The organism is Candidatus Zixiibacteriota bacterium (assembly GCA_035380245.1).
In the GTDB taxonomy this organism is placed as follows: Bacteria; Zixibacteria; MSB-5A5; order GN15; family FEB-12; genus DAOSXA01.
Genome location: DAOSXA010000001.1, coordinates 1,331,759 through 1,389,429, shown reverse-complemented (window position 1 = coordinate 1,389,429; position 57,671 = coordinate 1,331,759). Strand labels below are relative to the sequence as shown.

General features: G+C 54.3%; 43 protein-coding genes (2 of these 43 running past the window's edge). 29 read left to right on the top strand and 14 right to left on the bottom strand.

From position 1 onward, the window contains the following. Together PLF13_05225 and umuD are read right to left on the bottom strand one after the other, a co-directional pair. On the bottom strand, window positions 1-71 hold the 5' end (the start) of the coding sequence (locus PLF13_05225) for a Y-family DNA polymerase (GenBank protein ID HOP06678.1). 1,264 nt of this gene lie to the left of the window's left edge; only the first 71 of its 1,335 coding nucleotides appear in the window; it begins with the start codon at window positions 69-71; the stop codon falls past the left edge of the window. A 19-nt stretch (window positions 72-90) separates the two neighbouring features. Further along, window positions 91-474: a translesion error-prone DNA polymerase V autoproteolytic subunit gene (umuD, locus tag PLF13_05220; protein ID HOP06677.1), complete on the bottom strand. Its 384-nt coding sequence runs from the start codon at window positions 472-474 to the stop codon at window positions 91-93. Between the two features lie 365 nt (window positions 475-839). Here umuD and PLF13_05215 point away from each other — a divergent pair, with 365 nt between their 5' ends. After that, window positions 840-1,592, top strand: coding sequence for a class I SAM-dependent methyltransferase (locus PLF13_05215; GenBank protein HOP06676.1), 753 nt, complete (start codon window positions 840-842; stop codon window positions 1,590-1,592). A 128-nt stretch (window positions 1,593-1,720) separates the two neighbouring features. Here PLF13_05215 and PLF13_05210 read toward each other — a convergent pair whose 3' ends face one another. Next, the gene (locus PLF13_05210) at window positions 1,721-2,554 is read right to left on the bottom strand and encodes a hypothetical protein (protein ID HOP06675.1); all 834 of its coding nucleotides are present in this window, start codon (window positions 2,552-2,554) and stop codon (window positions 1,721-1,723) included. A 297-nt stretch (window positions 2,555-2,851) separates the two neighbouring features. Here PLF13_05210 and PLF13_05205 point away from each other — a divergent pair, with 297 nt between their 5' ends. After that, on the top strand, window positions 2,852-4,177 hold the full coding sequence (locus PLF13_05205; protein ID HOP06674.1) for an MFS transporter: 1,326 nt from the start codon (window positions 2,852-2,854) through the stop codon (window positions 4,175-4,177). A 235-nt stretch (window positions 4,178-4,412) separates the two neighbouring features. On the opposite strand, the gene PLF13_05200 is transcribed toward PLF13_05205, so the two are convergent. Next, a complete protein-coding gene (locus PLF13_05200; GenBank protein HOP06673.1) occupies window positions 4,413-6,773 on the bottom strand; it encodes a hypothetical protein in 2,361 nt (786 codons plus the stop codon). A gap of 208 nt (window positions 6,774-6,981) precedes the next feature. Then, on the bottom strand, window positions 6,982-7,911 hold the full coding sequence (locus PLF13_05195; GenBank protein HOP06672.1) for a GNAT family N-acetyltransferase: 930 nt from the start codon (window positions 7,909-7,911) through the stop codon (window positions 6,982-6,984). 296 nt (window positions 7,912-8,207) lie between these two features. On the opposite strand from PLF13_05195, the gene PLF13_05190 reads away from it, so the two are divergent. Genes PLF13_05190 through PLF13_05180 form a run of 3 tightly spaced genes read left to right on the top strand, consistent with a single transcriptional unit; the run spans window position 8,208 to window position 9,609 of the window. After that, window positions 8,208-8,957 (top strand): SDR family oxidoreductase, encoded by a 750-nt coding sequence (locus tag PLF13_05190; GenBank protein ID HOP06671.1) that lies wholly within the window; start codon window positions 8,208-8,210, stop codon window positions 8,955-8,957. Between the two features lie 6 nt (window positions 8,958-8,963). Continuing rightward, on the top strand, window positions 8,964-9,227 hold the full coding sequence (locus PLF13_05185) for a TIGR04076 family protein (GenBank protein ID HOP06670.1): 264 nt from the start codon (window positions 8,964-8,966) through the stop codon (window positions 9,225-9,227). Further along, window positions 9,184-9,609: a PilZ domain-containing protein gene (locus tag PLF13_05180; protein HOP06669.1), complete on the top strand. Its 426-nt coding sequence runs from the start codon at window positions 9,184-9,186 to the stop codon at window positions 9,607-9,609. Before PLF13_05185 ends, PLF13_05180 begins: the two co-directional genes overlap by 44 nt. A 56-nt stretch (window positions 9,610-9,665) precedes the next feature. On the opposite strand, the gene PLF13_05175 is transcribed toward PLF13_05180, so the two are convergent. Continuing rightward, on the bottom strand, window positions 9,666-12,329 hold the full coding sequence (locus tag PLF13_05175) for a protein kinase (GenBank protein ID HOP06668.1): 2,664 nt from the start codon (window positions 12,327-12,329) through the stop codon (window positions 9,666-9,668). Between the two features lie 449 nt (window positions 12,330-12,778). On the opposite strand from PLF13_05175, the gene PLF13_05170 reads away from it, so the two are divergent. Then, on the top strand, window positions 12,779-14,152 hold the full coding sequence (locus PLF13_05170) for a DEAD/DEAH box helicase (protein ID HOP06667.1): 1,374 nt from the start codon (window positions 12,779-12,781) through the stop codon (window positions 14,150-14,152). A gap of 38 nt (window positions 14,153-14,190) precedes the next feature. Further along, window positions 14,191-16,104 carry a translational GTPase TypA gene (gene typA, locus PLF13_05165; protein HOP06666.1) on the top strand — a complete coding sequence of 638 codons (1,914 nt, stop codon included), beginning with the start codon at window positions 14,191-14,193 and terminating at the stop codon, window positions 16,102-16,104. A gap of 69 nt (window positions 16,105-16,173) precedes the next feature. On the opposite strand, the gene PLF13_05160 is transcribed toward typA, so the two are convergent. Further along, the gene (locus tag PLF13_05160) at window positions 16,174-17,139 is read right to left on the bottom strand and encodes a sigma-54 dependent transcriptional regulator (GenBank protein ID HOP06665.1); all 966 of its coding nucleotides are present in this window, start codon (window positions 17,137-17,139) and stop codon (window positions 16,174-16,176) included. 211 nt (window positions 17,140-17,350) lie between these two features. Here PLF13_05160 and PLF13_05155 point away from each other — a divergent pair, with 211 nt between their 5' ends. From PLF13_05155 to PLF13_05115, 9 genes are all read left to right on the top strand, one after another. Further along, on the top strand, window positions 17,351-19,033 hold the full coding sequence (locus tag PLF13_05155; protein ID HOP06664.1) for an ATP-binding protein: 1,683 nt from the start codon (window positions 17,351-17,353) through the stop codon (window positions 19,031-19,033). 25 nt (window positions 19,034-19,058) lie between these two features. Then, complete coding sequence (locus tag PLF13_05150; protein ID HOP06663.1) at window positions 19,059-19,916, top strand: response regulator; 858 nt, start codon at window positions 19,059-19,061, stop codon at window positions 19,914-19,916. A 61-nt stretch (window positions 19,917-19,977) separates the two neighbouring features. Then, complete coding sequence (locus PLF13_05145) at window positions 19,978-21,825, top strand: DASS family sodium-coupled anion symporter (protein HOP06662.1); 1,848 nt, start codon at window positions 19,978-19,980, stop codon at window positions 21,823-21,825. A 27-nt stretch (window positions 21,826-21,852) separates the two neighbouring features. Then, the gene (locus PLF13_05140) at window positions 21,853-22,737 is read left to right on the top strand and encodes a response regulator (protein ID HOP06661.1); all 885 of its coding nucleotides are present in this window, start codon (window positions 21,853-21,855) and stop codon (window positions 22,735-22,737) included. Between the two features lie 156 nt (window positions 22,738-22,893). Further along, complete coding sequence (locus tag PLF13_05135; protein HOP06660.1) at window positions 22,894-23,562, top strand: hypothetical protein; 669 nt, start codon at window positions 22,894-22,896, stop codon at window positions 23,560-23,562. Between the two features lie 224 nt (window positions 23,563-23,786). Continuing rightward, complete coding sequence (locus PLF13_05130; GenBank protein ID HOP06659.1) at window positions 23,787-25,190, top strand: hypothetical protein; 1,404 nt, start codon at window positions 23,787-23,789, stop codon at window positions 25,188-25,190. A 273-nt stretch (window positions 25,191-25,463) separates the two neighbouring features. Then, window positions 25,464-26,876: a hypothetical protein gene (locus tag PLF13_05125; GenBank protein ID HOP06658.1), complete on the top strand. Its 1,413-nt coding sequence runs from the start codon at window positions 25,464-25,466 to the stop codon at window positions 26,874-26,876. A gap of 227 nt (window positions 26,877-27,103) precedes the next feature. Continuing rightward, window positions 27,104-27,391: a ferritin gene (locus PLF13_05120; protein HOP06657.1), complete on the top strand. Its 288-nt coding sequence runs from the start codon at window positions 27,104-27,106 to the stop codon at window positions 27,389-27,391. A 190-nt stretch (window positions 27,392-27,581) separates the two neighbouring features. Then, window positions 27,582-28,025 carry an RDD family protein gene (locus tag PLF13_05115; GenBank protein HOP06656.1) on the top strand — a complete coding sequence of 148 codons (444 nt, stop codon included), beginning with the start codon at window positions 27,582-27,584 and terminating at the stop codon, window positions 28,023-28,025. 27 nt (window positions 28,026-28,052) lie between these two features. Here PLF13_05115 and PLF13_05110 read toward each other — a convergent pair whose 3' ends face one another. From PLF13_05110 to PLF13_05095, 4 genes are all read right to left on the bottom strand, one after another. Then, the gene (locus PLF13_05110) at window positions 28,053-28,574 is read right to left on the bottom strand and encodes an acyl-CoA thioesterase (protein ID HOP06655.1); all 522 of its coding nucleotides are present in this window, start codon (window positions 28,572-28,574) and stop codon (window positions 28,053-28,055) included. A 331-nt stretch (window positions 28,575-28,905) separates the two neighbouring features. Next, window positions 28,906-31,056, bottom strand: a complete 2,151-nt coding sequence (locus PLF13_05105) for a prolyl oligopeptidase family serine peptidase (protein HOP06654.1) — start codon at window positions 31,054-31,056, stop codon at window positions 28,906-28,908. A gap of 178 nt (window positions 31,057-31,234) precedes the next feature. Next, window positions 31,235-32,371 (bottom strand): hypothetical protein, encoded by a 1,137-nt coding sequence (locus PLF13_05100; GenBank protein HOP06653.1) that lies wholly within the window; start codon window positions 32,369-32,371, stop codon window positions 31,235-31,237. A 179-nt stretch (window positions 32,372-32,550) separates the two neighbouring features. Then, on the bottom strand, window positions 32,551-34,629 hold the full coding sequence (locus tag PLF13_05095; GenBank protein HOP06652.1) for a T9SS type A sorting domain-containing protein: 2,079 nt from the start codon (window positions 34,627-34,629) through the stop codon (window positions 32,551-32,553). Window positions 34,630-35,103: 474 nt separating this feature from the next. On the opposite strand from PLF13_05095, the gene PLF13_05090 reads away from it, so the two are divergent. Then, window positions 35,104-35,991, top strand: a complete 888-nt coding sequence (locus PLF13_05090; GenBank protein HOP06651.1) for a bifunctional methionine sulfoxide reductase B/A protein — start codon at window positions 35,104-35,106, stop codon at window positions 35,989-35,991. 492 nt (window positions 35,992-36,483) lie between these two features. Further along, entirely contained in the window at window positions 36,484-37,665 is a 1,182-nt protein-coding gene (locus PLF13_05085) for a S8 family peptidase (protein HOP06650.1), read from the top strand. Between the two features lie 128 nt (window positions 37,666-37,793). On the opposite strand, the gene PLF13_05080 is transcribed toward PLF13_05085, so the two are convergent. Beyond that, window positions 37,794-38,084 (bottom strand): RNA-binding protein, encoded by a 291-nt coding sequence (locus PLF13_05080; GenBank protein ID HOP06649.1) that lies wholly within the window; start codon window positions 38,082-38,084, stop codon window positions 37,794-37,796. A 393-nt stretch (window positions 38,085-38,477) separates the two neighbouring features. On the opposite strand from PLF13_05080, the gene PLF13_05075 reads away from it, so the two are divergent. From PLF13_05075 to yedF, 7 genes are all read left to right on the top strand, one after another. Continuing rightward, on the top strand, window positions 38,478-40,538 hold the full coding sequence (locus PLF13_05075; protein ID HOP06648.1) for a tetratricopeptide repeat protein: 2,061 nt from the start codon (window positions 38,478-38,480) through the stop codon (window positions 40,536-40,538). Window positions 40,539-40,771: 233 nt separating this feature from the next. Beyond that, on the top strand, window positions 40,772-41,164 hold the full coding sequence (locus PLF13_05070; GenBank protein ID HOP06647.1) for a prepilin-type N-terminal cleavage/methylation domain-containing protein: 393 nt from the start codon (window positions 40,772-40,774) through the stop codon (window positions 41,162-41,164). A 23-nt stretch (window positions 41,165-41,187) separates the two neighbouring features. Next, a complete protein-coding gene (locus PLF13_05065; protein HOP06646.1) occupies window positions 41,188-41,760 on the top strand; it encodes a prepilin-type N-terminal cleavage/methylation domain-containing protein in 573 nt (190 codons plus the stop codon). 17 nt (window positions 41,761-41,777) lie between these two features. Next, complete coding sequence (locus PLF13_05060; GenBank protein ID HOP06645.1) at window positions 41,778-42,935, top strand: pilus assembly PilX N-terminal domain-containing protein; 1,158 nt, start codon at window positions 41,778-41,780, stop codon at window positions 42,933-42,935. A gap of 87 nt (window positions 42,936-43,022) precedes the next feature. After that, entirely contained in the window at window positions 43,023-44,189 is a 1,167-nt protein-coding gene (locus PLF13_05055; protein ID HOP06644.1) for a pilus assembly PilX N-terminal domain-containing protein, read from the top strand. Between the two features lie 361 nt (window positions 44,190-44,550). Continuing rightward, entirely contained in the window at window positions 44,551-47,955 is a 3,405-nt protein-coding gene (locus tag PLF13_05050) for a PKD domain-containing protein (protein ID HOP06643.1), read from the top strand. Window positions 47,956-48,142: 187 nt separating this feature from the next. Next, window positions 48,143-48,490: a sulfurtransferase-like selenium metabolism protein YedF gene (gene yedF, locus PLF13_05045; GenBank protein HOP06642.1), complete on the top strand. Its 348-nt coding sequence runs from the start codon at window positions 48,143-48,145 to the stop codon at window positions 48,488-48,490. Between the two features lie 111 nt (window positions 48,491-48,601). Here the strand turns inward: yedF and PLF13_05040 are convergent, their stop codons facing one another. Both PLF13_05040 and PLF13_05035 read right to left on the bottom strand, forming a co-directional pair. Then, entirely contained in the window at window positions 48,602-48,985 is a 384-nt protein-coding gene (locus PLF13_05040; GenBank protein ID HOP06641.1) for an NUDIX domain-containing protein, read from the bottom strand. 185 nt (window positions 48,986-49,170) lie between these two features. Continuing rightward, entirely contained in the window at window positions 49,171-49,461 is a 291-nt protein-coding gene (locus PLF13_05035) for a hypothetical protein (protein HOP06640.1), read from the bottom strand. Between the two features lie 493 nt (window positions 49,462-49,954). On the opposite strand from PLF13_05035, the gene PLF13_05030 reads away from it, so the two are divergent. The 4 genes from PLF13_05030 to PLF13_05015 form a co-directional block, all read left to right on the top strand. Continuing rightward, window positions 49,955-51,160, top strand: a complete 1,206-nt coding sequence (locus PLF13_05030) for a response regulator (protein HOP06639.1) — start codon at window positions 49,955-49,957, stop codon at window positions 51,158-51,160. 260 nt (window positions 51,161-51,420) lie between these two features. After that, the gene (locus tag PLF13_05025) at window positions 51,421-56,292 is read left to right on the top strand and encodes a choice-of-anchor J domain-containing protein (GenBank protein ID HOP06638.1); all 4,872 of its coding nucleotides are present in this window, start codon (window positions 51,421-51,423) and stop codon (window positions 56,290-56,292) included. Between the two features lie 240 nt (window positions 56,293-56,532). After that, window positions 56,533-57,339 (top strand): glycyl-radical enzyme activating protein, encoded by an 807-nt coding sequence (locus PLF13_05020; GenBank protein HOP06637.1) that lies wholly within the window; start codon window positions 56,533-56,535, stop codon window positions 57,337-57,339. 5 nt (window positions 57,340-57,344) lie between these two features. Next, a protein-coding gene (locus tag PLF13_05015) for a glycyl radical protein (protein HOP06636.1) crosses the window boundary here: on the top strand, window positions 57,345-57,671 show its beginning. The gene runs 2,034 nt beyond the window's last position; 327 of the gene's 2,361 nt are visible here — the first part of the coding sequence; the start codon lies at window positions 57,345-57,347; the stop codon falls past the right edge of the window.

Genomic DNA, 57,671 nt, shown 5'->3' with positions numbered 1-57,671 from the left:
TCGACCAGCGCAAAACATCGGTCAAGCGCGCCGGGCGTGTAAGCGATGGATGTAGCTTCGGTGCCGGACATGATACTCTTTTGAGATCAATTACACGGGATGGATGACCGTAGTCACCACTCCCCATATTTCAAGCTCGGTTCCGTCCTCAACGGATATCGGCGGGTAAGCATCGTTTTCCGGAAGCAGTATGATGCGACCTTCATGTATTCGCAGCCGCTTGACCGTCAACTCTCCGTCAACTATCGCAATGACCACTTTTTTGTCCGTCGCCTCTACGGATCGGTCGACGATCAGGATATCCCCGGAATAGATTCCGGCGCCGATCATGGAATCACCGGCGACGCGAACGAAAAAAGTCGCGGCCGGGTGGCGGATAAGATAGGCGTTCAGATCGAGCGGAGCCTCGATATGACTGTCGGCCGGGGAGGGAAACCCCGCCGATACGCGTTCGGCAGACAACGGTATATTCATGGGCGATAATCCATACTCTACATAAGTTCAGAAAGTGAGCGATGTCAGCCGGTTTCCGACGGCTCAACTTCCATCATAGAAATAAACCCGACTCCGCCATTCGGCAATCACATATCTTATTCGATGACGGTCGGTCTGAAGACGATTTGTCTCCGAACCTGTTGTCAAAGTTTTCATTTCATGACCAGGATCGGTGGCCCTGAATTTCTCCTGTTCTTCGGTACGGTTTGTTAAGTATGGCTATTTAGTTGTCCTCGACCTTAACCGGTAATGTCTAAAAGTGCTTGTAACTTCAACCGCGGATTAACGATACTGTATCAACAATGATCAGCTAATACCGTCACCCGGATCGAAAGGAAATCTCAGTGCAGGCATACCGTGCTGAATTCGCTCGCGTTTACAACGCCCGATGGGGTGGCTATGTAGCGCAGGTTGCCCCGTTACTTCACGAATTTTATTCCACTATTTCCAGCGACAGTCCCAACAAGACGTTGCTGGACCTCTGTTGCGGCACCGGTCAGTTAGCGGCATATTTTTTGAAAGAGGGGTATCGGGTGGTCGGACTGGATCTGTCCGAGCACATGCTTCGGTTTGCCGAGGAAAACACCCGCTCGTACATTGAAGCCGGCTCGGCTCGATTTATCAAAGCTGATGCTGCCGATTTTGCCGTTGACGAACGATTCGGCCTGGTGGTCTCGACCTATGACTCACTCAATCATCTCGCGAACGAAGAGGCTCTGACCGGTTGTTTCCGGTGCGTCAGGGGGATTTGTGACGGTTGGTTCATCTTCGATCTCAACACACGACGCGGACTTAAACAATGGAACAATATCAACGTTCACGATGGAAAAGACGACACCCTTATCATTACACGCGGTGTTTACGACGGGCAGGGTGATCGTGCCTGGACCACGATCACGGGATTCGTGAAGGATTCCGACGGGCGATTCCGGCGGTTTGACGAAACCGTGTACAATACGGCTTTCGACATGATGCGGGTACGACAGGCATTGTATGACACCGGTTGGGAAAATATCTATTTCGCTCGCATGCAGGCCTTGTCGATCCCGCTGGCCGATCCCGAACAAGAGGGGCGAGTATTCGTGATTGCTCGGTAAGGGATTTTTATTTCAAGAGCTTTGACAACCTTTTCCGGAATGGAACATAAGGGCAGGTTCGAAGACGGACCTGCCTTACGACGGGCATTGGTCATGGGGCAGGCGAGGACATCTGCCGCTCGCGCGGCCTATCGGCAACCGTTCTTTTCGAGATCGGGCCAGTCGGGGACATCGGGATCGGGATAGCGCTCCCGGACGTAGGTTATCCAATCCCGTTCGATATCGGCAATGGATAATCCGAGGGTATCTTCCAGTCCGGCATAACCGACCTGCCAAAGTCGGTGCAGCTTATCGATGCCGTGCCGGTCAATTACGTAATCCACGAAACTCGCCGCGAGCATATAACCGATCATCTCCGGATATTCACGAAAGGACAGAGCGAGGGAGTCAAGCGACGGGGCGCTGTTCGTTTTGAACAGGATGTGCGCCGCCAGTTCGGTTTGATTATAGCCGTTGCAGGGGTCGTCCGCCCGGGTTGCCAGCCCTTCCGAGAGCCAGGCCAGGTCGTTGCGGCGATCCCAGCCGCCCCAGAGATCGAACGAAACGACGTGCATGATCTCATGGGCGTCACGGGCCCGGTCGGAGTCGTTGCGAACGGCCAGTACCGTCATACTCGCGGCATCGGCGAGAGCGCGAAACGGCTTACTGACGATCGACTCGATCTGTTCACGTGAGTCGAAATAGAACAGGTCGATGATCCGATCGAAAGCAGTCTCGTTGAGCAGCGCCAGGTGCCGGGTGATGATTTCCTCGTTATATGCGCTGAGACTGTCAAGCTGCCGCTCGGCGGTCGAGCCGGGCAGGTAGTGAATGCGATAGTGGGCGGTGGTGCGGGTTTGCCAGTTGAAATCCGGCTGTTCGAGCGTGTAAGCAGCCAGACGGATCGGTTGGTTAACGGGGCTCTCCCCTGCATGAACGTTGGCGGCCAGAAAAACAGCCGCGAAAATAAAGAACAGGCGCAATCGTATCTCCCTGTCGACAGTTTGGTCTATGAATAATACGATTGCCGGGGAACAGAGTTCCCGCCCTGTTAAGGCTTATTGTCACTTGTGATAGCTTACGCTTAGATGCGACCTGACCGATACCGAATTGATGAAAGGTTATCCGACCTTCCGCAGGCATAAAAACTCCGGGCAGATCAGATATAATCCCGACAAAATCCCCATAGCTATCCGATCCCGGACTGCTTATCTTTGTTGCCGATTGCAACCTTTGAGGCAGTTAAGTGTTTGAGTGGGAATGATCGAAAGATTATTGCTATGAAACAGCAGGACAACAACGGGACATCCTCAATCAAGTTCGTTCTCCGGGCGCTGCAATCGCGCAACTACCGACTCTATTTCATGGGGCAGGGAGTATCCTTAATCGGTACCTGGATTCAGAGAATAGCCCAGGGATGGCTGGTGTATCGGTTGACCGATTCGGTTTTCCTGCTCGGTATTGTCGGTTTCAGTTCACAATTGCCGACCTTTCTGGTGGCGCCGTTTGCCGGGGTGCTGGTCGACCGCTTCAGCCGATACCGGATTCTGCTGACAGCCCAGATTATCTCGGCCATACAAGCTACGATTCTGGCGATACTGGTACTGACCAACCTGGTCGAGGTCTGGCACATCATCGCTCTGGGTGTCCTGCTGGGCCTGGTCAATGCGTTCGAGATGCCCTCACGACAATCGCTGATGATCGAAATGATCGAACACCGTGAGGACCTGAGTAACGCTATTGCCCTTAACTCGACCATGGTCAACGGAGCACGTTTGATCGGGCCGACAGTCGCCGGAGTAGTGATTGCGGCAGTCGGCGAAGGGGCCTGTTTCGCGTTGAACGCAGCCTCATTTATCGCGGTTATCGCGGCCCTGCTGGCCATGAGACTCAAACCCCAACAACACCGCAAGTCCTCGGGCAACATGCTGGCCGATTTCAAGGACGGTTTTAAATACGTGTTCGGTTTCGCTCCGATGCGCGGGATTCTCCTGCTGATTGCCCTGGTCAGTATCATGGGGATGCCGTATGCGGTATTGATGCCGGCGATTGCGCGCGATGTTCTTCACGGCGGGCCTCACACGCTCGGATTCCTGATGGCTTCGGTCGGTTTCGGAGCTCTTGCCGGAGCTGCTTTTTTAGCCTCACGCCGAACGATAGTGGGACTCGGTAATGTTATCTCTATTTCCGCCCTGATATTCGGGGTGGGATTAATAGCTTTCTCACTTTCCCGTCAGCTATGGCTGTCAATGGTGCTGTTGTTTTTCGTCGGGATGGGAATGATGCTTACGCTGGCTTCCTCGAACACCGTTTTGCAAAGTATTGTCGACGACGACAAACGGGGACGGCTGATGAGTTTCTATGCCATGTCGTTTTTCGGGATGGCCCCACTCGGGAGTCTCATGGCCGGCAGTCTGGCAAGCCGAATCGGAACTCCGGGCACGATCCTGGCAGGCGGGGTTGCCTGCGTGGTCGGGGCTTTGATATTCATGATGCGCCTTCCGGCGCACGGTAAACTGGTGCAACCGATCTACCTGGCTAAAGGGATTCTGCCGGAGGTGGCGGAAGGCCTCCGCGCGGCCAACTCGCTCAACGAGCGATCATAGAGCCACAAACAGCACAAACTTAGAAGCCCCGGCGATAGGAGCTGTTGAAAAAGCCGTACGCACGGATGTTCAGCAAGACACTTCTGTTAATGCGGGCGACACAAGGCCGCCCGCTATGCGAGGTTAGGGGCCTTCAACGCGTAGCGGCGGGGCTTGTCTCCGCCGCGATTGAGGTTTGTCAACAATCCCGATAACCGGGGCTTCTCTATTGGCAGACTCTTATGTCGGGGACGCGTTATTCCTGGCTGGGCTGCGCAGGTTCGCTGAGTATTTTGGCCCGTCGTTCAGGCTGGTCTTCGAGACTCGCCGCGGCCGTTTGTTCGTCCAACAGGCGCGCCTGTTCGTCGGCGGCTACTTTCGCGGCAACGACATCGGGCGTGTCCCCCTTCATGTGGGCTAAGCGAACTGACTCATAACCCTGCCGCTTGGCGACGATGCGGTAGGAGAAACTGATGTTGCTGCCGGCGGGACCGACTACCTCGAAAGACGTGGTGGTGCGATTGGCAACGGCGAGAACGACCGGCTCATCGTGAGGGGTCAGGAAAACGTGGTAGGTCTCGCCGGTGTTAACCGTTTGACGGTAGAGGTCCTCGAGATCGATATGAGCACGACCGTTCACGAGGCGGCTTTCGCCGAAATCCTCAAACCAGCATTCCGGTGATTCCTGGGAGTACATGAGGCGAAAGTCGCCGGGAGCTATTTCGACCGCGGCCGATTTGGAGCCGAGCACGCTCTGGTCGCCGGTGATGCGGACGTCGCCGTTGAAATAACCGGCATAGCCGACGTTGGGAGATTTGGCGTAGATGGCGTAACGGTCTCCCGTGCCCAGGTTGTATACCTCGAAGAAACCGGCGTAGGCCGACGCAGTGGAACGGTTGGCGGCAACGCACGCGGCGCCGTAGACAGTGGCCGTCCCCTTACTGAGACCGACCGCGCGGACACCGTAGGAGGAACCGGTACCGGTAGAGTCGGACAGGAAATAACCTGCGTAGCTGGTGCCGGAACCGGCGTGTTGAATACGACTGTAGAGGGCGAAGCCTGAGCTCGAGGTTTCGGTGCCATCGACAAGACTGTAGATACCGTAGGGTGTCCCATAGAGCAAGGTGTTTTCGAAATAGGCGGTGTAGGAATTGCCTGTGAAAGTACCTGCAAGCCCGTCCATCGTCCAACCGTACACGCCATAGGCATTGGATGAGCCGGTGCGCGGCGCGCCGATGGCGCGAATACCGTATACCTCTCCGCTGTACGAGTCTCCCTGAAAACGTCCGCCGTAACCGGTCCCGTCGTAAGCGGACCCCACGAAAAAGCCGCCGGTGGCATCTCCGGTCGAGCTGTTCGAGCTGAAGGTCCAGGCACCGTAGGCATCGAAATCGCCGGATGTTTCACTCATGCCATAGATTGCCGTAGCCTGTCCGCTGCCGGAGGAATAGCTTTGCAGTCCGTACTTGGCACTATGGCTTTCTCCATCGGCCCGGAACTGGCCACCGATAGCGGTGCCACTGACGTAATTCGTTGCTCGGCCGTAGGTTCCAATGGCCGGTGCCGAGCCCCCGCTCATTGAGGTGTTGTATGATCCGAAAGCCGAGTCCGAAGCAGTGGTGGTATAGCCAGCGGCGTAAACGCCGTAGCGATTGGCGCCGCCGTTGGCTGAGAAAAATCCGCCGTGGGACTTGCCGGTACCGTAGTTGATCGAAGCTGCGTACAGACCGAAGGTGGCCGAATTACTCTGGCCCTGACCAAGGCCGAGCACGCCGATGTGATCGCCTGTTCCCTCAAGGTCGGTTTCAAAACACCCGCCGTGGGTTGTGCCCGAGCCCGTATGCGAGGCGCGTCCGTAAGCTCCGTATACCGTCCAGGTAGTCCCCGTCGACCGAGCGGTGGCCTGCATACCGTATACGGCGCCGTCACCGGAGGATTCGGATTTGAACAGTCCGGCTCTGGTGATGCCGCTGCTGCTGTTGGTCGCCCCGGCCACGATAGTGGAAACAGTATCGGCTGTCTGCCCATCCAGCCGAGCGACAATGCCGGCCAAAGCATCCGGCCCGGAGTTGGTTACCTTCAGGGCTGTGTCGGCGGCGGCGGTGAATTCTTCCGGACCAACCGCGTTAATGAACACGGTGTCGCAGTCATGACAGACTACTTCGTCCGAGCCGCTGACGTTGCCGGCATTCATCGCATAAGGGACGCTGACCATGGGGATGCGGGGATCGCTTTGCGCACCGCCTTCGACGATGAGCGACAGGTATCGGACATCGCCGTTAAATATCGAAGGATCCATGGGATTAACCGCACCCAACAGCACCGTGAAAAGACCGTTGGTGGTGTTCACCGATTGCGTCTCGGACCAGAGCGGTGAGGTAAATCCAATGGTAGCGGTCGAGAAGATCGCGAAGTCGACTGAGTAGGTGGCATCGGCCACCGGCTGGCCGTCGGTTCCGGTCAAACGACCCTGGTAGGTTATAAGCTGCGGCACGGCCGCTTGGGCCGATCCGATTATCAGGAAAAGACTGACGATCAGCAGAGCAGTGCGAGTCAAATACTGTTTCATTGCGGCACCCTTGATATAGATAGTTGCCTTATTTTTCAACAACGGCATGGCGAAGATCCCTCAAGCTCGGTTTAGTTCATAAGATTCGGACTTAGGACAGGTTCCCAACTAATATAGTCTCATTTGCCCGTTTTTCCGAGAAGATTAATCTTATCGACAGAAATGGTGATGTAATCTGGGAGGTCGGAACAACGTGAACGGGCTGGACACCGCTGCCGGGACAATCGCTTGCCCCGGCAGGTTATGAAGCAGTCAATCAGACGAGCCTGGTCCAGGGTTCGAGCCGTCGATACGCCTCAAATCCAACTGATGCATAGAGGGCATGGGCCGGTTCGGTGTATGAACCGACGTAGGCCATGTCTGCACCGAGCTCCTTCAAGCGACGGAGACCCTCGGACAACACGGCCGCACCGAGGCCCTTGCGCTGATGCGCCTGGTCAGTCCCAACCGGTTCGAAAAGACCGGTGCGGGTAACATCGTCGAACCAGATCGTGGCAAACGCTGCCAGGTGGCCGTCGGGTGCAACCGCAACAAGGTCCAGATCGCGACGGTACAACGGTCCGCGCTGAATGTTGTGGTACCAGTCGAGGTCGCCGGGCGGTTCGGGGTTGTTGGGATGAAATACTCGCCAGGAAAGAAGACAGCGTTCGCGATGTTCCTCGACGTCGCCGAGCGGCCGCACCCGGTATCCGGGAGCAAGTTCGCGGCGAATCAACTCTCCGTCCAAACGACAGATCCGTTGTGACTCGGGGAAACGCCGTTCATCGCGCCTGAAGCCTGCCTCCTGTAAGAGTTGTTGAAGACCATGGTCTTCCTCCCCCGCCCAAATGTGCAACTCACGGCGACCGGCATCGTTGGGCGCGGTCAGGTGTGCCTCGGCGATACGGATCATCTCGACGCGTAGATCATCGGAACAGTGGTCGGGATGAAGCTGCAGAAACACCGAGCCGGGAGCTTCGCGGTTAAGCACAGCCGCGATTTCACCCCGATCGGTTTCCCAGATGAAGACATCGTCCTCGAGGGTGCCGTCACCCATGTTAAGAATACCGTGCCAGCGCCAGTAATCGAAACGCGCGACATCCCAGTTGATCTGGCGGCGGTCGTTAAGGATCAGGGTTTCTCTCAAAAAGCGGCGGATTCGCCAATAGTCATCATCGTAAAGATATCTGCGCATAGTCGGTTTCATGATACGTCCTTTGCCCGCTAGTTCCCCGGGAACGAGACAGGCGGATAAGTTACGGGATTACTCCCGCCGAAGTTCGACGGGATGGTTTGATCGGAGGACTTGTATTAGAGAACCATTTTATGCGTCACCTGTCTTGTGGGCGTCTGTTTTCGATACGTGAAATATAAGTCCCGGTTTCAACCGACGCCATGCGGTTCTCCGGCAGAGATATCATAAATCCGTTTTTTCTTTACAGTCGTGCGGGGAGCGGCTATGGGTGTAGAAGAAGAAGTCCCTATCAAGAAGGAGATCGTGTCATGATATTACAGGGCAAAACAGCGATCGTGACCGGGTCAAGCCGAGGGATCGGTGCGGCCACGGCCAAGTTGCTGGCGCAGGAGGGCGCCAAAGTAGCGGTGAACTACAAGCAGAACGAAGCGGCCGGTAAACAGGTGCTGACGGAAATCGAAAAAGCCGGCGGCACGGGTATTTTAATCCAGGCGGATACATCGGTGCGCGAGCAGGTCGAGGCGCTGGTAAAGCAGACCGAGAAGGAACTCGGCCCGGTAGATATTCTCGTCAACAACGCCAACATGAGTTTCCCGGTACAGCCGTTTCTCGAGTTCCCCTGGGACGGATTCGAACACAAACTGGTGCACGAAATGAGTGCTGCGTTCCATTGTTGTCAAGTCGCGGCAGCAAGTATGGCCCAACGTAAGCAGGGCTGTATCGTTATCATCAGCAGTGGCCTTTCTCGGCATCCGGGACCGGGCTTCATTGCGCATTCCAGCGCCAAGTCGGCTTTGGATGCATTCTCCAAATCACTGGCTCTGGAGCTGGGTCCGTTGGGGATCCGGGTCAACGTAGTCGCCCCGGGCCTGACCCGGACCGATGCCACCGCCGCCCGTATGCCGCAGATGGAACAGGCTGTCGCCCAGCATACTCCCCTGCGGCGCGTCGGCGAAACGGAGGATATCGCCGGGGTGGTTTTGTTCTATTGCAGCGAATGGGCGAATTTCGTCACCGGTACTTACCTGCCGGTAAACGGCGGCACTCAAATGAATTGAGGCAGTATGAGCAAACGCCATGATGTAAAAGTCACGCTGGTCTCGCAGTTGGGGAAATGCCCCGCCGGACATAAAGTCGGTGATGAGTTTATCGTCGGCCGACATACCCCGGCCGGAATCTGTCTGGGAGCATTCGGTTCGTTGTTGCCGTTTATCACGACGCTGCGCTACGGCGGGTCGTTCCCCTGGGAAAAGACCGAGGGCGAGGGAACGTTTTGTTGTCCCGATCCGAAGGTGGTCAACACGTTCAAGCTGGAGCGGCTGCCCTAGCCGATGGCAATCGAGGTGCCGCCAGGCGACCAGGTTCGAGTTCCAGGAGAAGCTCCCCGTCTACGAAAAGGACAGCTATCGCCAGATCGGCGAGTTGGTCGACCTGAGCACCCTCGGGGTGCGCCTGATCAGCAAACAGGCGGTTGAATCGGGGACTCTTATATCCTGCCGGGTGAGTTTACCCAAGCCTGTTTTCGGTCGCGAGTATCTCAACTTCGAGGCTAAGTGTATGTGGAGTCACCGGTGTGAATTCGCGGTCGAGTACGAGTCCGGCTATCAATTCTGCCGTCTGAGCGAGGAGGATGCCGCGATCGTTCTGCACCTGCTGATTCACTCGGCCACGAAAAGAATGACCGAGCCGAGACGGCAGGTCGTCAGATAACCGGATTGAGCAAACTTCGAAGTCTCCGGGGTGGTACAACGCTCCGGAGACGACGGTCAGTCGTGCGATTTAAGCTCTTCCAACCAATTCTGAACGATGATGATTTCGTCATCATTCTTGGATTCCAGCGGTTTGTTCAGCAGGAATCTCTGAGCATCGTTAGAAACAGCATACCTGGACATATTGAACCCGCCGATGCTCAGCGGCTGCCTGAAAAGCTGCACCGGCTGGCCAATCTCGAACTTCCCTCCGTCCATCGAGACATCGACCACATTCAGGCCGTCGGCGATGCCCACATAGAAGATCTCCCGGTTGTTATGGCTCCACCAGGGCATGTAGCCGACGTCGTTGGAAATCTGCCAGCGTCCCTGAGTCCCTCCCAATTCTTTGACATACATTTCACTCTTACCGGACTCGTCGGAAGAATAAAGCAGGTACTTCCCGTTGTTGGACTCTGTCGGGAAAATCTCACGGTACTTTGAAGTCAGAACGGGGGTAGCCGTTGAGTCGTTCAGGTTGTAACGCAGGACGTCAAAGCCGTTGCCGGCACAGATGAGATAAATAGAGCTGTCATTCGGCCAGGAGAATGGTACAGTGATCAGTGTGTCAAGGTTTGGCAGATAGTGTACCGCGCCCTGGCCGTCGGCCCGCTTATAGGCCGACTTGAAATAGTGGTCGTCGGTCTCACCGTAGGCTATGTACTTCCCGTCCGGTGACCAGACGGGTCCAATGTTGGAAGGCTTGTCGAAGGTAAGGCGGGAGACAAGGTTCCGTTTGAAATCCCTGATCCAGATATCCTCGTTGTCTCCATGCTCATCGAACAAGCTGAAGGCCAGTTTGGAGTTGTCCGGCGAAAGCCGAATGTCACGATAGCTGTCCGGCTCACCAACCTTCTCGAGAACCTTTCCCGTGCGGTCCACCCAAACCAACTCGGACAGGTTCGACGTGGAGGTGTGCTGGTACAGGAGAACGCCGTTGTCCGATGTCCCAAAGGTGGAGGCATTGCCCGAAAAATCGATTCCCTGGGCGACCGGCACCGGCTCACCGATCAGCTTGAACTTGTTCTCGTCGAATTTCTGAGCCAGCAACAGTTTGTCTCTTATGAACAGCAGATACCCCTGCCTGCAGAACTCTACCCGCGATGACAGGTTGGCCATCTGGTCCTCGTTGAAGATCACTGATGACTCGTCTGACTCCAGCGACCCCACCTTAAGACGCCGGCCTTCTTTGGTGTAGCACACGTAGAGAAAGTGTATGCCGTCGGACAAGAACCAGGGCCAGGCGGAAGATTGTTCGCCTGCGGCACTGTCGAGCTTTGTGGCAATTTGCGGCGTGCCGCCCGAGGCCGGGACATACCTCAGGGTGTCCGATGCCGCGTTATCGAAAATAACGAAGCCTTTGCTTCCCCAGTTGCCATCAGCCCCACTCGCCTCACAAATGAGCTGGGTGGGTCCGCCGGCGACCGGAATCTTGTAGAGCTGGTTGGCCTTGAAGAAGGCCAGATACCTGGAGTCGGGCGACCAGAACTGACGCGCTATGTTCTCGGTCCCTCGCAGCGGGTATGACTCGAGCGAGTTCATCGGCCTGATCCAGAGCAGGTTGTTCCCGAGGGTGTCAGTGGCGCGGAAGGCAATCAGTCGGCCGTCGGGCGAGATGCGTGACCAGTTGACGGAAACGATTTCGCGGCTTTCTCGGGACGGGCTGAAAATGAACCGGTTGGTGTAGTGGACTTCCGCTGGTCGGCTGAAGAGCAGCCAGGCCAGCACCAGAGACACTACGACGGCCACCGCTCCGACTACACGGGCTACGGTGAATTTGAACTTGCGTCGCCGGGCCACATGAGCCGGAAGACCTACCTGCGACCCCGCCTGAGAAATCCAGCGAAGTTCATCGCAGAGATCGGCTGCCGATTGCCAGCGGCGGGCGGGATCTTTGGCAAGACACTTCTGAACGAGGCGCTCAAACAGGGGCGGCATGTTCGGGATGGTCTGGGAGATGGGCGAAGGCTCGCGCTCGATAATGGCGGCGATAAGAGTCGCTTGTGAGGAGCCCTCGAAGGCGCGCCTGCCGGTGGCCAATTCATAGAGCAGAGCGCCGAAGGCGAAAATGTCGGAGCGGGCGTCGGCCTCTTTACCCTCGAGTTGTTCCGGGGACATGTATTGCATGGTGCCAAGGATGGTCCCAACGCCGGTCAAGGGAGTGGTCTGAGTGATTGCGGTAACGGCTTGAGCGGCCGCCCCGCCGGTCGCCATCTTGGCGAGACCGAAGTCCATCAGCTTGGCGCCTTCTTTGGTGAGCATCACGTTGCCGGGCTTTAGGTCGCGATGGACCAATCCCTGCCGATGGGCAGCGTCGAGAGCGCCGGCGACCTGCACGGCGATCTGAAGCATCTCGGCGTAGGGTACGGGCCCACGCTGCAAACGCTCGGAGAGGGTCTCCCCTTCGAGAAATTCCATGACCAGGAAGTCGCAGTCATCCTGTTGGCCGACGTCGTAAAGAGTACAGATGTGAGCGTGGTTGAGGCTGGAAATGGCCCTTGCCTCGCGCTCAAAACGCTGCTTGAAATCGGGCATGCCGGCAATGGCGTTGGGCAGAATTTTGATCGCAACGATCCGATCGAGCCGCGAGTCCCGCGCCTTGTATACTTCGCCCATGCCACCGGCACCGGCTTTCTCAATGATCTCATAAGGACCCAGCTTGCTTCCGGGTTCTAACGACATAGCTACTCCAGATTATTGGTCCTGCAATTCCACGTGGATTGGGTCAAGGCACGAAGATAGGACTTATTTTCGCTTAGAGAAACAAGAAAGAGTCCCAAAGGTTATAGAAGCCGGCGCACTACTACACTATTGTGGCGGCATCAGGAGAGCGCCCCGGTTGAGTCAGATGATGAAATTGACTCAAGAAGGTCCATAGCGTCATGTTGGAGGGAAATGACTGCCCCCTGTACGAGCGGCAACGAGCCAGTGTAATGGCAAGGGGGACAATGAGTCCGTCGAGCCCGTGGAGCTGGTGGGCCTGGCTAACAGAGACCTAACCTCTTTATCCTTGACAAATTTCGAAACGTGGGTTTATTCCCCCGTCGACTAATTCCCCCCTGGATTACCATACGAGAGAATTAATTGAGACTGAACCTGTAGCTATTGACTGTGCCTTAGAAAGAAGACTTGTGAGAGAAGACAGAACAGACCGAAGCGCCGACAGCGACTTCACCGATTTAGGAATTGCCTCGAAATTACTGGCGGGAATCGACCGTCTTGAATACACCACGCCGACGCCGATCCAACGGGCCTCGATCCCGGCCGGACTGGCCGGCAAAGATGTCATTGCCATTGCCCGGACCGGTTCGGGCAAGACGGTGGCTTTCGGCGTACCGATGTTGCAGCGACTGGCGAAGTTGAAGAGGAGTATCGGTTTGATTCTGGCGCCGACGCGTGAGTTGGCGTTGCAGGTGGATGAAGTGCTGCGGGGGCTCGGGCGAGGGACGGGCATTCGCACAGCGGTCCTGATCGGCGGCGCGTCGATGTCGCTGCAGCGGACGGCCCTGCAGAAAAACCCGCGCATTATCGTGGCCACGCCGGGAAGACTCATGGATCATATTGCCCGGAAGACAGTCGATCTGTCGCGGGTGGAAATGCTGGTGCTGGACGAAGCGGACCGGATGCTGGACATGGGATTCATCAAGGATATCGAGAAAATAGTGGCCGCGACCCCGGAGAGCCGTCAGACGATGCTCTTTTCGGCGACCATGCCGGCCGAGATCGAGGCGATAGCCGCCAGGATGATGGATGATCCCGTGCGTATCGAGATCGACCGCTCCGGTACGACCCCGACTGAGGTCAGCCACGAGATGTTTTTCGTCAACAACCACGACAAGAGTCAGTTGCTGGCGGTCCAGTTGAAGCGTTATTCCGGACCGGTTCTGGTATTCACTCGCACCAAACGGATGGCGAGTCGTCTCACCGCCAAGGTGAACAAAATGGGTTTTGCGGCGGCGGAGATTCATTCCAATCGGACGCTGGGTCAGCGGCGGCGCGCTCTGGACGGTTTCAAACAAGGAGATTATCAGATCCTGGTAGCGACCGACATCGCTGCCCGCGGGATCGATGTCTCCGGGATCGAGCTGGTCGTGAACTATGATATGCCCGCCAACTCCGAGGACTACGTCCATCGCATCGGCCGGACCGGACGCGCCGGTCAGACCGGCCATGCTATCTCGTTCGCCAACGCCGACCAGAAAAGCTCCGTCCGCGATATCGAGAAATTCATGAAGATGAAGCTTAACGTTTCCACCCTGCCCAAACTGCCCAAGCTGCCGGCGGCGCATCTGACGCCGAGTTCGGCCGGCAGGCAGACGGCGGGACCGGCAAATCCCAAAACCGCGCAGAAAACGGCCGCGGCTCCCTCTCGACGGCTTGAAGATCGGCAGAACAAAGTTGACTCGGCGCCGTTCAAGGGAAGGACAGTGAAACGAGGCCGACCGCGGCGCAAGGGTTCTTCGGGAAGAAACCGGGCAAGACAAACGCTACCCGGAGCCCGTTAACCGGATCGAACATCTCTTAAGTTGAGTAGAATAGACCAATGACAGACATCGCCCACATCAGAAACGTCGCCATCGTAGCGCACATCGATCACGGAAAGACAACTCTTATCGACTCCGTTTTTAAAGCCACCCAAACCTTCCGGGAGAACCAGGATGTGGCCGAGCGGCTCATGGACAACAATGTTCTGGAACGGGAACGAGGCATTACGATTCGCTCCAAACATTGCTCGGTGACCTGGAACGATTACCTGATCAACATCATCGACACCCCCGGTCACGCGGATTTTTCGGGCGAAGTGGAACGGGTGTTGTCGATGGTCGACTCCGTTTTGCTGTTGGTGGATGCAAGCGAGGGACCGATGCCCCAGACTCGCTATGTGCTGATGCGGGCCCTGAAATTGGGACTTCGCCCGATTGTCATCGTCAATAAGGTGGATCGTCAGAATATCCGTCCGAATTATGCTCTCAATAAAACTTTCGATCTCTTCATTGAACTGGGCGCCACCGATGAACAGGCGCATTTCCCGGTGCTGTACGGCTCAGGACTCGACGGGTGGTTCGTACGTGACCTGGAGCAAGACGAGCGCAAGGGTATGGATGCCCTGTTCCAGACAATCGTGGACGAGGTTCCGGCTCCTCCGGTCAATCAGGAAGGTGAATTTCTGATGCAGGTAAGTTCACTCGACTGGAGCGATTATGTGGGCCAGATCGGATGCGGACGAGTGCTTCGCGGCAGCCTTAAAATAGGCGAAGAATTCACGCGAATGGTGACGCGCTTGAATGATCCCGGTTCGCCGGACAAGGGTTGGAAGGTAACCAATACCTCCAAAGCCAGAGGCGTATACATGTGGGTTACGCGCGGTCTCAAACGAATCGAGACCGATGAGATTTCGGCCGGCGATATTGTCTGGCTGGCCGGTCCGCCGGAAATCAGTATCGGCGACACGTTCTCCGGGAGCGAAGATGAAAATGAAGCGCTCAAACCTCTGGAGATCGAGGAGCCGACTTTGTCGATGTTCTTCCTGGTCAACAACGGACCGTTTTCGGGACAGGAAGGAACGGCTATCATGCTCCGGCAACTCAAGGAACGTCTGGAGCGAGAGCTCAGGGTGAACGTGGCGCTAAGGATGGCCGACATCGGTCGCCCGGACGGCGTCAAGGTGTCGGGTCGCGGAGAGCTGCACCTGGCGATTCTTATCGAGGAAATGCGTCGTGAAGGCCTGGAGTTTTGTATCTCCCGTCCCGAGGTGATAACACGCACCGACGACCGGGGCCGGTTAATGGAGCCGATCGAGCATCTCAGTATCGACGTTCCCGAAGAATACCAGGGAACGGTGATTGAGAAGTTAGCGCGGCGCAAGGGTGAATTGACTTCGGTCGAGAACGGCGGGACTAACACCGTTCGCCTGACCTTTGAGATTCCAACCAGAGGCCTGATCGGCTACCGGTCGGAGTTCATGACCGACACCAGAGGTTTGGGGATTATGGCCTCGCGATTTGTCGGTTACGGTTATTGGCGCGGCGATTATGTCGCCGGGACCAAGGGTTCGGTAATCAGTATCGATACCGGCCCGGCTACGGCCTACGCCATTGAAAGCCTGCAGGAACGGTCGGTGGTGTTTATCGAGCCGACTGAGAGAGTTTATGCGGGCCAGATTGTCGGCGAAAATTCGCGAAATGATGACTTCACCTGTAATCCGACCAAACGCAAAAACCTCACCAATCACCGATCTTCGACGAAAGATATCGGTGTCAAACTGGATGTGCCTCGCAAGATGACTCTGGAACAGGCGATGGAATGGATTCGTGACGATGAACTGGTCGAGGTCACACCTCGGTCCATCCGGGTCAGAAAAGCGATCCTCGATAACGACGAGCGCCGCCGGGCAACGCGCCAGTCACTGAGTCCGGACAAGCATCGCGGTGATATCTCATCGAGGCCGACCGCCTAGTATACGATATAACGGACCATTCAACCGTCGGGCTTACAGCAAACCGCCAATCGAACCGGGATATTTCTCTTAGCGGGAGCTTCCCCCCTCCATCTCCTTCAGCTTGCGCCAGAGCGTCGAGGGACTCACACCGAGGATTTCAGCCGCTTGCGGACGATTGCCGCCGGTGTGAGACAGCGTTCGTAAGATATGTTCCCCCTCGACTTCCCTGAGGGTACGCGGAACGAAGAGGCCAACCGCCCTGGGCAACTGTTGCCGTTCGCGCAGTTCGGCAGGCAGGTGTTCGACACCAATAGTGCAACCCCGACTGAAAATCGCCGCGCGCTCCATAACATTATAAAGTTCGCGCACGTTGCCGGGCCAGGTGTACTCGGTCAGACAAGTACGGCATTCTTCGGCGAGTCGGAGGTCCGGCAGGTGCATGCGAGTCGACAGCTCGGTCAGGAAATGATCGCAAAGAAGCGGAATATCCTCCCGCCGCTCGGCCAGGGGCGGGACACGAATCTCAACCACCCGCAGACGAAACAACAAATCCTTGCGAAAGCGGCCTTCCTCCACAGCCGCGGATAAGTCGGTATTCGTGGCGGCAATCACTCTGATGTCGACTCGACGCGGGGTGTTTTCGCCGATGCGTAAAATTTCCCTCTCTTGCAACACTCGCAGCAATTTGACCTGAATCGAACCCTCGACATCCCCTATTTCATCCAGAAACGCGGTACCGCGAGCAGCTTGCTCGAACAATCCGACCCGGTCGGCAATCGCTCCGGTGAACGACCCCGCTTTGTGTCCGAATAACTCACTCTCCAAAAGCGCCGACGGCAGAGCGGCACAGTTGATGGTTGACATCGGCCGCTCCCGGCGACGAGAATGGTCGTGTATGAATCGGGCGACCACCTCCTTACCGACCCCGGTATCACCGCTGAGCAGCACGGAAGAATCAAATTCTGCCACCATGCGCGCCAGCTCCAGCACCTCACGGAAAGCAGGGCTCTTGATCGGGGCTAAATAAGAAGGTAAAGAGAGGTCTTCGGACATAACAACTCCTACAGCATGGAATCGAGGCTTCCCAAAAGACGGAAAGGTTCTATTATAGAATCATTCATTCTATTTTAGAATGATATTATGATCATGTCAACCTTAATCGCATTGTTAAGTATCTGATCATTATGCAGTTAAACCTATCAACAAGCAATTGGCCCATCGTTTGCTTTATTGAGAAAAAAATCATAATTGGAAAGGATGTCCAATGACAGATAACGATAAACAACCCTTCATAGCCCGCGTCACGCAGGGATATCGATCTCTGAAGTGGCGTATCGTTGCGGTGTTGCTGGCGGCAGCGATGTTGCCGCTGTTGCTGGCCGGGTTCGGCTCCTGGGAGGTGTTTGGGGACCTGTTGGAGCAGAAATCTTCAGAGTTGTTACGCCGGTCGGTACAGCATAATGCCGATGCCATCGAGTCTCATCTGGCCGGTCGCCGGCAGTTGTTGCAGTCGATTGCGACCAATCACTCGCTGGCGGAGTTGAAAAAGACGGATCGTCTGCAGGAGCTTTTTGCGAATCTCAACGAAATCACCGACAACGGTTTCGTCGATTTAGGGGTGATCGATCAAACCGGGGATCATCTGGCTTATGTCGGTCCGTACGATCTTAAGACTCGCAATTACCGGGACGCCGACTGGTTTCGGGAGGTGCTGGCACGCGGTCATTATGTGAGTGACATGTTTTTAGGCTATCGGCAGGTGCCGCATTGTGTAATCGCGGTTCGAGCCTCTAAGGACGGTCGAACCTGGGTTATCAGGGCAACGGTGAACAGCGCTCAATTCGATGAGATGGTCAAGGCTCAGTTTCAGGCCGACAGCAGCGAAGTGTTTATCGTGAATCGAAGCGGACGCTATCAGACCACTCCTCCCGGAGGACAGTTGCTCGACTCCTCTTCGTTGGAGGACCTGACGGTTTTCCCCGGTTTACAGGATACGCGAGTTAAAACCGACGGTCATGAGTTCATTCGGGTAATGACCTGGATCAACGACAACCGCTGGCTGCTGGTGGTGCAGCAGGACGTGGCAACGGTACGGGCGCCGGTGGATCAGGCCATCGCACGGGGGGCTTATGTGGTGCTGGCGGCGTTCGTGATTCTGATATTAACGACGGTTCTGGCGACCTGGCATCTGACTCGTCAGATCGACCGGGTGACGGCGGAGCGGGAGGAGATTTCGCGAGCTTTCGTGAGGTCGGCCAAGTTAGCCTCGATCGGCGAACTGACCACCGGCCTGGCTCATGAAATCAACAATCCGCTGGCAATCATCAGCGCCGAGCAAACCAACATCAACGACATTCTCAGCGATCCCAACTCCGGCAAGGAGGATCTGGAACAGGCGATGGAGTCGGTTCGGCGTTGCCTCAATCAGGTGCGACGATGCGGAGCGATCACCCAGAAACTGCTCCAGTTCGGGCGCAGCAAGGAGTCGCACGTAGAACCGACCGAACTGGCTCCACGATTGAAGGAAATCAAGGGTCTCATGGAGCGCCAGGCCGGTCTACGCAACATCGGCATCGAGCTTTATCTGGAAGAGGGGCTGCCGCCGGTCATGGCCGATCAGATCGAAATCGAACAGGTGATCGTGAACCTGATCAATAACGCTTTCGATGCCATGCCCAACGGCGGGACGATCACGATTCGTGCGGCGCTCGATATCGACCGGGTTTTAATCGAAGTCGCCGACACCGGAACGGGCATTCCACCAGAGGATCTCGACCGGGTACTGGAGCCTTTTTACACGACCAAACCGGTCGGCAAAGGAACCGGGCTGGGGCTCTCGGTCTGTTACGGCATCGTGCGTTCCTGGGGCGGTGAAATAGAAATCAGCAGCGAGATGGGTGTCGGTACGGCAGTGCGACTCATCCTCGCTTATCAAAAGCAAGACTGAACCAACAAGTTGGAGAATAGATAGCATGAATTCAAACAAACAGCCGGTGCAACTGCTGCTGGTCGACGACGAGGAGGAGTTTCTCCTGGCGACGTCGCAGGCACTGACCCGGCGCGGATTCAACGTCACCGTCGCGCCCAACGGCGTAACGGCGCTGGATAAACTAGCGCAACAGACGTTCGACGTGGTCGTGCTGGACGTTAAAATGCCTGACATCGACGGCCTCGAGGTGTTCAGCCAGATCAACAATCGTTTCCCGAGCCTTCCGGTAATAATTTTAACCGGGCATCCCTCGGTCAACGATGCGTTCGATACCTCGAAGCAGGGTATCGCCGACTATCTCGCCAAACCGGTCGAGATGGAAGAACTGGCGCAGAAGATTCTCAAGGCAGTCGAAAAGGCCGCACAGAATAACGTGGTCGAAGACAAAGACGACAACGCCGGCGGCGACGCCGAAGGGATCAGTGTGTTGCTGGTCGACGACGAAACAGAGCTACTGGATTCGCTTCAACGCCTGTTCCGCAGACGTAAGATGCATTGCCTCACGGCGGACAATGGACCTCGAGCGCTCGAATTGTTGCAGGAAGAACTGGTCGATGTCATGGTACTGGATGTCAAGATGCCGGGGATGGACGGCATTGAGGTATTGAAGCAGGTAAAGGAGAAACATCCGAGTATCCAGGTGATTCTCCTCTCGGGGCATCCTTCGGTGTCGGCCGCAATGGAAGGGGTGAAGCTGGGGGCCAGCGAGTATCTCAAGAAACCGCCGGATATAGGACAGTTGGTGGAAACAATCCGCCGGCTCTATAAGCAACGGCAGCAGTTCATTGAGGCCCAGCAACGCGAATTGATCGATGAAATCCGTCGGCGGTACACCGACTGACCGGGAATCGAATCAGGCAATGATGTTGGGATTTGAGGAGTTCAACCAGGAGTAATAAGGCATGGGCGAGAAACTGAAGGCTAAGATCAGCGCTTACGATCGATATATCGATTACAAGCGCTTCTCCATTGCAATTGGCCTTTTCGTGGTGATTCTGTTGCTGCCGATTCCGGCCAGCATGCTGGATGTGGCCGTGGAATACTCGGTAGGTCGGGAATGTGTGGAGGATTTCCTGGCTAAGGAGATTTTTACCACACCATTCCAGGACGTGGAACAATGGCAGATGTTCACCGTCGAGGCTATGAATGGTGTAATGATGCAGGGGGCGTCAAAGAAAGAGACACTGCTCAAGAAAAAACCGAAGGATTTCAAGAACATGGGCCTGAGTTTCGATGAAAGCCATTTCTCGAAATTTCAGGAATTTATCGGGGCAATGGAGAAGGCCGAAGTTGACGGGCTGCTGGCTCAGGCGCGAGCCCTTCGCTACGACAAACTGAGCTATGACATGCTCACCGATAAGCAGAAAAAACGAGTCGATGAATGGGCAAAGCATATCCTCGTCTGTATCGCCATGGTCGCGTTCGTCGTTGTCTGTTTCATGACCGAAGCGATGCCGCTTCCGGGGGTAGCGTTTTGTATAGGTCTGATCCTGGTCTTTTCGGGAATCGTGGGGCGTAGCGAGATCGCCCAGCTTTACTGGTCCGACGCCGTCTGGTTTATCATGGGCAGTTTGATGTTCGCGGCCGCGTTCGTGAAGACGGGAGTTGATAAACGCATCTGCCTGATGATCTTCAGACGTCTGGCCAAACCGAGCGTGGCCTGGGTGACGGCGATCATGATCCTGGTTATTTCGCCGGCAGCATCGTTCATTTCCGATCATGCTTTGGCGGCGATCTTCCTGCCGATCGGGATCGTGCTCTACAGCAACAGTCTCTCGAAAACTAATCCGGAAGACAACGAACTGGCCAAACTGCTGATGATCACGATCGCCATGGCCTGCAATATCGGCGGCTTCGGTTCACCGTCGGGAGGCGCTCGCAACGTGATCATGATGACCTACATGGAGGACATGTTCGGGCTTTCCATCGGTTATGGTCAATGGATGATCTACGGCATGCCGTTCGTGCTGGTGATGATGCCGATTACCTGGTTCACACTCAATCGCGTCTTCAAGCCGAAAATCAGCGACCTGCGACCGGCGATGACGGCGCTCAAGAAAGACATCGAACACATGGGCGGATGGAATCGGCAGCAGATCATAGCGGTGGTAATTTTCGTCCTGATGTTCCTGGGCTGGGTCACCGAGAAAAACCTGATTCTCGACCTGACGGGTATCCGTCTGGGAATCGGTGTGATCGCTGTGGCCGGAGCGGTGGCTTATCTGCTGACCGGGATCGTCAACTGGCGCGACTATCATGAAAAAGTCGACTGGGGCGTGGTCTGGCTGTACGCCGGGGCGATCGTGTTCGGTCGGGCGCTCGATCAGACCGGCGCGGCTTATTGGATCGCACGTTCGATCGTGGAAGGGCTGGCCTCGATTGGGATCGCCTCCGGGACTGCTTTGCTCGCAGCCGGAAGCGGTGTGACGGTGTTCATGACCAACCTGATGGCGGACGGACCGGCGGCGGCTTCGGTGGGACCGATCACCCTCTCCATGGCGGCGGTCTCCAATCCCGGAACAACTTTGGTTCCGTTCATGGGCATGGCCACGGCTTGTGCTTCATCCATGGCTTATTTGCTGGTGATAGGCACGCCGCCGAATGCAATCGTTTATTCGAGCGGTTATCTGACGGCGAAGGATTTCCTGAGAGCGGGCATCATCTGTACGGTTATTGCGTTCGCCGTCCTGTTGTTGGTTAGTATATTCTACTGGAGTATACTCGGATTTAGCGGTCTCACAGCCTATTAAACGGCTGATGCTAAGGAGAGAATTATTATGACTAAAGAAGATACCAAAATCCGGCTCCTTATCATCGACGATGAGGCGGATTTCAGAAGGGCCATATCGCAGGGATTATCGCGGCGCGGTTTCGAGGTAAGTGAAGCACCGGACGGCGAAGCAGGTCTCCGTACGATCAAGGCCAATCAGTTCGATATCGTTATTCTGGATCAGATGATGCCCGGGCTGTCCGGAATCGAGACACTCAAAGAAATACGCAAAAGCGAAGCGGACCTGCCGGTTATCATGCTGACCGGGCACGGTGATTTCAACACCGCTCTGGCCGGTATCAGGCTGGAGATCGTGGATTTCCTGCAAAAACCGGTCGAAGTCGATCAATTGAGCGAACGTATCCGGGGGCTTCTGTCGCGCGAGATGACCGACCTGATGAAGGAGCCGACTATCTCCGAGTTAATGGCGCCGCCGGAGTTGTACCCCAAGGTGTATGTCGATGAACCGTTGACCTCGGTGTTAAAAGCAATCGCCGAGGCCTATCGCAAACCGATTCCTCCCGATTCGATATACGGCCAGGTGCGTTCGGCTTTAGTATACGACCGGAAGGAAAAATTCCTGGGGATGATCCGCTTTTCCGATTTACTGACCCTGCTGATTCCGGACGCCCTGCGGCATTCCCCCTATGCGACCTATTTCACCGGAATGTTGCTGGCTCAGAGCAAGTTGTTCGGGAATAAAACGATCGAGGGACTTATCCTGGAACAGGTCTTCGTCGATGTCAACACACCGTTGATGGAGGCGGTCCACCTGCTGGTGGAGCACCGCCTGATTAACATTCCGGTAGTGTGCGAAGGTAACCTGGCAGGTATCCTGCGCGGTCGTGATTTGATCATCGCCACTGCACGGCTCGCGGGGGCTGAGTTATAGCGATTCTGAGGATGTAATCGGCAGCCCCCGTCGTCAGATCCGAAGACGAAGGCGGACCTGACTTATGAGTTGCGATCGTTAATCCGACACCACATTGGTATAGACCGGGATCACGAGGATCCCGGTCTATCAAAATTATTTGATAAGAGGAGAAAAATGCTGAAAAGGTTGCCCAGGCGATTGTTGCTGCTGCTGGTAACAGGAATCAGCTTTTCTCTCTGCACTTGCGGCTCTATCCACAAACAGGTTTATCTGCCTCGCGCCTACGCTCTCGATTCGATCAAGACGATAGCGCTTTGGCCCTGTTTGGTGATTATCCCCGAAGAAGGGTATGACACCGATGACCCGGAGACGGTAGCTTATATGCGTCTCACTATGCCCGATTACGAACTCGACGGCGACCGGGCCTGTGCCTTGGCTGATTCGTTGCTGTTTTCAAAACTCAACGAGACGGGATTATTCACGGTTCATTCTACCGGCTCGGTCGAAGCGAGGCTCCGCCAGCAGGAACCGGACTGGTCACAATATACCGATCACTCATGGAAACGATTTGCGGGATTGTTCGATGAAGACGCCCTGGTTGTCCTGGATCTGTCCATCAGACATTCGATGGATGGAGTCGACACCTACGCAGAAATGTCGCTGTACGATCTTGACGGTGACCGTCTGACGGTTCTGGCAAAATACAACACCCGTTGGGACGATATGTACACGGGCCGCCATATCCGGTCGGAAACTCTGCCGGGAGCTGTTACAGGTGTGGTAGAAGTATTCGAGAAGGAACTTCGCAAACTGCCGACCTACGGCGGCGAAGAACATCTATAACGTCTCCCCAACCGCTCCACGGTTATAGTTCGCTAACTTTTTTAGCTGTCGATACCATAACCGAGCGACTGCCAAAAAACTCTTCCTTTTATGTCTTTTTTCTGCCGGGAAAACCGCGATTTGTCTTTGATACCGCGCGATTGCAGCTAAATTAGATTCAATACAATACTACCAATACCGATAAATATAGCTACACGTAATTAATTTTTCAGGAGAAAGACATAATGAAGCTGAGCCAGGCATTTCGGATTACCATGATCTGTGTTATCGTGGTTTTCTCAGCCGGTACGGCGCTAGCCGACATTCCGTTGTTGGTGAACTACCAGGGTCGACTGGCTGACGATAACGATCAGCCGGTCACGGATGATATATATGAAATGGCGTTCAGCCTCTGGAACGATTCGACTTCGACCTCTCATGGGGATGTAATCTGGAACAGCGGTACGGTCAAAGTTAAAGTTACCAACGGTCTTTTCAGTTATAACCTCGGCGAAAATTCAGAATTACTTCCCGAAATGCTTATCGATCGAACAGATTTGTTTCTCAATGTTTACATAGGAGGTTACGGCAACATCATCCCGCGCCAGCGGATTACCAGCGTCGGATTCTCGTTCCAGTCGTTGTTTGCCGACACAGCCTATGAAATAGCCGGAGATCCGTATCTCCGAGCCGACGGGGATACTCTCAGAGGTGAACTGTATTTCCAGACAGAAGGCGGCCAGGATGTGGGCAAACTCGAACTGACCTCCAGTGCCGCCAACATGTATCTATACAATTCCGGACACATGTCCTCCATCCTGTTCGGCACCAGTTATGGCTCTCTCTATCTCCATCAGCACAACGGGACAAAAACAGCCAGCCTCGATTCCAGATACAGCCTGGGAGGACTTCTGCGCCTTACCGACCCGGACGGAACAACGACGGTTGAGTTGGATGGAGGTTCGACCGGCGACAACGCAGCGATCCTTCCCGAAAGCTCTGTTAACTCGGACGAGTTGTTCAATGAGCCGGGCATCGTACACACCGTCAGAAACGGATCCACAACAGAAGAGTTGGGTGACAGCTATGCCCCATACGACAGCGTGGTCATCAACCTGCCCGAGGCGGGTTATGTCTACCTGTCCAGCAGTGGGTACATTTCGTTTTTCGGCGATGTCTTCTCCGGGGTATACATACAAATTAGCAATCTGGCCACATCGACTGTAACGAATCAGGCGATCTATGTATTCTGCGATCCCTCTAGTTCAATCCTATATTCCACAGCCATTCCGTTTTCGGTTGATCGAGTTTTCTACGAATCGTCTGCTGGCACCTACACCTACTACCTTCAGGCAAAGCGAACGAACACCGTTGCCGAAGATATCAACATGGGGCGTTATCGCATGACGGCGATGTACTTCCCTACTTCGTATGGCTCAGTGTATACAGTATCCTCCTACCCCGGCGACGATCCCGAGGCGACAGCAGTATCCTACACCGACGAAACGGGCCAACCACAAACCGACTATGTGACCGACCTGCGCTATTACGAGCTGAAGGCCAAAGAGGCTCGACTCAAAGCGCTCGAAGCGGAGTTGGAGTTGGAGAAGGCACGCGAGGCCGCAGCCGAGCGGGAGCGCCTGGAGTAGAATCAATCGACATGACGTGACTGACCGAATCGACGTCGGCAGTCGTAATCAAAATAGCGGAACGCTCGGCGAGTGATATACGCTTCGCCGAGCGTTTTTCGTTGTGAAATGGGAGGCATCGGCTCCATCGATCCGGGCTAATCAGGGACTCGAGCGATATCCGCATAGTGTTACATTAAAGCGATTTTCCTTTGATTCACGGCATTTTGCGTTAAATTGGATTTGATACACCACTTACCAACCGGAAAGCCCATATACCGTGAGGAGATAAGTATGGAGCAACGTAGCCAGATATATCGTGGCATCTTGATAGTCATTGCCGCTTTCCTGATAACGAGCATAGCGTTGGCCGACATTCCGTTGTTGGTGAACTATCAGGGTCGACTGGCTGACGATAATGATCAGCCGGTCGCGGATGATATATATGAAATGGAGTTCAGCCTCTGGAACGATTCGACTTCGACCAGTCCGTCGGATTTGATCTGGACAAGCAATCTGTGCAAAGTTGAGGTAGTGAACGGTCTGTTTAACTATGCGCTCGGGACACACTCCTCGCTGACTTCCGACATCTTCGTCAAGAACACCGATCTTTTTCTGAACGTCTATGTTGGGGGGTACGGCAATCTCGAACCGCGCCAGCGGATCACCAGCGTCGGTTTTTCGTTCCAATCGTTGTTCGCCGACACAGCCTATGAAGTAGCCGGAGATCCGTATCTCCGGGCCGACGGGGATACCCTCAAAGATGAACTGTCCTTCCAGATGGAAGGCGGCCAGACAGCGGGCAGACTCGAACTGACCGACGATGCCGCCAACCTGTATTTATTCAATTCCGGACACATGTCTTCCATTCTGTTCGGCACCAGCTACGGCTCTCTCTATCTGCACCAGCACGATGGGACAAAAACAGCCAGCCTCGATTCCCGATACAGTCTGGGAGGGCTCTTGCGCCTCGCCGACTCGGATGGTGCAACGACGGTTGAACTGGATGGAGGTTCGACCGGCGACAACGCGGCGATCCTCCCCGAAAGCTCCGTGAACTCGGATGAAATGTTCAACGAGCCGGGAATTGCACGCGAAGGGAACGCTACCGTCGTAGGAACAAACCTCGAGAATACCTACTCCACCCTCGAATCGGTAGAGATTACTTTGCCCGGACCGGGATATGTCTATCTCCTCGGATGCACGTACGTTTCATTCCGAGTAAGTACACCCACCGGTGCTTACGTGCAGGTAGTCGACAACACCGAGGAGACCACTTATATCCAGAACTCATTGTACGTGTACGCGGATGCTACCACTGCCGCGGGCTACTACACCACGATTCCCGTAATGGTAGACGGAGTCGTCTACGAGGAAGCCGCCGGCGCACACACGTACTACCTTCGGGCCAAGCGAACGGCGCCTGAAGTCGAAGGCAATGTTACCTGCGGCCGCTACCGAATAACGGCGATCTACATCCCAACATCCTACGGATCGGTGCTCACCGTGGCCTCCAATCCGGGCGAAGACCCGGAGGCGACAGCGGTATCTTTCACCGACGAAACGGGCGAGGTTCAGACCGGCTATGTGACCGATTTGCGCTATTACGAGTTGAAGGCCAAAGAGGCTCGACTCAAAGCGCTCGAGGCGGAGTTGGAGCTGGAGAAGGCACGCGAGGCAGCGGCCGAGCGGGAGAGAATAGACTAACGTCGATTGAAACGACGCAAATAATCGAAATAACATCAGTAAGATTGTGAAACGCTCGGCGAGCGATATCCGCTCTGCCGAGCGTTTTTCGTTGTCCGGAGTCTCCGTTTGGGATAGTATTGGGGTATATTATCGGTCTCCGAATAGGTTCTGTTGATTCGGAGAGTTGAATGTGAAAATAATAACTCATATAGCAATGAGCTATAACAGATGGAGGCACAATCACCATGGCCCTGGAAGCAATGCCCGAACTTCGCGAGAAACTCAGCCCGGAAACGATCAATAAGCATCGGGCGCTGGCATCCCTGATCGAGGAACTGGAGGCGGTCGACTGGTATATGCAACGCGCCGATGCCTGCGACAATCCGACGTTGAAGGAAATCATGGCCCATAACCGCGACGAAGAGTTAGAGCATGCCGCGATGTTGATCGAATGGCTGCGTCGAAACGACAAGGCCTTCGAGAAAGAACTCAAGGATTATCTCTTCACGGATAAAGAAATCGGCCATCATTGAGATAATTGACTCACTAAGTATTTAAGGGCAGGTCAATCATCCTGCCCTTTTTCTGTCTGGGGTAACGGCAGACACGTTCATCTTCCGTCCAACGATTGACCCGAACGACAGACAGAGTTATATATGGTGCGGAGAGCATCGAGACGGGCAGACATCGGACACATTGAGATTCATGGATCGGGGGTGATGGATGAGTGAATACCGTTATGTCGGTCTTTGGCCGCGCTTCGCGGCGTTGGTGATTGATTTCATCGCACTGAGTCTGGTTTTCTTCCCGGTGACCCGGCTGGTCAAGGGAACCTGGATGATGACCGCCGCCGATCATCGCTGGAGCTACGGCCTTTTCATTACCGATCCCCTGTGCCTGATTTTCCTGGTCGTGATCATGCTCTATTTCGTGTTGACGGAGGGACTGGTTGGCGGGACGATCGGCAAACGATTGTTGCGGATCAAGGTGATCGACCCGCAAGGCAACGTGCCCGGCCCCGGACGATCCCTGATCCGAAACCTGTTGCGAATCGTGGATGCTCTGCCGGTACTTAATCTCCTCGGTGTCTGGCTGATCGTGAGGTCGACCGAACGCGCCCGATTCGGCGACCGGATCGCCGGGACGCGAGTGGTAAACCGGGATTAATCCGTCGTCCCCGCAAGTACGGTCAAATCAGACTTCGCCGGTCCGGAGCCGGTGGATCGGGAAACGTTGCGCCAGTTCCTTCGAGTGAGCTTTACGCTCCAGACGGCGCTGGAACCGCTCCGGAGCGGTACGATGAAGTTCTTTTTCGAAATCAGTCTCGGGGATCGCCTCCGGGACTGCCTGCGTTTTCCCGTGCTCGTCGATTGCAACAAAGGTCAGAAACGATGAGGCACATACCCGTCGTTCGCCGGTTTTCAAATCCTCGCTGACAATACTGACGTAGATTTCCATCGAAGTATGATGGGTCCAGGTGACGAACGACTCGAGGCAGATCATCTGGCCGACATTGATCGGATAGAGAAAATCGACCGAGTCGGTCGAGGCGGTTACCACCTGTTGCCGGGCATGGCGATACGCCGAGATCGAGGCAATGTCGTCAATGTATTTCATCACCATGCCGCCGAACATGGTCCCAAGGGTGTTGGAGTCAGGCGGCAGAACCAGCATCGCCTTGACCGCGCGAGACTGAGATATCTTCTTCGATTCCATGAGTCTCCTATTGCTTACAGACTTTCTTATATTGCTATAACCATAACAAGTGGCTCCTGGTTCGGGAAACCTGTTGTTAAGAGGTGAGCGCTACCGGTCGTGTCGATCGGGGGACTTGGGACCTGTTGAATTAGCCATACGCACGAACATACGGCAAAACATGTTTGTAATACGGGCGACACAAGGCCGCCCGCAGGATTCATCAACGCGCAGCAGCGGGGCTTGTCTCCGCCGCGATAGAGATTTGTCAACAGTCTTCCTTACTCCCGGGCGATACCTGGCCTGTCGGGGCCTGCTCCGTAAACCCGAATGAAGATGGCTGAATCCGCATTCATTTACACAGCAGGCCCAATCGGTCGAACAGGAAGGTGTAAACATCGGCATCCTGAGCGATCCGATCCGACGAGGACATCCCCATACCGTGCCCCATACCGGCGCCGATTCTCAGCAGAGTGAGTCCCCGGTTGGCTTTGACCGCCTGAAGGCGAGCCGTCATCTTGCGCGAATTGGAGGCATCGACACGGCCATCGTTGACATCGGCCGTGAACAAAACATCGGGATAGTTCACGCCGTCCTTGACGTTGGCATAAGGCGAATATGCATACAGCGCTTTGAACTGCTCGGGATCCCTGACCGATCCGAACTCGGTGGTGTTGAACACGCCGTTGGGTTCGAATTCGGAGCGGAGAGCATCGAGCACTCCCTTTTCACACACCACCGCTTTGAACAATTCCGGATGCTGAACCATAACCGCGCCGACAAGAAGCCCGCCGTTGCTGCCGCCCCGGATGGCGAGTCGTTCCGGTAAAGTGTAGCCGGAGTCGATCAGGTGTTGGGCGCAGGCGGCGAAGTCATCGAACACGTTTTGCTTGTCGGTCAAATATCCCTGCTTATGCCATTGCTCACCGAACTCGGCCCCGCCGCGAATGTTGGCATAAACGTAAATACCGCCACGATTCAACCACAGGCTGATCGACTCCTGAAGACCCGGCGTTTCACTCAGGCCGTAACCGCCATAACCGTAGAGGATGGTCGGATTGGAGCCGTCGAGTTTCGTACCCCGGCGCTTGAGGATAGTCATCGGCACCGCCGTACCGTCCCTGGAAACGGCGGTCTCGCGACTTACCTCAACGTTGGAGAAATCGGCCGGTGAATGTTCAACGTAAGTAGTCGGGAGCGATCTGTTCTCGGCGGCTTCGTACACGAAACGTGCGCCGGGTTCGACATAGGATGAATTGTAGTACATGACGCGATCGCCTTCCAAACGTGTCAACGAACTGACCGCTGAAACCGGGCGAATCGGGACTTCCTTCTGAAATGCGCCGTTGTCGTCGTACACCCGCAGTTGCATCGGTCCCCCGATCATTTCGACAACATAAATCCGGTTGTCGGTCGGCAGGAATTCCTCGATCACGGCATCGCTCTCGGTGACAACCGTCCTGGCTTTGGCGAGATTCGTCGCACCGGCGGGGAGGCGAAGAATCTGCCTCATGTCGGCATTTTTGCTGGAGAGCAGACAGAGCCGGTTCTTATCGTCGAACCTGGCGGTAGTGATTTCATCTTCGAATCGCGTGACACGTTCCCATTGACCGTTCGGTTGGCGCAGCCAATGATCGTATTCACCGCCGTCGCCGTTGGCCACAACCGCAACGATATATCTACCGTCGGGTGAGGTTTCGAATTCTATCTCGGCGATGCTCGGAAACTCCTTCCCGATCACATAGTGGTCTTCCTCTTCAGGCGTACCTAGACGATGAAAATAGACTTGCTGATAGAAGCGCAGGTCCTCATCCGGTCGTTCACCCGGATGGGGATAACGAGTGTAGAAAAAACCGGAGTTGTCGGACAGCCAGGCCACATCTCCCCCGGCGGTGGGACCGTTGACACCGGTAACGTAGTCCGTCAGGCGGCGGCCGTCCTCGACTCGATAAACCGAGACGTTACCGTCCTCAGTGCCTCCCTCGGACATCGACACCGCCACCAGACTCCCGTCATGCGAGACCGAGAAGAAATCGATCGCGGTCCGACCGGAGCTGTCGATTTCGTTGGGATCGACGATGATTCGTTCGCCGGTCGAATCCAGCGGCGACTCGAGCCGCACCAACATATCTTGATCTTTGGGCGGTTGCAGCTTGAGCGCAAAAAGTTTGTCGCCGACAGAAACGAATTGGGAGTATTCCGAGGCGGAGTTATCGTACAACTGTCGAAGTTCTTCTTCCAGGGTCGAGCGGTACGGAACGGCATCCAAAATTGAACGTGTATACCGGTCCTGTTCGATATCCCAAGCTTTGACTTCGGGATCATCACCGTTCTCGAGCCAGCGATAATTGTCAACGACCTCGACACCATGATAAACATCGGTTACCGGTTCGATTCTGGTATCAGGCGGCGTTGGTTTGTTTCCGCTACAACCGGCTCCCAACAATCCAGACATCAACAACATGACCACTCCCAGACTTAGAGTCCCGACTCGACAATTCATTATTACACCTCGACAGGTTTAAACTCAGGAAATATAACTGACGGAATTAAGGGGTACGCCGGTCAAGGTGTCAAGCAAGGAACCGGGCCGGTAAAAAACCGGCCCGGAATATGTAATCGATAGTTTATTGAACTCAGGATTTGAAATCATCGGACGGATGTCCGACGGCCATCGCGAGTTATAAATCAGCCGCCTTCAGTCCGTGGGGACCTTCTCCGGCCGGAGTGTACCCGTGACACACGGAACATTTGCGCAATACACCGGCTTTTCCCTGGAGTGTCGTGTTCTGTACATTGTCGTTTTCGACACGACTCGGGGCAATGGCATGAGGCTCACCGTGACAGGCACTGCAGAAAAGTTTACCGTGACCGCGTGAGAGACGGTAGAGCGTAGCTTGTTCCTCGGCGTATGTCGTACCGTGGCATTCTTCGGCGCCACAAGAGGGTTCCATGAGCCAGGGCTGACGGCCTTCCTTTATTGACTTACCGACTTCAATCACCGAACCATGACAATCCTGGCAAACCAGTCCGTGTTCGTTAGCCATGACACCGCGCAAACATTTGGTTTTCGGACCGGGATGGCATTTATAGCAGTCATCGGTTATTTCACCGTGACGCGAATGGATAGTCTCGGACAATGAGGCGAGACCGGGTTGTCCCTCGGTTCCGAGAGCGTTGGATGAATGACAACCGGCGCACAGTATCGGGGTGGCCTGAGTAAGATCACCCAATGAGTCGGTGTGATTTTGAAGTATTTCCAGTTCACTGGCATGGCAACCGGCACTGACGCAGTTTATTTCGTTGGAAACCGGCACCACGGCTCGAGTGGAAGCAAGAGAATTGCCTTTCTCATCATATACAGTTAACGAGGCAAGTTGGAAGGGATCTTCATTGATCAGGTCCTGATCGGTATAGGGCGTGAGCGGCACGCCCTCGACGATAAAGAAACCCTTCATCGGGTGCATATCTCCGCTCAGCCCGGCTCCCGTAAGACCAATGTTGTCGGTCAGTTTGGCGCCGAACAACTTTTCGGAGTAATCCCAGAAATTAGTTTTACCTACCGAATAAGTATTGCCGGGAAAAGAGTAACTAATACGAAACGGATCGGAAACAAGGGCGGGAGGATTGAGCGAATCCCCCACCTTAATTATCTGGGCGTAAACGACATTGAACGGCGGTAAAACAACCGTCGTGGAGAAATCCTTGTTGCTGCAATGCATACCAAGGTCGTTCCAACCCAGCACGATGTAATCGTTGGCTGCTGCCCCTGAAATTGCGATGAACAGGACGACGAACAGGAACGTGAGCTTCTTCATCAGTAACCCCCAAATCGAAAGTGTATCTTCATACCTTTGATGGGAAAAAGATATGAAGTTGAAGACAGTCTGTCAACTGAGGGATGCGGCCGGGTGCAAGTCCCGGAGATATAGATAAGGATCGTGATTGGATGCGGGAGCAGGCTATAACTGCTCCCGCTCTGTCGATAACACGGTTGTCATTTCAAAAGAATCATCTTCCTGGTCTCGACATATTGTCCGGTCTCAAGGCGATAGAAATACATCCCCGAGGAGAGCCGGTGTCCTCCCGGTGTTGAGCCGTCCCAATCGATCTGGTGATATCCGACCGGCAGCGGCTGATCGATTAACATTGCCACTCTCTGACCGAGACTGTTGTAGACACTGAGGCGGACATGGGTAGCCTCCGGCAAAGCGAATCCAATCGAAGTGATCGGATTGAAGGGATTCGGATAATTCTGGGAAAGATTGTATTGCCCGGGAAGGCCGGATTGAATCTCATCGTCCACCCCGACGCTTAGCAGCACACCGACAAAGTCCTGATCGGTCTGATCGGTTATCACCGAGTCAAATTCTATTTCAGTCGGTTCGAACGAGTAGTCGGTCAGACCGGGCGTCACTGTGCCCGACCAGTTGTATGCCACTTCGGTAGTGTAGAGACCATCGGCTGCCGTTACGACCGTTGTATCGGGGAACCCGCTCAGAGCGACGCCCTCGATGCCGAGATCGGTCGCAGTGTGGATCCACCCGGAGATGGTCAACATGATTACTTCGGCAACGAAGTCCTGATCGACATGGTCCTCCGCCACCCAGTTGTAGTTGTAACCGGTCGGTGCGAAATGGTAGCCGGTCAGGGACGGTCGAACAGTCCCGGACCAATCCGGTGAAACCTGTATGGTGTAATCGCCCAGACTGTCGGCCGTGGCGGTCTTGTCCAGAACATCGGTCCATGAAAGAACGGCGTCAGCCACCCCGGCATTGCCGCTGATCGTATAATAAGCCCTGGCGGCCGTGTAGTCCTGCTCGGTTTGATTGGTGCTGATCTCGTTGTAAGTTCGACTTGCCGGAGTGAACTCATAGGCGGTTTTGGACGGAGTGACGGTACCGGACCAGTTACTCAGAACGGTGAATGAATAGTCTCCTTCGCCGTCGGCCGTATCTGCCTTGGCCGTGCTATCGGTGTAACTCAGGATTGCACCGGCGATCCCGGCATTACCGGAGATAGTGCAGAATAAAGGTGTCGCGATGAAATCGGCGTTGGACATATTTTCCGACACGCCATAAAGACCGAGAACGGGCGGATCGAACTCGTAGCCCGTTTTGCTTGGGACCATAAACAGGTAAACTCCATGGTTCACCTCAATTGCGTAGTTGCCGTCCCCATCGGCGGTATCTACGTAGTGATCGGTCTCATCAATGGTGTAGTTGAAAATTACTCCGCCGACTCCGGCGTTGCCGGAGATGGTGTAGGTGTTCAAGGCGGCGGTGAAATCCTGGCCGGTCTGATTCGACGTTATACTGGTATAAGAATGAGATGTGGGGCTAAAAGTATAGCCGGTCTTGCTCGGCGTTACCGTGCCGGTCCATTCGTAAGACACGGTGAAGGAATAATCCCCCAAACCGTCGGCGGTATCGACCTGAGCCGTCCCGTCGGTATAGCTGAGCGTAGCCCCCGCCACTCCGGCGTTGCCTGAAATGGTGACGTTGGTGAAGTCAGCAATATAGTCCTGCCCGGTCTGGTCGGTGACCAGGGAGTCGTACGACTTACTGGTTGGGCTGAAAGTACAGCCGGTCTTGCTTGGCGTTACCGTACCGCTCCATTCGTAGGACACGGTGAAGGAATAGTTGCCCGAAGCATCGGCCGAAGCGGTTTTGGCCGTCACGTCGGTATAACTGAGCGTAACTCCCGCTGCGCCGGCATTGCCGGAGATGGTCGGGTAGTACTCAGTGAAACTGTAATTTTGCGAAGGAGTGTTATTAGTGACGTTGGTATACCCGCGAGAAGTCGGATTGAAAACCAAATTCGGCCAGACCGGATTGCTGGGAGTAACTGTACCGGACCAGCCTGACGGCACGGTGATCTGGTAATAGCCGGTAGCATCGCAATTAACAGACTGGTTACCGCCATCATAATAACTCATTACAGTGTAGGCCGCGAGGGTGTTGCCCGAGATGACCACATCGGCCACAACGGGCGCTGCGCCCACGATCAGCGCCAAACAGACGCAGACAAACGTCGACATAGCGCATTTCAACAATGCATTCCCCATGATAGTCATTGTTCCATAACTCCTTAAAGCGCCGAGAGCCTCAAAACGACCCGCAGCAATTAGCCCGCTTTTTGTTTCCTGATTAACACAGCCCCGGCCATCGGATCGAAATCGCTAAAGGCTCCGCAAGGACTGTCTCATAAAAATATCGTCCGTAGCTCTGTCTACTTGACCGGGAGGTCTATATTCCCGGTATTAATAACTCCCCTTTACCCCGGCTAACGACTTCATAGCTATGAATTTGTGCAGAATCAGAACAGTGAGTTAGATATTCAGAGTCCCCGGACGATCCGGGAGATTTAACAATATCCGGTGGTTCATGGAACATGTGACTTCATTCATGCATTAAAGAGATATGTAACAGGTCCCAAAGACCACTCTGCTTCGTTGCCGGAGGATCTCTAGATAGGTTCGTACCGATTCAAGTTGCTGCTTGGCATGTGGTTGGCCGCGATGGTTCCGTCGCCGACCTGGCTTTGTCCGATGCGATTCGATGAGGTCCAGGCAAAGGATGTAAATATGTCGTACCGAGAACTTACTCAGGAAGAAAAGCGAATCATTATCGACAAAGGGACGGAGACTCCTTTCAGTGGTAAGTACTACGATTTCCACGGAGTCGGCACGTACGCTTGTCGACAATGCGGCGCACTGCTGTATCGGTCGGATGATAAATTCGAGGCCGGCTGCGGCTGGCCGAGCTTCGACGACGCGATTGAGGGAGCCGTCAAGCGCACCGTCGACGCCGACGGCTTCCGTACGGAAATAACCTGCGCCGCGTGCGGAGCACATCTTGGGCATGTGTTCGAAGGAGAAGGATTCACCGTCAGGAATACGCGGCATTGCGTCAATTCCATCTCTCTCGATTTTATCCCGGCGACTCCCGAGGTCGATACAAGTGTGGCCTATTTTGCGGGGGGATGTTTCTGGGGAGTGGAATATCTGTTTGAAGACATGAAAGGCGTTCTCTCGGTGCGCTCGGGTTATATGGGCGGGAGTCTGGAAAACCCTTCCTATGAACAGGTCTGCACCGGACGTACCGGACATGCCGAAGCGGTCGAGGTCAAATACGATCCGGCCGTTACCGACTACGAAACCCTGGCCCGATTCTTTTTCGAGATTCACGATCCCACCCAGCGTGATCGTCAGGGACCCGATATCGGTAACCAGTATCGTTCGGCAGCGTTTTACACATCGGCTGAACAAAAAGATACGCTGCAGAAACTGGTCGGCCTTCTTCGGGACAAGGGATGCGAAATCGCCACGGAGATAGTTGAGGCTTCAGCATTCTATCCGGCTGAGGCGTATCATCAGGACTACTATCGGCGCACGGGCAGAATGCCGTACTGCCATTTCTATAAAAAACGCTTCTGACTCTGAAGCGACGACAGCTCACGCAACGACGCCGGCATTTTGCCTGAGTTCCGATATTTATGTCAAGGTTGCTTCTATCTCATTGTCGATAAAGCAATGCGATGGATACTTCGCATTCGCGCAATAATATCCAGCCATGATTTCAAGCCTTGTTGTATTTTCCCTACGGCGTGGATTCTCTTAGTCCATAAGAGCGCTTACAACGCAGATGAGACAAACAGACGTCTGCCGCTGTACAGGTTTAGGAGATGACCTGAATGTACGGCGCACCGCCGCAGACGCATGGTAAATACAGGGCTTTTAATCCCCCTTGTATGCCCGGCGGCGTGCGACCCGAGCAACCTGATAAACAGTGTTGCTGATTGGAAAATGTGGTGTCGCAGCCAATTTACCGTCGGGACTGACGGCGTGACTCACTTTACTCACAAGTAAGCGGGTCTGACCGGCTCCTCTCTACCATTTTCCGACCGGCATCAATGCAACGGAGTTTACATGAAGAAGCATCTGCTGGCTTTTGCGGCTATGGCGCTTACCCTGATTATGGTATGGGGCTGCTCCGAATCTCCGACCGGTTCCGATGTCGTGAACAATGACGCTTCACAAGCAGCCTTTAACGGGGCTGAGAGAGTTAACCTGCTGGTAGTTTTCGAAAAGGGTCATCGTCCCGATGCCGCTCTCAAGGCAATGGGCGGCGAGATTAAACAGGAATTCAAACATGTCCCGATCGTTTATGTGTCTATCCCGTCTTCGTCTCGAACGGCCTTAAGCAACAATCCCAATGTCCTGTATGTCGAGGAAGAAATGATGCGCGACTATGTGACGCAGACTCTCGACTGGGGTGTTGATCGCACCGATGCGGAATATGTCTGGACGAACACGGTTTATAACGGCTCCGGTATCAATGTCGGCGTATTGGATTCCGGTGGTGATATGGATCACCCCGACCTTACCTGGGCCGGCGGTTATTCAGCCATCAACGACAACGTCAATGACTGGGAAGATAAAGTCGGTCACGGCACTCATTGTGCCGGCATCATCTCGGCCGACAACAATGACATAGGCGTCGTCGGCATAGCTCCGAACGTCAATATCTACGCCGTTCAGGTGGGTGGCCGTCGTCTCTCCACGCTGGACATCATCGAGGGAATCGACTGGGTCATTGCAACGCATTACGACGCCGATCCCAACAACGATATCAATGTCATTAATATGAGTTTCTCGGGCGGCGGTTCTACCTCCGAAGAAACCGCTCTGATCGAAGCCTACAACGAAGGTATTCTGTGCATTGCCGCGGCCGGCAACGACGGCGGTGCCGTAGCGGCTCCGGCCAATTACGATTGTGTCATGGCCATAGCCGCTTCAACCTCCACTGACGGCATAGCTTATTTCTCGAATTATGGCCCGGAGATCGAGTTGATCGCTCCCGGCTATAACATCTATTCGACCTATAAGCGGGGTGGGTATACAACCATGAGTGGGACCTCCATGGCTTGTCCGATGGTGGTCGGAGCGGCGGCTCTGGCCTGGTCGGCACACCCCGGTTATACTAATGTCCAGATTCGCAACCTCCTGACCTCAACGGCGGAGGATATTGGTCTTACCGCCTACCAGCAGGGAAGCGGACTGGTCGATGCCGAGAATGCGACTCTGGGCAGCACCCTGGGAGACAACTGATTCGCATCAGGCGAATAAACAGAGCTCCCGTTCGGGTTAAAAGAAGAGACCGGTCTGAAAACCGGTCTCTTTTCTATTATCGATGGTCGACAGGGTAAAACCCCGTCTGGCTGTATAGTAGTCAGTTGTTAATTACGACCGCGGTATCCGCCACCTCCACGACCGCCACCGCGACTTTCGCGCTGACGAGCTTCGTTAACGTTCAGAGCACGACCATCGAGTTCCTGGCCATTCAGGCCGGAGATAGCCGCCATGCCTTCGTCCTGGTTGTCCATCTCGACAAACCCGAAGCCACGCGGCCGACCGGTCTCGCGGTCAGTGATAATCTTTACGCTTGAGACCTGGCCGTAACTCTCAAAAGCCTCACGCAGTCTCTCTTCCGTCGTGTTGTACGACAGATTGCCGATGTAGATGTTCATTCTACACTCCAAAATTGTTCATCTCTTCAGCTAAGCCTTCCTAGGTGGATGGCTGCACTGAGGGATAAACGCAATTCAAGCGCCCAATTGCGCAACGGTCCCAGAACCTGGCTTTACAAAGATTAGAGTGGGAATACAACAAACCTCGAAAAGCACATAACGGAAACCAAATGTGTCACACTTGAATTTATCGGATGCTCGTGTTTATGTCAATAGCAAAACGCAGGGGATTTATTCAGAAAGTGTTTTGCCGCAATCTAGTACAACGTATCATCCAAGACCAGGATTCCCTCTGCCACCCCGGTTGCAACATCAATGTAGCAGTTGATCCCTGCCCGCGCCTTGCATATCTTTCGATATACATGACACCCTATATGAACGACCGATATTGCCATGAAACCCGTAAATAGACACGCTATGCTGGATCGCCTCCCCGGCTGGGTCGGGCCAACCATAGTATTCATTACAGCTATGGTGTTCCGGATCTGGTTCCTGCTCCAGTTTTCAAATACCCCCCTGTTTGATACGGATATTATGGACATGGCATATTTTCACCGATTGGCAACCGTGGGTATACCCGGGTCGGGATTTCCATCGGGATCGTTTTTCAAAGCTCCTCTCTATCCTTTATTCCTGAAATTGGTGTTCGGCCTGTTTGGTGACGGCTCCTGGCCGATCAGGATTATACAAATCCTGATGGGAAGCTTGACGGCCGTCGGGACCTGGCTCATAACTGCCCGCCTGGCCGGTCGAAGGGCCGCCCTTATCGCGGGTTTCATTATAGCTGCCTACGGACCGTTGATCCTTTACGACGGCCAGTTGCTGGCGCCCACATTGGCAATTTTCCTTAACACAGCCGCGATCTACATTATCATTTTAGCGCTCCGGTATCAACGAGCCTGGCTTTATAGCGCGGCAGGATTGGTTCTGGGATTATCGGCTGTCGTCCGGCCAACGGTGCTGGTTTTCGCTCTCGGGGCAGCGGTGATTGTGTACCTTTATAGTCAGGAAAAGCGAAACCTCCGTAAGGGTCTGCTTTTGTTGGTCGGATTGATAGTGGCAATCGTACCGGTAACGATCAGAAACTGGAGCCAGTCCGGGGAGTTCGTGTTGATCGGTTCGTATTCCGGGATCAATCTGTACATTGGCAATAACCTCAAGGCTGACGGCGTCTCGACCACGATCCCCGGCACCGGATTGGATTGGTGGGACAACGCAAGCATGTCCGATACCCGAGCCATGGCTGAAACTGACGCCGGTCGACCGCTCAGCGCTGCTGAGGAATCTAATTATTGGCGGAATCGGGCAATACACGAGATGATAAATCACCCAGGTGTTTTCACGCGACTAGTGATACGCAAACTGGTTCTGACACTAGGTGGATATGAACTGGCCAACAATTTCGATATCTATTATCTGGCGCGAAGGATACCGCCGCTAAACGTGCTAATCTGGCGCCGGCCGGTGTTTTTTCCGTTCGGTCTGCTGCTGCCGTTCGGCCTGGCCGGGATTTGTTTGATCCGCCGTTGGGAAACCGGATTTCTATTACTGGCCTGGTTTCTTGTCGCAGCCTTGCCGACGCTGTTGCTTTTTTTCGTGACAGCCCGGTATCGTTTGCCGCTGGTCCCGGTTCTGGCGGTTTTCACCGCAACCGGAATAGATCAACTGCTGTCCGGATTCACAAAGCTGCCCCGGAAACGTATCTGGACTGCGGGGCTGGTGTTGCTGGTCTTTCTTATACTGGGGCGATGGGACCCTTATGGATATGCCTCCGGATCAGAAGCTCAGGGACATCAGATGTTTGCCGCTATCTATCGCCATCAGGGGAATAACGACCAGGCCGAAAGATACTACCGACTGGCATTGCAATCGGACCCGTCCCTTCCCCACGCCAATAACGATCTAGGCCTGCTGCTGCAGGAACGCGGTGACTATGAACAAGCCCTGGTGCTGCATGAACGCGCGGTTCGGGCACAGCCGGACGACTGGATTCTTCGTTATAATTACGGACTTGCTCTCAAGGGATTGGGGCGTTTCGATGAGGCCCTCCCCTGCCTGTCCGAGGCCGTGGCCGCTTCACCCGGCTTTTTTGAGGCGGTTAACGAACTGGCATTTACGCTTCTTCAGGCCGGATACGTCGATTCAGCCGGAACGGTATACCGACAAGCAACGACTCTGGACCAGAACAACGCCGGTGTATGGTTTGCCCTTGGATTATGTTACCATTTAATGGATCAGCGAGATTCCGCTGAGGCAGTTTATCGGCAAGCGCTTGTTGTCGATCCCGATTACGGAAAAGCCTGCTACAATCTGGGCCGGCTGTTCGTTGAAAACGGCCAACTCGACTCCGCCGGAGTTTACCTTGACCGGTATATCAAAATGACTCCAGACGGAGATAATCTTCGCCGGGCAGCTCTTCAGTTGCTCGATTCACTTGGCCGATCAGGTCGATAATTTCCAGTTATTCCCGTATCAGCCATAGCTTTCTGATACCATCCGCCACCGTTGTGTCTATCCGTGAGAGTATGGTCCTTTCCCAATAATTATACCAAAACGACCATGTTAAGTATGGATTTCGATTTTGGCAATTGTCACTCTTACAGAGCCTTACAGCGACAGATAGACATCGTTGAAGAATGGCAAAAGGCTTGCTCAATAGCGGTCAGAAGCTAAGGGAGATAGAAGCAATGAAAAGATTTCGGATACTGAACGACAAAGGAATAAGTCTTCTCGAGGTTCTGATGGCCTTGATAGTATTCAGCCTGGGAATGCTTGGGTTGGCGCCGCTGATGATAACGGCCGTTGACGGCAACGTTATATCGCGGGACAACAACATCGCCTCCAACCTGATCAAGCAGCAGATCGAGCTATATGAAGGAATGGATTCGATCTCCGGGATACCGTTGGATCTTTACGAAGAAGACGTTCGCGACGGATTCTCACGCCATACGATCGTTGCCGACAATTCGGTGGACTCCCTCATACCGGCCGGTCTCTATCGGATCGCTGTTGAGGTTTCCTGGACCGACTATCACGATCTTGCCCGTACACGCGAATACAGCACATTCCTGCTGGACTAGATTAGTAATGAAGGGTCAATAATATGAGAAAGCGATTTAACAGTAAAGGCTACACGATCCTGGAACTGCTGATCTCTCTGGCCATGACCAGTGTGATTGCGCTTGCGGGGTATAAATTCTACGCCAGTATGCACAATTCAGCTTTGACGCAGGAGGAGATATCCGATCTGCAGCAAAACTCGCGTAACGTACTTCAGGAAATAGCAAGAACGGCTCGTATGGCCGGTTATAAAGTCGGCGGTCATACGCCGTATGAGATTTCCGGCGACAGCCTTGCGATATACTTCAACCAGACACAACCGGTAGACACGGTTTTGTTCTTCCTGGAGGACTATGCCGACGCCGATATGATGACCGTGAACGGATTGACTGAATCCAACAGACCGAAACGCCTGATGCGCAAAGTAAACAGCGACGCCGCCATTCCCTACTCGGATCTGGTTCGCTCTATCAGTTATAATGCCCCAACCTCCAACTCCCTTGAAATAACACTCGTGGTACAGACTTCGAAGGCCGATGAAAGTTTCGTCCGTAACAGCGGGGTGCGAACCTATACATTTACCGAGAGGGTCATTATGAGGAACCTTAACCTCTGACAGGATGGGGAGAGTATATGAATAAGGTACTGAGAAATAATCGCGGCAGCGCTCTGTTGATATCGCTGGTCCTGGTTGGAATGCTGGCTCTGGTAGGTCTTATGGCTGCCCAGAATTCCAACACCGACCTTGACCTCTCTTTCAATCAGGCCGATAGCGACGAAGCCTTTTATCTTGCCGAGGCCGGAGCTAAGCGGGCTATCGCTGAACTTATGACTGATAAGACCTGGCGCGACGGCTATGCCGATGTCGCCTTCGGCAGTGGAATATATAGTGTGGTTGTGTCGGATTCGACGACCGACTCCACCCTGGCCGATACGGTAGTGGTCACCGCTACCGGTGAGGCGGATGAAGCATCGGCGACCGTTCAATATGAAATGGTGCCGGATGTCATATATCCTTTCCGTTATGCCATGTTCGGCGACGATGTCGTGGATATTCGCAACAGCATGAATTCGGACTCCTATAACTCCGATTCCGGTTCTTATTGGCTCACGCGTCTCAACACCGACGGTGACATCGGATCCAACGGCAACATTATCGTGAAAAACGGAGCCTTTGTCGGCGGCGACGTGCAGACTTCGAACATAGGCGGTCTGAGTGTAAATCCCGGAGCAACGGTAACCGGTGACATTTCGGACAACGCTCCTGAGCAGTTGTTGCCGACCATTCCCCAGGCGGAGTTCGATGCCGCCCTGGCCGTCTCGGCAGCCAACGACTCAATTAGCGGCACCTATACTTACGATTCGGCTACCTATGCTTTCCAGAGCACCGGCAACGTCGTCTTGGGCAGCGGCATTTACTACTTCTCGAGTATTATTCTCAAGAACTCCGCCACGCTGACAATAGCTTCCGGCGCCAACGTGACAATATATGTGACCGGTGACATCGAATTGAAAAACTCGGCTTCGGTGAATTCGGGCGGTGATCCTTCTGATTTGATGATTTATTCCCAGGGTGATTTCGTCCTGAAGAACAGCGGCGACATAAACGCCGTGTTTTACAATCCCGACGGTGACGCCGATCTGAGAAACTCCGGTGAGTTTTTCGGATCGATCATAGCTAATAACATCGTCTGCCATAACAGTTCGAAATTCCATTATGACCGCGACCTGAGCAGCATAGCGATGGGCGGCAGCGGCAATCTGGCAGCCTGCTCGTTCGTGGAACTTTGAGCCTTGATGAGAGACTGATAACCGACTGAAAAACTACAGGTGATTCGTCCGAAACTCGCAAACGCACATAACGAACGGAATACGGATATGATAATACTGAAGAAACCATGGTTTAACAATCGCGGTGGTGCGCTCCTGGTTACACTCGTGTTGATGAGTATGATTGCCCTGATCGGTGTCATGGCAGTTACCAATTCCACCACCGATATGGATTTGTCGTACAACAACCTGCATAACGACGAAGCGTTCTATGTTGCCGAGGCCGGTGGACATCGAGCCGTGAGTCAGTTGATAGAAGACAAAACTTGGCGCGACGGATACAGCGACATTTCGTTCGGTAATGGCGTATATAGTGTCGTCGTAGCTGACTCCACCACCGACTCGACTCTGGCGGATACGGTGGTCGTTACCTCAACCGGCATTGTTGAAGGAGCCATGACCAACTTGCAGTTCGAGGTCGCGCCGAAAATTTACAATCCGTTCAAATACGCCATGTTCGGCGATGAACTGGTTGATATCCGCAACAGCATGCATATCGACTCGTACAATTCGGATTCAGGAACATACTGGTCGACACGACTGGATGCCGACGGTGACGTTGGCTCGAACGTAGATGTGGTCGTCGCCAACGGCGGTTTTGTCGGTGGTGATGTGCAATCGGCCACTTTGGGGGGAATTGACATTCACCCCGGCGCTACCGTTACCGGCGATACCTCGGATACGGCTGAGGAACAGGAGCTCCCTCCTATTCCACAAGCCGCTTTCGACTCAGCTCTGGCCAACATGAACCTCGACAGCATCAGCGGTTCCTTCACCTACGATTCCGTGACTCATGATTTTTCGAGTGAGGGCACCGTGACATTAGGAAGCGGCGTTTATTATTTTTCGACCATTACCCTGTTTAACTCGGCCAACCTGGTTCTATCCCCAGGTGCGGAGGTAACTGTTTACGTCACCGGTGACATCGAGATGAAGAATTCTGCAACGGTCAACGACGGCGGCGATCCCGGCGATCTGATCTTCTATTCGCAGGGAGATTTCGTTCTTAAAAACAGCGGTGATATTCGGGCGGTGTTCTACAGTCCGGATGGTTCGGCCGACCTCCGTAACTCAGGAGAATTCTACGGTTCGATAGTAGCCAACGACATTGTGAACCATAACAGCGCCAACTTCCATTACGATCGCACCCTTGCGGATATCAATATCGGCGGTATAGGCGATTACGAGGTAGTCGCATTCATAGAATTGCTGTAAAGTTGTAAATTACACCTCCTCAACCTGGCCAAGGGGCGTTGATACACTGAGTGCGACGCCCCTTTGCTTTTCTCAACATCACACACCGTTCCCATGCGATATATGTTGCATGTAAACACCAAAGGGGTCGGGTGAGGCCTCTCATTTCGTTGTTAAACAACAAGTTCCGACTAACAACACAGCGGCGCCATTATTGGGTATCAAACCGGTCCGGCTCTTCCTCTATTAATAAGTACAGAAGGTCACCTATTTCCGGACTTGCAGAATGGTCCGTACGCAGGGAGGTGATAGCCGTCGACAGATATCTCAGTATTTGCTCTATTTCTTGGAAGCCACAACTAGTCCTTTCATAGGAGGAATTATGCGCAGGTTTTTCACCGCCACATTTCTTATTTTAGTACTTGTGGCCGGGTCGGTAGCATCGGAGGAATACCTCCCGACTGATCCTTCTCGCTATATTTACCAGGAGAGTTTCCTGGGATACATTCCGAATCGGTTTATTGTCGTTCTCAACGATAATGTGACCATTGACCACCAGAAAGATGCGAAATCTTCGCTGGCTCTTTCCGACATGAACGGTTTCAGCCAACTGGCTGAGCAATTTCAGGTAAAGAGTCTCCGGCCCCAGTTCCCGGGAGCGGATCGCGGAGCCATGGCGCAGGCCGAGGGTGCGAGTTCACTCGCCCGGCATTACAAAGTCACGTTCGAGGTCGGAAGCCTCGATGAAGTCATGGCCGCTTATGAAGCACTCCCCGAGGTCAATCATTGCGAACCGATCGGCGTGAGCACGGTCTATGCCACCCCTAACGACACTTATTACGATGATCCTCCGGAAAGCTACCCCTATGACCAATGGCATTACTGGGATACGTACGGTATCGAAGCCGACAACGCCTGGGATAGTGAAACCGGTTCTCAGGTCGTCCTGGTAGGTGATCTGGACATTGGTACGATGTACGACCACGGTGATCTCGGCGGTTCCGATCCGCCGGGCCCGAACGATGCCACGACCAACGGCAACATCTGGATCAACACCAACGAAGTGGTCGGCAATGGTATTGACGATGACGGCAACGGCTATATTGACGATATCATCGGTTGGGATTTCGTCGAGAGCACCGATTGGTACATCTACTCATGTACCGACCTGGATTGTGGCGGAGCCGACAATGATCCTTCGGACGGCAACGGCCATGGGACTCATACGGCCGGTACGATTGCCGCTATCACCAACAACGGTTATGCCGTGGCGGGTATTGCCGGTGGTTTCGGTGACGGAACTTATGCCGGCGGTGGAAATGGTGTAAAATTAGTGCCGTGTCGTATCGGTTACCAGTTGCGCTATTCCGGCTATGATATGGGCGTGGTGATCATGGATTATGTCGCCGAGGCGATGTACTACATGGCCGAGTTGAAAATCGCCGGCTGGAATGTAGCGGCGATCAACTGCTCTTTCGGCACCAGCAACTCCGGCGGACTGAGCGCGGCCTGTGACTACCTGATTGCTCAGGATGTTATGGTGATCGTCGCCGCCGGTAACTCCAGTTCGTCCAGCGCCGATTATCTTGGCGCTCGCACCGACTGTATGGATGTCGGCGCAACTGATCAGGACGGTAATCCGGCCAGCTTCTCGAACTACGGCTCCTGGGTAGACGTGGCGGCTCCCGGGGTCAGCGTTCTCAGCACAATCACCGACCCCTCCGATCCGGGCACGGATTATATCTCGTCGATGGACGGTACCTCAATGGCCTGTCCGCACGTAGTCGGCGTGGCGGCTTTGCTGGAATCCTACAATCCGAGTCTCAGCGCTCAGGATAAATGGGACTTGATCGTTAACAACACCAAGTCATACAACCAGACCAAGTACGTTGGTGTCGGAATTGTCGACGTCGCTGCGGCCCTGGCAGCGGCCGGCGGCGGTCAGAATCCGCCGGTAGCCAACTTCAGCGGCAGTCCGACCACCGGCGAAGTCTCCCTTACGGTGAGCTTCACCGATTTGTCAACCAACTCACCGACTGCCTGGAGTTGGGATTTCGGCGACGGCGGGACTTCAGCCGCTCAGAACCCGAGCTACACTTACACCGCGATCGGCACTTATACCGTTACCCTGACAGCGACCAACGCTTACGGTTACGATGTCGAGACTAAGGTTGATTACATCACGGTCACCGCTCCGGCGCCGCCGACTGCTAATTTCTCCGGTTCTCCGACCAGCGGCGAAGCTCCCCTGACGGTCAGTTTCACTGATCTGTCGACCGGCGATCCTACCGCCTGGAGTTGGGATTTCGGCGACGGTGTCGGAACTTCGGCAGCTCAGAATCCGAGTTATATCTACAACGAGGTCGGGACGTACACCGTTACTCTGACAGCGTCCAACGCTTATGGCTCCGACGATGAAGTCAAAACCGGTTATATCACGGTTACCGAACCCGGTGTGGCGGAAAAAGCCTATGCTGATTCCGAAACAAGCAGCCTGGGCACGGTAAGCGGGTCCATGACCGACACTTATGCGAGTGACAATGTCTACGAGGGAATAATCGAATCGGAGTCGACCAGTCATCCGGTAAAAGTCACCAGTAACGCTGAACATGAATGGACCTTCACCGTTGGCGGTGGAGCAACCGTCACGTTCTATCTGGAGGCTTATCGCCCGAACAACAGCGACGGTGATGATTTCATATTCTCGTATTCGACCGACGGCGTCACCTACACGACGATGGTTACGGTTTCTTCCGCAACCGAGCAGGTTTATACTTATTCCCTGCCGGCTTATACCAGTGGCACCATCTATGTACAGGTGAAGGACGACAACCGCTCCTGGGGTAATGTGAGTCTCGATGCGGTGTATATCGACGAGATGTACATCGAATACGAAACGACCCCCGGTCCGCCGGTAGCGGAATTTGTCGGTTCACCGACAACCGGTTCGTATCCGTTACTGGTCAGCTTCACCGACCTGTCGACCGGAAGTCCGACCTCCTGGAGTTGGGATTTCGGTGACGGCTCAGGAACTTCGTCGGCTCAGAATCCGACCTACACCTATGCCAACATCGGCACCTATACGGTAACTCTGACAGCCACCAACGCCTACGGCTCGGATGTCGAGACCAAGTCGAACTACATCACCGTGACCGATCAATCGACCGGCACGATGCATGTAGCCGATATCGCGGTTGGCCGCGGCAAATCCGGTCCGAACTATGTCGGTACGGCAACCGTCACGATTAAGGACGACGTCGGCAGCGCCGTAGCTAACGCGACCGTATACGTTACCTATGACGGCCCGACCAGCGGCAGCCTCAGCGGCACCACCGGATCCAGCGGTACGGTTTCATTCCAGACCAGCGGTGTGAAAAAGCCCTCCGGTGAATGGTGTTTCGAAGTAACGAACGTCACCCACAGCACCAACACTTATGTGTCGGGGGACAACGAAGTTACCCGCTCGTGTGAATCCGGCTGGGTTTATGGAGAAGATCGCGGCGCCAGTCTGGCTCTGGTTCCGGTCCAATTCGGCCTGATGCAGAACTACCCCAATCCGTTCAACCCGGTTACGGAAATCGGTTTCAGCATTTCTCAGCCGAGTCATGTAACACTGGAGGTGTTCAACATTGCCGGACAGCGCATCGCGACTCTGGTCAACGAATCGCGCTCGGCAGGATATCATAGTGTTACCTGGGACGGCTCCGGGATGGCCAGCGGGATATATCTCTATCGCATCGTCACCAACGAAGGTGTCGATACCAGGAAAATGCTGTTGATGAAATAGCGTTCACTCCTCGTTATCAAGGGACAGGTCTTCGGGCCTGTCCTTTTTTTTGTGAACCGCTCAGCGGCACATTACTTGCGTGCCCAATCCGGTCTGGCTATCTTCGAACGAACATGGATATATGAATACTGAACTGTATGAAATTCCTGTTCATCGCATCTAGCGGTGAACAGCGGGAGAAAAGACCATGACAGTCGACAAGGACCTGCTGCTGCTGATTAAATCCGACGGTCTGGGCGACGGTGAGCCCGATCTCGGTGCGAAGTTGATGAACGCTTTCCTCAATATGCTCTATGAGTCAGGCCGTCTTCCGGCACTGGTGATTTGCATGAACAGCGGCATTTTTCTGACAACCGAGGGCAGTCCCGTGATTGAGACATTGCGGAAATTCGCCGATGCCGGAACCGAGTTCTCCTCGTGCGGAACCTGTCTCGATTATTATGGGCGGAAGGACAAACTCTTAATCGGCAAAGCAGGCAACATGCGAGAAACAGTCGCTGCGATGCTTTCGTTCAAACAGATCCTGGTGCCGTAGGAAGAGATAAAATATCTCCCCTCGTAGCGGAGATAAACCCGGCCGTCGCGGCCATACGGTTGGAAGTTCTAATGACGCGAGTAGTATAGAGCCGTTCTCAGGCTGCTTACTCTAGCTTTTATCGGCGCCGGTCAAACGGCGATGTAAAGTCGTCAGGGCGTTTCGATTATCCTCCCAGTACAACAGCGGGCGGGCCAAATCGAACGGCAACCATTGATAAGCAGTATGCTCGGACGACAGCGTTACGGTATCCGTTGTCGATTCGAGGCTGAAGAAAAACTGCGGAATGACTGTCACTCGAGGTCCCCAGAGTAATCGTCCAAAGCAATCATATACCGAGATGAAAGTGATCGGAGGGATTGGGACAAATTGGTGTCCGGCAGCTTTCACCCCAACCTCTTCAGCGGTTTCGCGAACGGCCGCTTCGACCGAATTCTCCCCTCCCTCGCCGCCACCAGCAACCGGCTGCCAATAAGCAGCGTCGGATCGTTTCAAGATTAGGTAAAGCGGTTCAGGGGATATCAGTAAATAAGGAATTACAAGTACCTGAAACGGAGCTCGGGCCACTTCCAACCACCTGATAGGTTATGAAACAGATTAACAGACGAACCTTGACACGGCCGTTTTCTTGTTGTCTCGTCAATTATGACGTTGGCACCCTGACGTTGCGAGGGCGGACTTCAAGAAGCGAACTTCGCAAATTTCTTTTCGTATGACGGCGCCAGACGGTAAGGAACAAACTCTCCCTGGGCATCGCCGGGTACGATCACTCCCAGATGTTCGGCAATGTCGAGCATCTCACGAATGTCCGCACGACTCGAAAGTTTTACCCCGTCCGGGGCATCGGGACCGAAGCTCCACTGACCGTTGTTTTTCCCAAGAGCACCGTAATGAACAGCACAAGCAGCATGCAGGAACTGTTGTAGGGAATACTGGTCGTTGGGAAGATAATCGATCTTAGGCTTTGGCATGGGAATTTCCTTACCCAGTGCCAGCTCATACCTTAAATGTTTAATCGCAGCCGTATCCATAATAAAAATATTCGGCAGAATTGTGCAAAAACCAAGCATAAACTGAGTTGATTTTGTCCATAACTGTGTTTTTTAGTCTTTTTTTCTCATGTCTCCGGCAATCTTAACGGATTATTCCCCATGTGGTTATCTCATCCGGCCCGGATTGATACAAATCTTCAAAACAGCAATGTGATAAGGTCGCAATTGAGTGCTAACCAACGTATCATCCACATTCAATGCTTTTGATACAACCTTTATGGCAATCCCAACTAAAACAGGTGGATAATACAGCCGATAAATAAGATCGTGGGATTATTGCTTCGACTTACAGACTGTCAATAAGACCACACCCTTTTGACTGTGTGATTGATACGTTTGTATTGCCGTTTGTGCTCTCGGTTAATCACCGGGCACGGCAATACACTGAGGCAACAATTGGAGGAGAATGCACATGCCGACCAGCGTCAAAATGTTGTGTGTCGACGCCCAACCTAACATTGCAACCGAGACTGACAAATTTCCCGCCAACACTGATTGGGAGTGGCACTGCACTCGAGTAGAAACCGCTCAGAACGCGCTGGAACAACTCCAGCAGGAACAGTTTGACGTTGTCATTAGCGAACTTAACCTGCCCGATCAAGATGGCTCAGAACTAATCAAGCAGATCGCTGCGGAATATCCCGGCACTGTTCGGTTTATTCTGTCGTCATGCACCGATCGCGAAACAATTCTTAAAACAGCTGGCAGTGCGCATCAATTCATCGCCAAACCGGGCGAACCTGAAATACTGGGGAAGCTGATCAGCAATTCGCTGGGAATGAGGCGCTTGCTGTCCAACGCAGAACTTCATCGCCGGATTGCTTCGATCAAATCGTTACCGAGTCTTCCGGACGTCTACAACGACCTGGTATCCGAAATACAGATGGAAAACTGCTCGATGCGACGGGTGGCCGGTTTGATCTCCCGCGATGTCGGCATTACCGCCAAGCTCTTGCAGATGGTCAACAGTGCCTTCTTCGGTTTGCCCACTCACGTCGAGAGTCCGCTCCATGCGGTCAACCTGCTCGGTCTGGATACCGTACAGAGCCTGGTGCTGACGGCCGGAGTGTTTCAGCAATTCGAAGGCTGTGATTTGCCTGGGATATCAATCGACAGCATTCATAACAACAGTATGGCGGTTGGCTCCAGCGCTCGGCTGATTGCAACCGCATTCGGACTTAACCGGCGTCCGGCTGAAGAAGCACTTATGGCCGGTATGCTGCACGATGTAGGTAAGTTGGTGATGCTTGCCAACTTCCGCGATGAAATCACCGATGCGATGCTGCTGTCACAGGAAGAAAAAATCCCTCTCTGGAAAGCCCAGAAGAAGATTCTCGGAGTAAGCGATGCTCAAATCGGGGCTCATTTATTGTCGCTTTGGGGATTGCCTGACAACATCCTGGAAGCGGTCGCCCTGCATTACCGACCGGTCGACACACCCCACCCACTTCTCAATGTGTTAACAACCGTACATATCGCTTTTGCGCTCAATCAGGATCTGAACAACAATATAAGAGACGCCGCAGCGTCGTCGCTCGATATGGATTATTTGTTGAAACTCGGCCTTGCCGATCAACTTCAGAATATCAAAAACCTATCACTGGCCGCAGCCTTCTGATGTAAAGGCAGTAGTCACCGGAACAAAAGGGCGAAGCTATATCAGCTTCGCTCTTTTTTTATATTCATGTCTTTTCAAAAGCTACATCGCACCTATACGGTAAGACTCACTTTCCAATTGGTATAGCCGGGGATAAGTAGATTCCTTGTTGACTAATGCGTAATTTACCCTATAATGTAGCAGAGGTACTACGAACGCTATACATTCTACGGTTACTGCAATTAGACATATGATTCAACATAACCTACCCTGGAGGATCTATGCGGAGGAATCTGCTAACTTTGACAGCCTTGATTCTTCTGGCCTGCTCGGTATTTGCCGCCTCTGATAATGACGGCTATGCAGGGTTGACTCCTGAGAGAGTCCAGAAGACAACGCAAGCACTCAGCGATCTTAAATCCAGCTTCGGCAACGTCCGCGTTTATCAGACCGGACCGGTGATCTCGCGCCTGTACGGTGTCCCGTTCGGTTACGGGACTTCTCCTGAGGCAACCGCAGATCAGTTCCGTCTCGAACACGCGGGTGTATTCGGGGTTAAGGCCGATGATCTCATTCCCGGCAATTTAAGTAAGAAGCGAAATTTGACCCAGCCGGTCATGTACGATGCGGAGACCGATAGTTACAAGTTTACGCTCGTTTATTATCGCCAGGAAATAGACGGAATTCCCCTTTTCCAGGGTGAACTGCGGCTGCTGGTTCGCAACGAATCCGGCTATCCGCTGGTTATGGCGGTATCGACCTTACGCGATCTGGGCGATTTCATCCCGAACAAATCGTTCGGCGGATTCTCCGCCGTGGCTGAAGATATCGCTCGCGCCGATGAACCCGGCCTGACCGATTTCTCCGAACAGGAGACGGTGATTTGGGCCGGTATCGAAAGCAAGCGTGAAGCGCCGCGCATGGCGGTTACGTTCGAAGGCAGTTCCGATTTCCCGGAGTGTTTCCGTTACGTTATCGATCCGGCCACCGGTGAGATTCTCTATAAAGAAAATCGCATCGTTTTCGAAGATGTGGTCGGCAACGTCAGCGGTATGGCCTCCGAAGGCAACGCCTCGGCTGATTGCGAACCCGAATCGATCATGCCCTTCCCCTATGCCAAAGTGAGTATCGGCAGTACCATTGCCTACACCGATGAAAACGGTGATTTCACCATTTCCAACTCCGGCACCTCAAGTGTGACGGTTACCTCCCCCTGTGTCGGTCAATGGTTCAACGTGAGTAACTATTCCGGATCGGAAGAGATTCTGACCACTACTGTTACTCCGCCCGGCCCGGCTAATTTCGTTCACAACTCGGCCAACACCTCTGAGGAGGTACTGGCTCAGAGCAATGCCTACATCCAGGCCAACATCGTCCGATCCACCGCGATCACCGCGAATCCTTCTTATCCCAACCTTACTGACACTGAGTTCCCGGTCAGCGTCAACCGTACCGACGGTTATTGCCCGGGCAACGCCTGGTACAGTTCATCGGATGAGTCGATCAATTTCTGCGCGTCCGGTTCAAGCTATCCGAACACGGCCTGGAATGCGATCATCCACCATGAATACGGTCACCATCTGGTTAACATGGGCGGCAGCGGCCAGGGTCAATATGGTGAAGGTATGGCCGACGGAATGCACGTGGTGATTGTCGATAATCCAAATCTGGCGCTCGGCTTCTACGGCGACTGCGAAGAACCGTTACGGACAGCCGACAACTCATTCCAGTATCCCTGTTCGGACGATATCCACACCTGTGCGCAGTTACTCACCGGTTGTATTTGGGACACGCGTAACGCGCTGGTTCAGACCACGACAGGACCGGAAGAATATCTGCCGCTCCTTCGTAACCTGGCAGTCAACGCTATATTGTTGCACTCCGGCACGGAGATCACGCCGCAGATTACGATCGACTGGCTTACCCTGGACGACAACGACGGCAACATCAACAACGGCACGCCGCACTACTGGGAAATCGCGGCCGGTTTCGGCGCTCATAACATGGACGCTCCGGAACTCGCTCCGCTCTCGTTCACATATCCTCAGGGTGTTCCGACGCTCCTATCCCCTGGCGTACAGACCAGTTTCACGGTGGTGGTTTCGGGCATCGAGGGTAATACTCCCGTCTCCGGAACCGGTCAGTTGTACTACAACGTCGACGGTAGTACTTACACCTCGGTTTACATGACCGAGACGACTGCCAACAATTACATCGCCACCCTGCCCCCGGCCGACTGTCTCCAGCGCGTCAATTTCTATCTCAGCGCCGAAGCGGACGGTATCGGTGAGGTGTACGATCCGAGCCCGGTCGATCCCTATTCGGCTTTTGTCGCAACCGATGAAGAGGTAATCTTCTCGGATAACTTCGACACCGACCAGGGCTGGACTATTTCCGGCGGTTCCTGGGAACGAGGAACACCGACCGGCGACGGTGGTGAATACGGCAACCCGGATCCGTCCAGTGGCCATTCCGGATCGAACGTATACGGCTACAACCTCGACGGCGACTATGAAAACAGTATGCCGGAACGTCACCTGACCAGCCCGGCCATCGACTGCAGTGAGCTGGCTAATGTGACGTTCAGCTTCTGGCGCTGGCTGGGAGTCGAACAGCCCTTGTACGATCATGCTTATATACGAATTTCCAACGATGGCTCCTCCTGGACTACTATCTGGGAGAACGATGTAACCATCTCCGACAATTCCTGGACCGAGTATACGTATGACATCTCATCTTATGCCGACGGTGAAGCGACCGTTTACATTCGTTTCACGATGGGCACAACCGACGGTTCCTGGAGATATTGCGGATGGAATATCGATGACGTTGAAGTCAAGGGCTACACCTGCAACGTCAATGCTCCCAACATTACGACCACGCTGATTCCGGACTGGACAGCCTGGTATCCATTGAGTCAGACGCTCGCAGCTGAGGGCGGCACGACCCCTTATGTCTGGGCCGATAAAAACAGCGACCTGAGCGGCACCGGCCTGAGCCTCTCGACGGCAGGCGTTCTCAGCGGCACACCGACTAATGCCGGTTGGTTAAGTTTCGTGGCTCAGGTGACTGACGACTCGCTTTACACCGACGAAAAGCAGTTCACCTTCCAGATCAATGAAGCTCTTCAAATAACGACTACGACGCTTCCGAACTGGACCGACGGCGGCAGCTATTCGCAGCAGTTGGCCGGAACCGGCGGCACCGGCAGCCCGGAATGGAGCGATAAGAACGGTGATCTGGTCGGGACCGGTCTGACGCTTTCACGCGGCGGACTTTTGTCCGGAACCGTATCCGAGGGCACGATCAGTTTTACCGCTCTTTACACTGACGATATCGGCGCCACCGCTGAGCAGGCGCTGAGTTTCACCGTCAATCCGGTGCTTCAGATTACCACAACATCGTTGCCGGACGGCGATCTGAATGAACCTTATTCTCAGACACTGACCACCACCGGCGGCACCGGCACCAAAACCTGGACTGACTTGAACGACGATCTGGACGGCACGGGACTGAGCCTGTCTTATAACGGTGTTCTCTCCGGCACTCCGATAACTCCCGGCACGATCAGTTTCACCGCTCATGTGGCTGACATGGGTGGCGGTTCGGATGATGAAACGTTCAGTTTTGAGATTATCCAGGCGTTGCAGATTCTGACCGAGGAAGTTCCTGACTGGACCGAAGGTTTTGCCATGAACCTGCAGCTCGAGGGTATCGGCGGTGTGGGTAGTCGGACCTGGATCGACAAAAACGACGATCTGGCCGGTACCGGTCTAACGCTGAGCACCTCCGGTCTTCTGAACGGTACTCCAACGACAACCGGGACGATTTCGTTTACCGCCGCTTTGTCCGATGAAGCTAAAACTACGGTCGAACAAACCTACAGCTTCATCCTCAATCCGGCCTTGACGATCACGACCGAAAGCCTCCCTAACGGAGAACTGGGTGAGCTTTACGTGGCCAATATATCTTCAACCGGTGGGACCGGTGGTCGGATCACTTCCGACAAGAACGGTGTCCTGGCTGGATTCGGTCTGTCCATCGTCGCTATCGGGCAGATTCAAGGCACACCATCCACGGCAGGCACTGTCGATCTGGTCGTCTTGGTTACGGACGCCATTGGGGCAACTGTCGAGAAGTCGCTCCCGTTCGAGATTACGCAACCTCTGACAATTATCACCGAGACGTTGCCGGAATGGACAATCAACGTAGCGTACAGCTATCAGCTCGAAGCGACCGGCGGCACCGGTGATGAAACCTGGATCGACAAAAACGGCGACCTGACCGGCACCGGACTGGCACTGGGGACGGATGGTCTGCTGAACGGCACACCGACCACAGCCGGGACGATCGAGTTCACCGCGATGGTGAGCAACGAGCGCGGCTCGGATGAAAAAGCGCTGAATCTGACGATCAACCCTGCCCCGGCACTGAGTTCATCGTTGCCGGATTGGACCGTGGGAGTCCCGTACTCTCAGCAGCTCTCCGGCACTGGCGGAACCGGCGACATCAGCTATACCGATCTCTACGGAACCCTCGGCAGCTATGGCCTGTCGCTGAGTACGACCGGTCTTGTCAGCGGTACGCCGACGACAGCCGGTACTGCCGAATTTACCTGTCACCTGACCGATGAGGTCGGTGCAACGGGTGACTTCCCGATGACCTTCCTGCTCAATGAGGAAGTGACGGTAGTCACGACCAGCCTTCCGTACGGCTCGGCCGAAACCGCCTATTCGCAGCAGTTGGCGGCCACCGGCGGTACCGGATCGCTGACCTGGAGCGACGCCAACAGCGGTCTTGCCGGAACCGGTTTGAGCCTTAGCGCCAGCGGGCTTTTGTCGGGAACTCCGACCGAGGAACAAACGATCAGCTTCATGGCTCAGGCTGCCGACGAAGTCGGTGGTATTGGACAACAGACGCTGACAATTGAGATTGGACCGGCCTGGATTTGCGGCGACATCAACGGCAGCGGAGCAGGACCGGATATCGAAGACCTGGTCTACCTGGTTGATTACATGTTTAACGGCGGCCCGGCGCCGATCTTCATGGAAGCGGTTGACGTCAACGGTGACGGTTCAATCGCCGACATTGCCGACCTGGTTTACCTGGTAGATTACATGTTCAACAGCGGCCCGAGCCTTAATTGCCCGTAGGCTCTGCGATTTAGACCTTCATGAGTGAAACGCCCTCGCCCCCGCGAGGGCGTTTTTTATAATTCCGCTGTTCTTAAATTCAAACTACTCGTACGGCATTAACCGCTCATGCCCGCGATGTAAGTCAAATAGTCCCGTCAGCAAGAACCGGTTTGTTCAGATTTTTCCAACCTGTGGATAATTTTGCGGCTAATCTGAATGATGGCGGTGTTATATTGTCAGACTTAGTGAAAGGTAACCATGACTGATACCGGCATCATATACGACGTTAAGAAGTACGCTATCCACGATGGCCCCGGTATACGAACGACCGTGTTCTTCAAGGGCTGTCCCCTCAACTGCTGGTGGTGTCACAATCCGGAAAGTCGCAGCTCGCAACCGGAACCGGCTCCCAAAAGGAGCACCGGCAATACCGGCAATCGCCCGGGAAGTCACGGCGATATGATCGGATATGAAACGACGGTTACCGAAGTAATGCGGCAGGTCATGGCGGATGAGCCCTTTTACGATGAGTCCGGCGGCGGGGTGACTTTTTCCGGAGGCGAGCCGCTTTTTCAACCGGAATTCCTGTACGCCCTGTTGGAGGCCTGCCGAAGTAAGGGACTACACACCGCGGTGGATACTTCGGGTTACGCTCCAACCGACACGTTGCTTCGTATCGCGCAGGCGGCAGACCTGATCCTTTATGACCTGAAACTGATGGACGACCGGCTTCATCGGAGATATACCGGGGTTTCGAACGAGTTGATCCTTAATAACTTGAAACACCTGGCCGCCATTGGAACGGAAATCTGGATTCGTCGGCCGCTTATTCCGGGAATCACCGATACCGATGAAAATCTCGACGCCCTGGCCGACTGGCTGTCGGCCAATGTTCGGTTGCGCCGAATCTGTTTGTTGCCGTATAATCTTTTCGGAGAAGAAAAGTTGAAACGGTTCAAACTCGAATCGCGACTCGGCCCTATGGCTACCCAGTCCGACGAGGAACTGGAACACATGGCGGAACGGTTGAGACATCGCGGATTCGAAATAACCGTTGGAGGCTGACGCCAATGAACGATAGGATTGCTCGACTCAGACAAGAAAGTCTCGGGGCTGTCGCCCGCATCTCGCTCGAACGAGCCCGGCTGCTGACGGAGTTCTACCAAAGTGGTGAGACTGAAGGCCTCTCCGTGCCCGAAACACGAGCACAAGCGTTTGCCTATTTGCTGGAGCACAAGGCGATCTGTATCAACAACGGCGAATTGATAGTGGGAGAACGCGGCGAAGTCCCCAAGGCAACACCGACTTATCCGGAGATATGTTGTCATACTCTGAAGGATTTTGAGGTACTCGACAGTCGGCCTAAAATACCGTTCGCGGTTTCCGACGAAAACCGC

Coding starts and splice junctions, on each gene's coding strand:
- PLF13_05135 (HOP06660.1), top strand. CDS start 22,894: ATGCTGAAAAGGTTGCCCAGGCGATTGTTGCTGCTGCTGGTAACAGGA.
- PLF13_05145 (HOP06662.1), top strand. CDS start 19,978: ATGGGCGAGAAACTGAAGGCTAAGATCAGCGCTTACGATCGATATATC.
- PLF13_05020 (HOP06637.1), top strand. CDS start 56,533: ATGACTGATACCGGCATCATATACGACGTTAAGAAGTACGCTATCCAC.
- PLF13_05090 (HOP06651.1), top strand. CDS start 35,104: ATGCGATTCGATGAGGTCCAGGCAAAGGATGTAAATATGTCGTACCGA.
- PLF13_05130 (HOP06659.1), top strand. CDS start 23,787: ATGAAGCTGAGCCAGGCATTTCGGATTACCATGATCTGTGTTATCGTG.
- PLF13_05055 (HOP06644.1), top strand. CDS start 43,023: ATGATAATACTGAAGAAACCATGGTTTAACAATCGCGGTGGTGCGCTC.
- PLF13_05195 (HOP06672.1), bottom strand. CDS start 7,911: ATGAAACCGACTATGCGCAGATATCTTTACGATGATGACTATTGGCGA.
- PLF13_05065 (HOP06646.1), top strand. CDS start 41,188: ATGAGAAAGCGATTTAACAGTAAAGGCTACACGATCCTGGAACTGCTG.
- PLF13_05075 (HOP06648.1), top strand. CDS start 38,478: ATGAAACCCGTAAATAGACACGCTATGCTGGATCGCCTCCCCGGCTGG.
- PLF13_05030 (HOP06639.1), top strand. CDS start 49,955: ATGCCGACCAGCGTCAAAATGTTGTGTGTCGACGCCCAACCTAACATT.
- PLF13_05185 (HOP06670.1), top strand. CDS start 8,964: ATGAGCAAACGCCATGATGTAAAAGTCACGCTGGTCTCGCAGTTGGGG.
- PLF13_05060 (HOP06645.1), top strand. CDS start 41,778: ATGAATAAGGTACTGAGAAATAATCGCGGCAGCGCTCTGTTGATATCG.
- PLF13_05105 (HOP06654.1), bottom strand. CDS start 31,056: ATGAATTGTCGAGTCGGGACTCTAAGTCTGGGAGTGGTCATGTTGTTG.
- typA (HOP06666.1), top strand. CDS start 14,191: ATGACAGACATCGCCCACATCAGAAACGTCGCCATCGTAGCGCACATC.
- PLF13_05155 (HOP06664.1), top strand. CDS start 17,351: ATGACAGATAACGATAAACAACCCTTCATAGCCCGCGTCACGCAGGGA.
- PLF13_05070 (HOP06647.1), top strand. CDS start 40,772: ATGAAAAGATTTCGGATACTGAACGACAAAGGAATAAGTCTTCTCGAG.
- PLF13_05100 (HOP06653.1), bottom strand. CDS start 32,371: ATGAAGAAGCTCACGTTCCTGTTCGTCGTCCTGTTCATCGCAATTTCA.
- PLF13_05110 (HOP06655.1), bottom strand. CDS start 28,574: ATGGAATCGAAGAAGATATCTCAGTCTCGCGCGGTCAAGGCGATGCTG.
- PLF13_05050 (HOP06643.1), top strand. CDS start 44,551: ATGCGCAGGTTTTTCACCGCCACATTTCTTATTTTAGTACTTGTGGCC.
- PLF13_05150 (HOP06663.1), top strand. CDS start 19,059: ATGAATTCAAACAAACAGCCGGTGCAACTGCTGCTGGTCGACGACGAG.
- umuD (HOP06677.1), bottom strand. CDS start 474: ATGAATATACCGTTGTCTGCCGAACGCGTATCGGCGGGGTTTCCCTCC.
- PLF13_05140 (HOP06661.1), top strand. CDS start 21,853: ATGACTAAAGAAGATACCAAAATCCGGCTCCTTATCATCGACGATGAG.
- PLF13_05115 (HOP06656.1), top strand. CDS start 27,582: ATGAGTGAATACCGTTATGTCGGTCTTTGGCCGCGCTTCGCGGCGTTG.
- PLF13_05025 (HOP06638.1), top strand. CDS start 51,421: ATGCGGAGGAATCTGCTAACTTTGACAGCCTTGATTCTTCTGGCCTGC.
- PLF13_05085 (HOP06650.1), top strand. CDS start 36,484: ATGAAGAAGCATCTGCTGGCTTTTGCGGCTATGGCGCTTACCCTGATT.
- yedF (HOP06642.1), top strand. CDS start 48,143: ATGACAGTCGACAAGGACCTGCTGCTGCTGATTAAATCCGACGGTCTG.
- PLF13_05205 (HOP06674.1), top strand. CDS start 2,852: ATGAAACAGCAGGACAACAACGGGACATCCTCAATCAAGTTCGTTCTC.
- PLF13_05080 (HOP06649.1), bottom strand. CDS start 38,084: ATGAACATCTACATCGGCAATCTGTCGTACAACACGACGGAAGAGAGA.
- PLF13_05120 (HOP06657.1), top strand. CDS start 27,104: ATGGCCCTGGAAGCAATGCCCGAACTTCGCGAGAAACTCAGCCCGGAA.
- PLF13_05095 (HOP06652.1), bottom strand. CDS start 34,629: ATGACTATCATGGGGAATGCATTGTTGAAATGCGCTATGTCGACGTTT.
- PLF13_05200 (HOP06673.1), bottom strand. CDS start 6,773: ATGCCGTTGTTGAAAAATAAGGCAACTATCTATATCAAGGGTGCCGCA.
- PLF13_05190 (HOP06671.1), top strand. CDS start 8,208: ATGATATTACAGGGCAAAACAGCGATCGTGACCGGGTCAAGCCGAGGG.
- PLF13_05035 (HOP06640.1), bottom strand. CDS start 49,461: ATGCCAAAGCCTAAGATCGATTATCTTCCCAACGACCAGTATTCCCTA.
- PLF13_05175 (HOP06668.1), bottom strand. CDS start 12,329: ATGTCGTTAGAACCCGGAAGCAAGCTGGGTCCTTATGAGATCATTGAG.
- PLF13_05160 (HOP06665.1), bottom strand. CDS start 17,139: ATGTCCGAAGACCTCTCTTTACCTTCTTATTTAGCCCCGATCAAGAGC.
- PLF13_05125 (HOP06658.1), top strand. CDS start 25,464: ATGGAGCAACGTAGCCAGATATATCGTGGCATCTTGATAGTCATTGCC.